47 protein-coding genes and 10 pseudogenes (1 of these 57 only partly in view) are annotated in these 57,671 nt (G+C 66.4%); 34 read left to right on the top strand and 23 right to left on the bottom strand.

From position 1 onward, the window contains the following. Positions 1-63: 63 nt before the first annotated feature. From IPK20_01105 to IPK20_01090, 4 genes and pseudogenes are all read right to left on the bottom strand, one after another. The gene (locus IPK20_01105; protein MBK8015416.1) at positions 64-1,221 is read right to left on the bottom strand and encodes an MFS transporter; all 1,158 of its coding nucleotides are present in this window, start codon (positions 1,219-1,221) and stop codon (positions 64-66) included. Positions 1,222-1,285: 64 nt separating this feature from the next. Beyond that, positions 1,286-1,813, bottom strand: coding sequence for a metal-dependent hydrolase (locus tag IPK20_01100; GenBank protein MBK8015415.1), 528 nt, complete (start codon positions 1,811-1,813; stop codon positions 1,286-1,288). Positions 1,814-2,081: 268 nt separating this feature from the next. Then, positions 2,082-4,249, bottom strand: a pseudogene (phaC, locus tag IPK20_01095) (class I poly(R)-hydroxyalkanoic acid synthase). A gap of 12 nt (positions 4,250-4,261) precedes the next feature. Next, positions 4,262-5,311, bottom strand: a complete 1,050-nt coding sequence (locus tag IPK20_01090; protein ID MBK8015414.1) for an MBL fold metallo-hydrolase — start codon at positions 5,309-5,311, stop codon at positions 4,262-4,264. 74 nt (positions 5,312-5,385) lie between these two features. On the opposite strand from IPK20_01090, the gene IPK20_01085 reads away from it, so the two are divergent. The 19 genes and pseudogenes from IPK20_01085 (at position 5,386) to IPK20_00995 (ending at position 23,745) form a co-directional block, all read left to right on the top strand. Beyond that, positions 5,386-5,865 (top strand): MerR family DNA-binding transcriptional regulator, encoded by a 480-nt coding sequence (locus IPK20_01085; protein ID MBK8015413.1) that lies wholly within the window; start codon positions 5,386-5,388, stop codon positions 5,863-5,865. 84 nt (positions 5,866-5,949) lie between these two features. Beyond that, positions 5,950-7,131 carry an isovaleryl-CoA dehydrogenase gene (locus IPK20_01080; GenBank protein ID MBK8015412.1) on the top strand — a complete coding sequence of 394 codons (1,182 nt, stop codon included), beginning with the start codon at positions 5,950-5,952 and terminating at the stop codon, positions 7,129-7,131. 46 nt (positions 7,132-7,177) lie between these two features. Then, positions 7,178-8,941, top strand: coding sequence for a bifunctional isocitrate dehydrogenase kinase/phosphatase (aceK, locus tag IPK20_01075; GenBank protein ID MBK8015411.1), 1,764 nt, complete (start codon positions 7,178-7,180; stop codon positions 8,939-8,941). Positions 8,942-9,053: 112 nt separating this feature from the next. After that, a complete protein-coding gene (locus IPK20_01070; protein MBK8015410.1) occupies positions 9,054-10,235 on the top strand; it encodes an acetyl-CoA C-acetyltransferase in 1,182 nt (393 codons plus the stop codon). A 61-nt stretch (positions 10,236-10,296) separates the two neighbouring features. Continuing rightward, positions 10,297-11,208 carry an NAD(P)-dependent oxidoreductase gene (locus IPK20_01065; protein ID MBK8015409.1) on the top strand — a complete coding sequence of 304 codons (912 nt, stop codon included), beginning with the start codon at positions 10,297-10,299 and terminating at the stop codon, positions 11,206-11,208. 10 nt (positions 11,209-11,218) lie between these two features. Continuing rightward, complete coding sequence (locus IPK20_01060) at positions 11,219-11,821, top strand: 2-hydroxychromene-2-carboxylate isomerase (protein MBK8015408.1); 603 nt, start codon at positions 11,219-11,221, stop codon at positions 11,819-11,821. Positions 11,822-11,843: 22 nt separating this feature from the next. Continuing rightward, positions 11,844-12,425: a TIGR00730 family Rossman fold protein gene (locus IPK20_01055; GenBank protein ID MBK8015407.1), complete on the top strand. Its 582-nt coding sequence runs from the start codon at positions 11,844-11,846 to the stop codon at positions 12,423-12,425. A 113-nt stretch (positions 12,426-12,538) separates the two neighbouring features. After that, positions 12,539-12,943 carry a rhodanese-like domain-containing protein gene (locus IPK20_01050; GenBank protein MBK8015406.1) on the top strand — a complete coding sequence of 135 codons (405 nt, stop codon included), beginning with the start codon at positions 12,539-12,541 and terminating at the stop codon, positions 12,941-12,943. A gap of 27 nt (positions 12,944-12,970) precedes the next feature. Then, complete coding sequence (locus IPK20_01045) at positions 12,971-14,578, top strand: methylcrotonoyl-CoA carboxylase (protein MBK8015405.1); 1,608 nt, start codon at positions 12,971-12,973, stop codon at positions 14,576-14,578. Positions 14,579-14,680: 102 nt separating this feature from the next. Continuing rightward, complete coding sequence (locus IPK20_01040; GenBank protein ID MBK8015404.1) at positions 14,681-14,917, top strand: TfoX/Sxy family protein; 237 nt, start codon at positions 14,681-14,683, stop codon at positions 14,915-14,917. After that, positions 14,910-15,707: an enoyl-CoA hydratase/isomerase family protein gene (locus IPK20_01035; GenBank protein MBK8015403.1), complete on the top strand. Its 798-nt coding sequence runs from the start codon at positions 14,910-14,912 to the stop codon at positions 15,705-15,707. Before IPK20_01040 ends, IPK20_01035 begins: the two co-directional genes overlap by 8 nt. Positions 15,708-15,717: 10 nt before the next feature. Then, a pseudogene (locus IPK20_01030) lies at positions 15,718-17,728 on the top strand (acetyl/propionyl/methylcrotonyl-CoA carboxylase subunit alpha). Positions 17,729-17,869: 141 nt separating this feature from the next. Further along, entirely contained in the window at positions 17,870-18,787 is a 918-nt protein-coding gene (locus IPK20_01025) for a hydroxymethylglutaryl-CoA lyase (protein ID MBK8015402.1), read from the top strand. A 38-nt stretch (positions 18,788-18,825) separates the two neighbouring features. Then, entirely contained in the window at positions 18,826-18,987 is a 162-nt protein-coding gene (locus IPK20_01020) for a DUF1289 domain-containing protein (GenBank protein MBK8015401.1), read from the top strand. 40 nt (positions 18,988-19,027) lie between these two features. Next, entirely contained in the window at positions 19,028-19,582 is a 555-nt protein-coding gene (locus tag IPK20_01015; protein MBK8015400.1) for a DUF2889 domain-containing protein, read from the top strand. Between the two features lie 57 nt (positions 19,583-19,639). Next, complete coding sequence (locus tag IPK20_01010; GenBank protein ID MBK8015399.1) at positions 19,640-20,821, top strand: CoA transferase; 1,182 nt, start codon at positions 19,640-19,642, stop codon at positions 20,819-20,821. A gap of 112 nt (positions 20,822-20,933) precedes the next feature. After that, positions 20,934-21,176: a hypothetical protein gene (locus IPK20_01005; protein MBK8015398.1), complete on the top strand. Its 243-nt coding sequence runs from the start codon at positions 20,934-20,936 to the stop codon at positions 21,174-21,176. Positions 21,177-21,437: 261 nt separating this feature from the next. Beyond that, the gene (locus IPK20_01000; protein MBK8015397.1) at positions 21,438-22,862 is read left to right on the top strand and encodes an amidase; all 1,425 of its coding nucleotides are present in this window, start codon (positions 21,438-21,440) and stop codon (positions 22,860-22,862) included. A 649-nt stretch (positions 22,863-23,511) separates the two neighbouring features. Further along, entirely contained in the window at positions 23,512-23,745 is a 234-nt protein-coding gene (locus tag IPK20_00995) for a helix-turn-helix domain-containing protein (protein ID MBK8015396.1), read from the top strand. A gap of 43 nt (positions 23,746-23,788) precedes the next feature. On the opposite strand, the gene IPK20_00990 is transcribed toward IPK20_00995, so the two are convergent. Next, positions 23,789-25,237, bottom strand: a complete 1,449-nt coding sequence (locus tag IPK20_00990) for a c-type cytochrome (GenBank protein ID MBK8015395.1) — start codon at positions 25,235-25,237, stop codon at positions 23,789-23,791. Between the two features lie 61 nt (positions 25,238-25,298). Beyond that, on the bottom strand, positions 25,299-26,549 hold the full coding sequence (locus IPK20_00985) for a TIGR03862 family flavoprotein (protein ID MBK8015394.1): 1,251 nt from the start codon (positions 26,547-26,549) through the stop codon (positions 25,299-25,301). A 151-nt stretch (positions 26,550-26,700) separates the two neighbouring features. Here IPK20_00985 and IPK20_00980 point away from each other — a divergent pair, with 151 nt between their 5' ends. Further along, the gene (locus IPK20_00980; GenBank protein ID MBK8015393.1) at positions 26,701-27,015 is read left to right on the top strand and encodes a cupin domain-containing protein; all 315 of its coding nucleotides are present in this window, start codon (positions 26,701-26,703) and stop codon (positions 27,013-27,015) included. 100 nt (positions 27,016-27,115) lie between these two features. Then, entirely contained in the window at positions 27,116-27,382 is a 267-nt protein-coding gene (locus IPK20_00975) for a hypothetical protein (protein MBK8015392.1), read from the top strand. A 106-nt stretch (positions 27,383-27,488) separates the two neighbouring features. Here IPK20_00975 and ftsH read toward each other — a convergent pair. Then, positions 27,489-29,361 (bottom strand): annotated as a pseudogene (ftsH, locus tag IPK20_00970) (ATP-dependent zinc metalloprotease FtsH). Positions 29,362-29,658: 297 nt separating this feature from the next. On the opposite strand from ftsH, the gene IPK20_00965 reads away from it, so the two are divergent. Together IPK20_00965 and IPK20_00960 are read left to right on the top strand one after the other, a co-directional pair. Beyond that, a complete protein-coding gene (locus IPK20_00965) occupies positions 29,659-29,862 on the top strand; it encodes a hypothetical protein (GenBank protein ID MBK8015391.1) in 204 nt (67 codons plus the stop codon). Beyond that, the gene (locus IPK20_00960) at positions 29,859-30,449 is read left to right on the top strand and encodes a hypothetical protein (protein MBK8015390.1); all 591 of its coding nucleotides are present in this window, start codon (positions 29,859-29,861) and stop codon (positions 30,447-30,449) included. Before IPK20_00965 ends, IPK20_00960 begins: the two co-directional genes overlap by 4 nt. Before the next feature lie 30 nt (positions 30,450-30,479). On the opposite strand, the gene IPK20_00955 is transcribed toward IPK20_00960, so the two are convergent. Next, the gene (locus IPK20_00955) at positions 30,480-31,016 is read right to left on the bottom strand and encodes a hypothetical protein (protein ID MBK8015389.1); all 537 of its coding nucleotides are present in this window, start codon (positions 31,014-31,016) and stop codon (positions 30,480-30,482) included. A gap of 410 nt (positions 31,017-31,426) precedes the next feature. Here IPK20_00955 and IPK20_00950 point away from each other — a divergent pair, with 410 nt between their 5' ends. Next, positions 31,427-31,975 (top strand): gluconate 2-dehydrogenase subunit 3 family protein, encoded by a 549-nt coding sequence (locus IPK20_00950; GenBank protein ID MBK8015388.1) that lies wholly within the window; start codon positions 31,427-31,429, stop codon positions 31,973-31,975. 10 nt (positions 31,976-31,985) lie between these two features. Continuing rightward, positions 31,986-33,515 (top strand): annotated as a pseudogene (locus IPK20_00945) (GMC family oxidoreductase). A 72-nt stretch (positions 33,516-33,587) separates the two neighbouring features. Here the strand turns inward: IPK20_00945 and IPK20_00940 are convergent. From IPK20_00940 to IPK20_00930, 3 genes are all read right to left on the bottom strand, one after another. Further along, complete coding sequence (locus IPK20_00940) at positions 33,588-34,532, bottom strand: hypothetical protein (protein MBK8015387.1); 945 nt, start codon at positions 34,530-34,532, stop codon at positions 33,588-33,590. 108 nt (positions 34,533-34,640) lie between these two features. Beyond that, the gene (locus IPK20_00935; GenBank protein MBK8015386.1) at positions 34,641-34,820 is read right to left on the bottom strand and encodes a hypothetical protein; all 180 of its coding nucleotides are present in this window, start codon (positions 34,818-34,820) and stop codon (positions 34,641-34,643) included. Between the two features lie 4 nt (positions 34,821-34,824). Beyond that, positions 34,825-35,070, bottom strand: a complete 246-nt coding sequence (locus tag IPK20_00930) for a hypothetical protein (protein MBK8015385.1) — start codon at positions 35,068-35,070, stop codon at positions 34,825-34,827. Between the two features lie 377 nt (positions 35,071-35,447). Here IPK20_00930 and IPK20_00925 point away from each other — a divergent pair. The 6 genes and pseudogenes from IPK20_00925 to IPK20_00900 all read left to right on the top strand — a co-directional run bounded on the left by IPK20_00925 (position 35,448) and on the right by IPK20_00900 (position 40,958). Then, positions 35,448-37,189, top strand: a pseudogene (locus IPK20_00925) (PQQ-binding-like beta-propeller repeat protein). Between the two features lie 180 nt (positions 37,190-37,369). Beyond that, complete coding sequence (locus tag IPK20_00920) at positions 37,370-37,708, top strand: cytochrome c (GenBank protein MBK8015384.1); 339 nt, start codon at positions 37,370-37,372, stop codon at positions 37,706-37,708. A gap of 258 nt (positions 37,709-37,966) precedes the next feature. Further along, positions 37,967-38,509, top strand: a complete 543-nt coding sequence (locus IPK20_00915; GenBank protein MBK8015383.1) for a transporter substrate-binding domain-containing protein — start codon at positions 37,967-37,969, stop codon at positions 38,507-38,509. Positions 38,510-38,612: 103 nt separating this feature from the next. Beyond that, positions 38,613-39,653, top strand: a complete 1,041-nt coding sequence (locus IPK20_00910) for a PDZ domain-containing protein (protein ID MBK8015382.1) — start codon at positions 38,613-38,615, stop codon at positions 39,651-39,653. Positions 39,654-39,688: 35 nt separating this feature from the next. Then, on the top strand, positions 39,689-40,462 hold the full coding sequence (locus IPK20_00905) for an SHOCT domain-containing protein (protein ID MBK8015381.1): 774 nt from the start codon (positions 39,689-39,691) through the stop codon (positions 40,460-40,462). A gap of 115 nt (positions 40,463-40,577) precedes the next feature. Continuing rightward, positions 40,578-40,958, top strand: coding sequence for a hypothetical protein (locus IPK20_00900; protein ID MBK8015380.1), 381 nt, complete (start codon positions 40,578-40,580; stop codon positions 40,956-40,958). An 87-nt stretch (positions 40,959-41,045) separates the two neighbouring features. Here IPK20_00900 and vanZ read toward each other — a convergent pair whose 3' ends face one another. The 12 genes and pseudogenes from vanZ to metG (IPK20_00840) form a co-directional block, all read right to left on the bottom strand. Beyond that, the gene (gene vanZ / locus IPK20_00895; GenBank protein ID MBK8015379.1) at positions 41,046-41,429 is read right to left on the bottom strand and encodes a VanZ family protein; all 384 of its coding nucleotides are present in this window, start codon (positions 41,427-41,429) and stop codon (positions 41,046-41,048) included. After that, a complete protein-coding gene (gene recQ / locus IPK20_00890) occupies positions 41,426-43,960 on the bottom strand; it encodes a DNA helicase RecQ (protein ID MBK8015378.1) in 2,535 nt (844 codons plus the stop codon). Before recQ ends, vanZ begins: the two co-directional genes overlap by 4 nt. A 234-nt stretch (positions 43,961-44,194) precedes the next feature. Beyond that, positions 44,195-45,978: pseudogene (lpdA, locus tag IPK20_00885) on the bottom strand (dihydrolipoyl dehydrogenase). Between the two features lie 26 nt (positions 45,979-46,004). Continuing rightward, positions 46,005-46,376: a hypothetical protein gene (locus tag IPK20_00880; protein ID MBK8015377.1), complete on the bottom strand. Its 372-nt coding sequence runs from the start codon at positions 46,374-46,376 to the stop codon at positions 46,005-46,007. A gap of 15 nt (positions 46,377-46,391) precedes the next feature. Next, a pseudogene (locus IPK20_00875) lies at positions 46,392-47,649 on the bottom strand (glutamate-5-semialdehyde dehydrogenase). 185 nt (positions 47,650-47,834) lie between these two features. Continuing rightward, a complete protein-coding gene (locus IPK20_00870) occupies positions 47,835-48,869 on the bottom strand; it encodes a DNA polymerase III subunit delta (protein MBK8015376.1) in 1,035 nt (344 codons plus the stop codon). 200 nt (positions 48,870-49,069) lie between these two features. After that, positions 49,070-50,797, bottom strand: coding sequence for a phosphoenolpyruvate--protein phosphotransferase (gene ptsP, locus IPK20_00865; protein ID MBK8015375.1), 1,728 nt, complete (start codon positions 50,795-50,797; stop codon positions 49,070-49,072). A gap of 206 nt (positions 50,798-51,003) precedes the next feature. After that, the gene (locus IPK20_00860) at positions 51,004-51,273 is read right to left on the bottom strand and encodes an HPr family phosphocarrier protein (GenBank protein MBK8015374.1); all 270 of its coding nucleotides are present in this window, start codon (positions 51,271-51,273) and stop codon (positions 51,004-51,006) included. Then, on the bottom strand, positions 51,254-51,667 hold the full coding sequence (locus IPK20_00855; GenBank protein ID MBK8015373.1) for a PTS fructose transporter subunit IIA: 414 nt from the start codon (positions 51,665-51,667) through the stop codon (positions 51,254-51,256). The genes IPK20_00860 and IPK20_00855 overlap by 20 nt, the downstream gene beginning before the upstream one ends. A gap of 63 nt (positions 51,668-51,730) precedes the next feature. Then, positions 51,731-52,000, bottom strand: a complete 270-nt coding sequence (locus tag IPK20_00850) for an acylphosphatase (GenBank protein ID MBK8015372.1) — start codon at positions 51,998-52,000, stop codon at positions 51,731-51,733. An 11-nt stretch (positions 52,001-52,011) separates the two neighbouring features. Further along, positions 52,012-52,315, bottom strand: a pseudogene (gene metG, locus IPK20_00845) (methionine--tRNA ligase subunit beta). Positions 52,316-52,612: 297 nt separating this feature from the next. Next, positions 52,613-54,328: pseudogene (metG, locus tag IPK20_00840) on the bottom strand (methionine--tRNA ligase). Between the two features lie 92 nt (positions 54,329-54,420). Between metG (IPK20_00840) and apbC the strand changes: the two are divergent. The 3 genes and pseudogenes from apbC to IPK20_00825 all read left to right on the top strand — a co-directional run. Further along, entirely contained in the window at positions 54,421-55,518 is a 1,098-nt protein-coding gene (gene apbC, locus IPK20_00835; GenBank protein MBK8015371.1) for an iron-sulfur cluster carrier protein ApbC, read from the top strand. A gap of 185 nt (positions 55,519-55,703) precedes the next feature. Beyond that, positions 55,704-56,276, top strand: coding sequence for a dCTP deaminase (locus IPK20_00830; protein MBK8015370.1), 573 nt, complete (start codon positions 55,704-55,706; stop codon positions 56,274-56,276). Between the two features lie 35 nt (positions 56,277-56,311). Next, positions 56,312-57,671, top strand: a pseudogene (locus IPK20_00825) (arginine/lysine/ornithine decarboxylase) (it continues 886 nt past the right edge of the window).

Raw genomic sequence — 57,671 nt, 5'->3', positions numbered from 1 at the left:
TCACTGCCCGGAAAGCGCCGGCGGCCTGGCGTTGCAACTGGCCCGCCTCACCTTGATGCCGCTCTACCGGATTTGCCGAGACGCTCCGACCCGCGCGACGCCCACGCGCTCACGCCCACGGCCAATGCGAAGATGGGCAGCGTCACCCGCGGCAGCCATTCGAAGCCCTCGAGTTCGACCAGATGCCCGCCGGTTTCGGCCCCGAGCGCCTGTCCCAGGTACATCGCGGAGGAGTTGAGCGCGATGGATACCGAAGCCAGCATGGGGGCCGTGTGCAGCAGCCGCGCCTGCTGCGCGCTGTTCACCGAGAAGCAACCCAGCCCCCACAGCGCGAGTGCGGCCATCATGGCCAGTGGCCCGAAGCCCGCCACGGCCATCACCGCGTGTCCCGCGAGCATCGCAAGGAGCGCGAACGACGCGCCGCGATCGGTGCCCATCCTGGTCCATGTAGCGGACAGCGAGGATGTTCCCCACGATGCCCGTCACGCCGAACAGCGCGAGTGTCAGCGTGACGCCTTCCGCCGAAGCGCCCGTGCGCAGTTTGAGGATCGGCGCGATGTAGGCGAAGACCACGAACTGTCCCGTGGAGTGGATGGCCGTGAGGGCGATGATGGCGACCACGGCCCGGTCTCGCGCGAGTGACCACCATGCTCTGCGGTCGATGGGCGGGGTGTGGAGCTTTGCCGGCAACACGCCGGCCACCCACACCGCCACGATGGCAGCGCTGATGGCCACCAGCCATAGCGGTGACTGCCATCCGTAGTGTTCCGCCAGCCATGCGCTGAGCGGCATGCCCACCACGCCCGCGATGCCCCAGCCGAGAAACACCATGGCGACGGCGCCTCCCTGCTTTTCCGGCGGTACGAGCAGACGCGGGGCACCGGCCGCCTGGGAGGTGAACAGCCCCGCACTCAGCGCGGACACGACGCGTGTGATGAGCATCCATCCGTAACTGGTGGCCAGCGCCGACGCGAGATGGCCGACAGCAAACAGTGCCAGGGCACCCGAAAGAAGCCAGCGGCGGTCCAGGCGGCTCAACCATGCGGCGAGCAGAGGCGTGAAGACGCACACGGTGAAGGCGAAAGCGGCGATGAGCCGGCCCGCGGAATGCAGACCGATGTCGAGCCCGGACGCGAGTACCGGCAGCATGCCCTGCACCACCATCGTGCCGGTTCCGATGACGACGTTGCCCAGGCAGAGGGCGAGCAGGCGGTTGTTCATCGGTACTCCGGATTGTGAGAGAGGGGCGCGTACCCGGCGAATCCGCAGCCGACATCCGTCACGATCATTGCGGACGACTCCGGCGCCTTGCGACGGCGGCCGCGGCAACGAGCGCGGCTGCCGGAAGCCACACCCACAGCAGTTCAGATCCCAGCACCCTCAGTCCGCGCATCGAGAAGAACCCGGCGCCGATGGGCGAGACCTCGATGGGCCGCCATGGCAGAAACCAGCGGTCCGGCAGGACCGGCCACGCCAGGGCCACGCCGAGACCTCCGTTCGTGAGCATGTCGAGGAGACCGTGCGACAGCGCCACCGGAAACAGGCACAGGACGGCGACGCGCAGAGGCACGCCACCGCGAACGAGGAAGGCGGCTGCGACGGAGACCACGGCCGCGAAGGCCACGGAATGGGTGAGGCCACGATGACCTGCGGCAGCGTCGTAGGGAATGCCCAGCGCGAACGCCGCCACGTCGGCATCGGGCACTATCGAGAGCGCGAGTCCCGCGCCCAGCATCCGCCCGTGGAAGATCCGCGGTCCGGCGAGTGCCCGGAGCACCAGCGGCACCGCGGCGTGCGTGAAGATCGAAGGCATCGCCGGCTCCCGCGTGGCGGCTCAGCGGCGGGCGCGGGCCCGGCGACGCGGCGTCATCGGTCCTTGCGCTTGGCCTTACCGTTCTTCTTCCCGCCGGACTTCGCTTTCTTGGGGGCAGGGACAGGTTCGTGGGACCGCGCCGCCTTCACCTGCTCACGGAACAGGGCGCTGATCGCGTTCGCGGTCGATACCGGCGTCGATGCGGACCGAGCTTTCGGTGCCGGCTTCGCCCCGGGATCCGGCTTGGCGTGGCGAACAGGCGCTTCCTTCACCGCGGCCGGTGCCGCAGCGGCGGGCAAGGTCTTCTTGCGGTCCGGTTTTCGTTCGGCCGGCTTCGTCTTGACGGTCTTCCCGGGCGCCTTCTTCGGAGCGGGCTCGGCCGTGGACACGGCCGCCTTCTTCGGTCCCGGCTTCGACTCTGGCTTGGGGGTGGAACGAGGCGTCCCGACCGCCTTCTTTGCCGCCGCCGGCTTGGAATCGGTCCTGGATACAGATCGTGCCGTGCGTCCCTTGGCCGGAGCGGGCGCTGGTCCGTGGTGCCGGCCGGCGCGGCAGGCACGGGGTCCACGACAGGCGCGGCAGGCGGTTGGGCGGTGGCCGGCTCGGGGGCAGCCTTCGCGGCGGGCGCCGCATCGCCGCCCGCGCCATCGAGCCGGGCTTTCGCGTACGAGCCGGGTGCCGCTTCGATCACTCGCAGTGCACGATCGCCCGGTTTGCGCGCGTGGACCTTGCCGCCTCCGAACGAGGAGATCCAGCCGGCCCAGTCGTTCCACCACGAACCTTCGTGACGGTCCGCGTTCTCCAGCCAGGCCTGAGCGTCCTCCGGCATGTCCGGGCGCGTCCAGAAGCAGTACTTGTTCGCGGCCGGCGGATTGACGATGCCCGCGATGTGGCCCGATCCGCCGAGCACGAAGCGCACGGGGCCGGAAAACCGGCGCGCCCCGCTGTACGTGGACTTCCAGGGCGCGATGTGATCTTCCATCGTGGAGATGAAGTAGGTGGGCGTCGTGACCTGCGAGAGGTCCATCTGCTCGCCGCCCACCGTCAGTTCGCCCGGCTGGATCAGCAGGTTGCGGATGTACATGTTCCGCAGGTAGAAGGTGTGCATCTTCGCCGGCATGCGCGTCGCGTCCGAGTTCCAGTACAGCAGATCGAACGGGAATGGCTCTTTGCCAAGCAGGTAGTTGTTGACGACGAAGGACCAGATGAGGTCGTTGTCGCGCAGCAGATTGAAGGTGCCGGCCATTTCCTCGCCTTCGAGGAAGCCGCGCGCCTCCATGCGCTTTTCCAGACGCGTCACGGTGTCCTCGTCGACGAACACGCCCAGTTCACCCGGTTCGCGGAAGTCGATCATGGTCGTAAAGTACGTCACGCTCTTCACGCGGTCGGACTGGCCCCGCGCCTTGAGCCAGGACATGAGGCATGCCGTGAGAGTTCCGCCCAGGCAGTAGCCGATCACGTTGGCGGACGGCTCGCCGGTGGCTTCACGCATCGCATCCAGCGCGGCCAACGGGCCTTCGAACAGATAGTCGTGGAATGTCTTGTGCGCCAGGCGCTCGTCCGGATTGACCCAGGAAATCACGAACACCGTGTGACCCTGGTCGACGGCCCACTTGATGAACGAGTTGGAGGGCCGCAGGTCGAGGATGTAGTACTTGTTGATCCACGGCGGAACGATCAGCAGCGGCGTGCGGTTCGCTTCGCCCGTCGTCGGTTCGAACTGCAGCAGCTGCATGAGGTCGTTCTGGAAGACGACCTTGCCCGGCGTGGCCGCCACGTTCTCGCCCAGCTTGAACGCGGCGTAGTCGGTCATGCTGATGGCGAGCTTGCCGTGGCCGCGATCGAGGTCGCCCAGCAGGTTCTCGAGACCGTGCAGCAGATTGCGCCCTCCGGTCTCGGCGGTCACCTTCAGTACTTCGGGATTGGTGAAGGCGAAGTTGGTCGGGGCCAGCGCGTCGATGTACTGCCGTGTGAAGAATTTCACCTTGCGCGCGCTCGTCTCGTCCAGACCGCCGGTCTCCGCCACCGTGCGCTGGATGTGCTCTGCCGCGATGAGGTAGGACTGCTTGATGTAGTCGAAGACGAAATTGTTCTGCCACAGTTCGCTGCGGAAGCGGTTGTCGCCTTTCTGCGGCTGCTTCACCGGCTCGGCCTGTCCCCCTGCGCCCGGGAGAGCATGGCCGTCCAGAGCTTGAGGTAGTCCTCCCACGCGTGCATCTGCATCTGCGCGAGCTTGGAGGGGTCGGCCAGGAGCTTCGAGCCCAGCTCGGCGAATGCCTTGTCGATACCCAGATCGCCGATGTTGCGCATGAAGTCCACGTGAGGCTGGCTCTCGGCGAACTTGGCCACCACGGCCGCGGAACGCTCGGCGATGTGGGCGAGCGCGGCCTGGAGTTCCTTGGGATCGATGGGCTGCATGGGCTGGGGGTTGGCCATGGAGTTCTCCGTTCAGTGACGTACTGCCTGGAATCGATAGGCGCCATCGGCGCCCGTGGACCGTTCGACGCGGCCCCGGTGGTGCAGATGGTTGAGGTGGGCAATGGCCTCCCCCATCGCGAAGAAGAGCTGATGCGTGTCGAGCTCCCGCCGGAACAGGACTGGCAGGATCTCGGCGGCCGTGCGCGGCTCGTCGCAGGCACCGAGCAGTTCCTGCAGCCGCTCCGCGTGGTGGGCGCCCAGCGCCTCCACACGGGCGCGGATTCCGCGGAACGGCATGCCGTGAGAAGGCAGAACCAGCGTGTCGTCGGGCAGTTCGGTGAACGCGCGGATCGACGTGAGAAACTGGGCGACCGGATCGCCGTCCGGTTCGGTGGTCCAGACGCTGGTGTTGGTGCTGATCTTGGGCAGCAGCATGTCGCCGGAGATGAGCAGGCCCAGCGATTCGCAGTACAGCGAGGCATGTTCGGGCGCGTGGCGGTAACCGACGATCACCCGCCATGCGTGGCAGCCGAGCTGAAGGATGTCGCCGTGCACGATGCGCCGGAACGTCCGCGGGGGAGGCGTGATGGCGTTGCGGTAGCCGGAGGGGCGGGAGGAGATGGCCGCGAGCCGGCCGGCATCCAGACCATGCATGCGGTACAGGTTCGCGAGTGCCTCGGCGCCGTAGCCGGAGGTGGATTCGTAGAGCGCGTGACCGGTCAGATATTCCGCCTCGGTCATGTACAGCGGCAACCCGAACGTCGACGTGAACCAGCCGGCGTGCCCGAAGTGATCGGGGTGGCAGTGCGTGACGACGATTCTTTCGAGGGGGGCGTGGTGGGGCAGGAGTTCGTCCCAGGCGTTCCGGGTGGCGGCGTTGTGGTAGCCGGTGTCGATCACCGTCCAGCCGAGCGGCCCGCGCAGCATCCACAGATTGATGTGGTCGAGCGCGAAGGGAAGCGGCATGCGCAGCCAGCGGACATCGGGGTGGATCTCGATCCAGCGGCCAGGGACAGGCGCCGTTTCGAAGGGAAACGACAGCGTTGCGGCGGCGGCCGGAGCGGACGAAGCTTGCGGCATGGGCAGGAAGCGGTGCGTAACGGGTCCGTGAATGATCCGATGCGGCCTCGCAAGCCGTCTTTTCTTATACTCGCATGATATCGGATTGTTGCATTGCACAAAACATGACCCGCGCCACGGCCAACGACGTCAAGTCCAGCTTCACCATCACCGACCTCGCCAGCGAGTTCGGCATCACCACCCGGACCATCCGCTTCTACGAGGATCACGGGCTGCTGTCTCCTGCCCGCAAGGGCCGCAACCGCGTCTATGGCAAGCGTGACGTGGTCCGGCTCAAGCTCACGCTCCGGGGCAAGCGCCTCGGACTGCCGCTGACCGAGATCCGCGAGCTGCTGGACATCTACGACGCCGCCCACGACGAGGGCGAGCAGCTCACCCAGTTCCTGGCGACCCTGCGCAAGCGCCGGGAGGCGCTCGAGCAGCAACTCGAGGACATCGAGGCGACACTGTCGGAAATACGGGCGTTCGAGGCCCAGTGCAAACGGCTGCTCGACCAGGGTCTCGCTCCGGCAAAGGCGTCGGCCCGCCGCCGCCAGACTGCGAAGTCCGATTGACGTTAACGTCAACGGCAGATAGATTCCCCGACCGGTTTTCCCTGTTACGGAGTTCCCATGGACCGCGCCTCCCCCGTTGCCTTCCTGCGTTATCCCTGCCTGGACTTCGCCCTGGGCGAGACCGTCGAGATGCTCCGGTCCACCGTGCAGCAGTTCGCCGCGGCGGAGATCGCCCCGCGGGCGGCGGAGATCGACCGGACCAACGAATTTCCCATGGATCTCTGGCGCAAGCTGGGTGACCTCGGGCTGCTGGGGGTGACCGTGGAGGAAGCCTACGGCGGCACGGCGATGGGCTATCTCGCCCACATCGTTGCCATGGAAGAGATCAGCCGGGCGAGCGCCTCGGTGGGTCTGTCCTACGGGGCGCACTCCAACCTGTGCGTGAACCAGATCCGGCGCAACGGCACCGAGGCCCAGAAATCCCGCTTTCTGCCCAAGCTGGTGTCGGGCGAATTCGTGGGAGCCCTGGCCATGAGTGAGCCGGGCGCCGGGTCCGACGTCGTGTCCATGCGGCTGCGCGCCGACCGCGTCGGCGACCGCTACGTCCTGAACGGCAACAAGATGTGGATCACCAACGGGCCGGATGCCGACGTGCTCGTCGTGTACGCCAAGACCGACCCTTCGGCGGGGCCGCGCGGCATCACGGCCTTCCTGATCGAGAAGGGCTTCAAGGGGTTCTCCACGGCACAGAAGCTGGACAAGCTGGGCATGCGAGGGTCCAACACGTGCGAGCTGGTGTTCCAGGACTGCGAGGTTCCCGAGGAGAACATCCTGGGCGAACTGGGGCGCGGCGTGAACGTGCTCATGAGCGGCCTGGACTTCGAGCGCACCGTGCTGTCCGGCGGCCCTCTGGGCATCATGTCCGCCTGCATGGATGCCGTCGTTCCCTATCTGCACGACCGCAAGCAGTTCGGTCAGCCCATCGGCGAGTTCCAGCTCATGCAGGGCAAGCTCGCGGACATGTACTCCACGATGATGGCCTGCCGGGCGTACGTCTACGCAGTGGGACAGGCCTGCGATCGCGCCCACACGCCGGACGCCGTCCGCGCGCTGCGCAAGGACGCCGCGGGCGCGATTCTCTACGCCGCGGAAAAGGCCACCTGGATGGCCGGCGAGGCGGTGCAGTGCCTGGGCGGCAACGGCTACATCAACGAATTCCCCACCGGCCGCCTGTGGCGCGACGCCAAGCTCTACGAGATCGGCGCGGGAACCTCCGAGATCCGGCGCTGGCTGATCGGTCGCGAGCTGTTCGCCGACACGGTCTGACCGCCGCGCCGCCGCTGCCGTCCGGTCGTACCTGTCCGAGCCCACAATGAACGCTCCTGCCGAAGTGGCGGACCAGTCCCGACTCGCCTTCGGGATCGCCAAGGCGCTGCTGGAAGGTTTCGACCGCCACTACCGGATCTTCCGCGAGATCTCCCGCGAGGCCCGCGCGCGTTTCGAAGCCGCGAACTGGCCGGAAGTGCATCGGGCACACGCCGATCGCATCGCGTTCTACGACCAGCGGGTCATGGAGTCGGCCGAGCGCCTGATCCGCGAGTTCGACGTCGAACGTCTGCCGGAGGACATCTGGCTGCAGGTGAAGCTCCACTACGTGGGCCTGCTCACGGACCACAAGCAGCCGGAACTCGCGGAGACGTTCTTCAACTCCGTGAGCTGCAAGATCCTGCACCGGGCCTACTACCACAACGACTACATGTTCGTGCGGCCTGCGGTGTCCACGGAACACCTGGACTCCGACACGCCGGCCTACCGGTGCTACTACCCGCGCAAGAACGGTCTTCGCGCCGTGCTGGAGCGGATTCTGGCGGACACGGGACTCACGCTGCCGTTCACGCATCTGGCGCGCGACCTGCGCTGCCTGCTCAAGGTGATGCGTGGCGCGCTCAAGCGGCCGTTCCGCGCCGAGGCCAATCACCAGATCCGCGTCCTCACGTCGCTTTTCTATCGCAACAAGCGCTGCTACCTCATCGGAATGCTGGTGAACGGCGAACAGGAGACGCCGCTCGCCATCCCCATCGTTCACGACGGCGAGGGCGGGCTCGCGCTCGACGCGCTCCTGCTGGACGCCCGCCAGATCGCGCCCCACTTCGCCTTCAGCCGCGCGTACTTCATGGCCGACATGGAGGTGCCTTCGGCGTACGTGGCGTTCCTCTCGTCGATGCTGCCGCGCAAGCCCAAGGCCGAGCTGTACACCTCGCTGGGCCTGCAGAAGCACGGCAAGACGCTCTTCTACCGGGACTTCCTGCATCACCTCAAGCACTCGACCGACGATTTCGTCCTCGCTCCAGGCATCCGGGGGCTGGTGATGATCGTGTTCACGCTGCCGTCGTATCCGTACGTCTTCAAGGTGATCCGTGACCGGATCTCGCCGACAAAGGAAGTGACGCGCGACATCGTGAAGGAAAAGTACATGCTGGTGAAGCGGCACGACCGCATCGGCCGCATGGCGGACACGCTGGAATACGCGGACGTCGCATTCCCCCGGGCACGCTTCACCCAGGCGCTCGTGGACGAGCTGCGGCGCGAGGCGCCCTCGCTGGTGGAGGAGGACGGCGACGCGCTCGTCGTGAAGCATCTGTACATCGAACGGCGCATGCAGCCGCTCAACCTGTTCCTGGACGATGCCGACGACGATCAGGTGCTCGCTGCCGTGGTGGACTACGGCAATGCGATCAAGGAACTCGCCTCGGTCAACATCTTCCCCGGCGACATGCTTTTCAAGAATTTCGGCGTGACGCGGGGCGGCCGCGTGGTCTTCTACGACTACGACGAGATCGTCTACATGACCGAGTGCAACTTCCGCCGCATTCCCGAGGCTCGCACGCCCGAGGACGAGATGTCGGCCGAGCCGTGGTATCCCGTGGGCCAGAACGACATCTTTCCTGAAGAGTTCGCCCCCTTCCTGCTGTCCGGAGAAGCGGTGCGGCGGCACTTCCTGGCGCACCACCGCGATCTGCTGGAGGCGGACTTCTGGAACGGGACCAAGCACCGCATCGAACAAGGCTTCATCGAGGATGTCTTTCCCTACGCTCCGGCCGTGCGTTTCGCGGCCCGTTTTCCCGGGATTGCATGAGACCTCGGCCCCCTTCGCCGCAGTACGCGGTACCGGAATGCGCATCGTGGCGTGAGACAATTCGAGACTGCCTGCGCGACGACCTGTCCTACTTCTTCCTGGAGCGTCTGCCATGACCGATCCCGTCGTTATCGTTTCCGCCGCCCGCACGCCCATGGGCGGACTGCAGGGCGAGTTCAAGGACTTCGCCGCCGCCGAACTCGGCAGCACCGCGATTCGCGCGGCCGTGGAGCGTGCCGGAGTGGCCGCCGCCGAGGTGGAAGAAGTCGTGATGGGCTGCGTGCTGCCCGCCGGTCAGGGGCAGGCGCCCGCGCGGCAGGCGAGCCTGGGCGGCGGACTGCCTCTTTCTGCAGGGTGCACCACCGTCAACAAGATGTGCGGGTCCGGCATGAAGGCCATCATGTTCGCGAACGACCTCCTCCTCGCGGGGACGAACCGGGTGATGGTCGCGGGCGGCATGGAGAGCATGTCCAACGCGCCGTATCTCCTGCCCAAGGCGCGCACCGGATATCGCATGGGCCACCAGCAGGTACTCGATCACATGTTCCTGGACGGCCTGGAAGACGCCTACGACAAGGGCCGGCTCATGGGAACGTTCGCGGAGGACTGCGCGCAGAAGTTCGGCTTCACGCGACAGGCGCAGGACAGCTTTGCCATCGCTTCGCTCGAACGCGCGCAGAAGGCCAACCGCGAAGGCTGGTTCGCCTGGGAGATCGCCCCCGTCGCGCTGAAGTCCGGCAAGGGCGACCGCTTCCTCTACCAGGACGAACAGCCCTTCAAGGCCAATTTCGAGAAGATCCCGCAGTTGAAGCCCGCCTTCCGCAAGGACGGCACGGTGACGGCCGCCAATTCCAGCTCCATCTCGGACGGTGCCGCGGCCGTGGTGATGATGCGCGAGTCGGAAGCCCTGCGCCGCGGGCTCACCCCCCTTGCAAGGATCGCGGGCCACAGCACTCATGCGCAGGAACCCGGCTGGTTCACGACGGCACCGGTGGGTGCCATGCGCAAGCTGTTCGAGCGCACCGGCTGGACGGCGGACAAGGTGGATCTGTACGAGATCAACGAGGCTTTTGCCGTGGTCACCATGGCGGCCATGCAGGAACATGCGTTGCCGCACGAGAAGGTGAACGTTCACGGCGGAGCGTGTGCGCTGGGGCACCCCATCGGCGCTTCCGGCGCGCGCATCGTGGTGACCCTGCTCGGGGCACTGCGCAAGTACGGTCTCAAGCGTGGCGTGGCGAGCCTTTGCATCGGCGGCGGAGAGGCCACGGCACTGGCCATCGAGTGCCTGTAGCAGGAGACGGAGGCTCGTGCCGGGCGTGCCGCGCCCAGGGCCGGGATTCACGGAGGAAGGGATGACGCAGAAGAGCATCGGATTCATCGGCGTGGGCCTGATGGGCCACGGGATGGCGAAGAACCTGGTCGAGAAGGGCTGGCAGGTGTGCGTGCTCGGCCATCGCAACCGTGCGCCGGTGGAGGACCTTGTGCGCCGCGGCGCGGTCGAGGCGAAGGACGTCGCCGATGCCGTGGCGCAGTCGGACATCGTGTTCCTGTGCGTCACCGGAACCCCGGAGGTGGAAGATCTCCTGTACCGGCCGGGCGGCGTCCTCGCGAGCTGCCGTGCGGGCCAGATCGTGATCGACACCTCCACCAGCCAGCCCGGGTCCACCCTGAAGTCGCTGGAAGCCTTTCGCGCAAAGGATGTGCGATTCGTCGATGCGCCTCTCACCCGGACACCGGTGGAAGCCGAGCAGGGCAGACTCAACACGCTGGTCGGGGCCGACGCCCGGACCTTTGCCGAGATCGAACCGGTGTTGCGCGCCTACTGCGAGAACGTCTTCCATGTGGGCGACGTCGGCTCGGGGCACACGTTGAAGCTCGTCAACAACTTCGTGGCGGTGGGCAGCGTGGCGTTGTTCTCGGAGGCGCTGGTCGCGTGCGCGAAGCTGGGCGTCGATCCGGGCCAGCTCGTCAAGCTGGTGAGCGTGGGCCCCCTCAACTCGAACATGTTCCAGATGGTGGCCGGCGGCGCGGCCGAGGGCGATTTCGGCCGGATGAAGTTCGCCCTGCGCAACGCAGCCAAGGACGTCCGCTATTTCGTCACCGAGATGACCAACGCCCAGGTCGCCGGCGTCGTGACGGCGGCGGTCAATCAGAGTCTCAACCAGGCGCTCGGGCTCGGATTCGGCGCGCCCGACAGGATGCTCGCCTCGCTCGTGCAGGCCCAGGCGCAACTGAACGGCGTCGACATCCCTCCGAAATCCTGATTCCGACACCATGGCCCAACCCATCGTTTTCCATTTCGACTTCTCCTCCACGTACGGCTACATCGCCAGCACGAAGATCGACGCGCTGGCCGCGCGCTTCGGGCGCGAAGTCCAGTGGAAGCCCTTTCTGCTCGGGGCCACGTTCAAGGTCACGGGACTGCCTTCGCTGCCCTCCGTCCCGCTCAAGGGGGACTACTCGGCCAGAGACGTCCTGCGCAGCGCGCGCTTTCACGCCGTGCCGTTCCGGATGCCCACGGTGTTTCCCATCTCGACCCAGGCCCCGGCACGGGCGTTCTACTGGCTGACGGACAGGGATCCGGCCGCGGCCAGGCAGCTCGCCGCCGCCCTGTACCGCGCGTACTTCGTGGACGACGTGAACATCTCCAATCCGTCCGACACGGCCAGGGTGGCGGCGTCGCTGGGGCACGATGAAGCGGCCGTGCTGGCTGCGCTGGAAGACCCTGCGATCAAGCTGCGGCTCAAGACCGAGACCGAAATGGCCATCGCGCGAGGCGTGTTCGGGTCACCCTTCATCTTCGTCGACGACGAACCCTTCTGGGGCGTCGACAGGCTCGACCAGGTGGCACGGTGGCTGGAAACCGGAGGGTTCTGATCTGAGCGGTAACCCTTCGGTGATTCGTCGCGTGTGCGTGTTCTGCGGTTCGAGCCCCGGCCGCAATCCCCTCTTCGTCCAGGCAGCGCGGGAGGTGGGCGGGGTGATCGCGCGTGCGGGCCTCGGCCTGGTCTACGGCGGGGGAGGCAACGGGATGATGGGCGCCGTGGCCGACGGTGCGCTCGACGCCGGCGGACAGGTGACGGGAATCATTCCCGACGCGCTGCGCCGCCGGGAGCTTGCGCATCCACGGGTGGCCGACATGCAGGTCGTGCAATCGATGCACGAGCGCAAGCAGGCCATGGCCGATGCGTCCGACGCCTTCATGATGCTGCCCGGCGGCTTCGGCACGTTCGAGGAGTTCTGCGAAGTCGTCACCTGGTCGCAGCTGGGAATGCACCGCAAGCCCTGCGTGCTGCTGAATGTCGCCGGGTATTTCGACCGCATGATCGCGATGTTCGATCATGCGCGTGAAGAGGAATTCGTGAGCCGCGCGCACCGCGCGATCGTGGCTGCCGTGGATGCGCCGACGCAACTCGTGCAAGCTTTGCGCGACTATCGCGCGCCGCCCACCCACCGCTGGCTCGCGGAAGAGGACACCTGAACGGGGTGTAGGAGAGCGCGCGAGGGCAAGTGCCGCGCGCCGGTTCATGCAGTCAACAATGCCGTGGATTCCGCCCGGCAGGGCGGACGCGGTTTCGCCGGGAGAATGAGACGATGCCCATCACCAAGGGATGCAAGGTGCTCGTGGAAGAAGCGAAGGCCAGGATCCGCACCATCACCGTGGACGAGGCCAAGGCCAAGCTGCGCGATCCGGGCGTGCAATTCGTGGACATCCGCGACGTGCGGGAGCTGGAGCGGGACGGAATGATTCCCGGCGCCTTCCACGCGCCGCGCGGCATGCTGGAGGTCTGGGTGGACCCGGACAGCCCGTACTACAAGGAAGTCTTCGGCTCGGGCAAGGAGTTCGTGTTCTACTGCGCCTCGGCTTGGCGTTCCGCGCTGGCCACGGCCGTGGTGCAGGAAATGGGTCTCGCGCCTGTGTGCCATATCGAAGGCGGCTTCAACGGCTGGAAGAAAGGCGGCGGCGCCGTCGGCGAGCGCCCTCACAAGCACGAGTAAGACACGGTCAGCGCAAGGCACGGTCACATGACGGCGATCCGCTCCAGAATCAACGTGCGTTCCGACGATTTCCGCAGGAATGCGGAGTCGATGCGCGCGCTTGTGGACGACTTGCGCGCCAAGGTCTCGACGATCGCCGGCGGCGGCGGCCAGGCGGCGCGCGACAAGCACACGGCGCGGGGCAAGCTGCTGCCCCGCGAGCGCGTGCGCCAGCTGCTGGACGTCGGGTCGCCGTTTCTCGAGCTGTCCCAGCTCGCCGCGTGGGAGATGTACAACGGCGAATGTCCAGGCGGCGGAATCATCACCGGCATCGGCCGGGTGAATGGGCGCGAGTGCGTCATCGTCGCCAACGACGCCACGGTGAAGGGCGGCACCTACTACCCCGTGACGGTGAAGAAGCACCTGCGGGCGCAGGAGATCGCGCAGCAGAACCGCCTGCCGTGCCTGTACCTGGTGGACTCCGGCGGGGCGAACCTGCCCAGCCAGGACGACGTCTTTCCCGACCGCGACCATTTCGGCCGGATCTTCTTCAACCAGGCCAACATGTCGGCAGCCGGCATCCCGCAGATCGCCGTGGTGATGGGATCCTGCACGGCAGGCGGTGCCTACGTGCCGGCAATGTCCGACGAGAGCATCATCGTCCGCAACCAGGGCACCATCTTCCTGGGCGGCCCGCCGCTGGTGAAGGCGGCCACCGGAGAAGTGGTGTCCGCGGAGGATCTGGGCGGCGCCGACGTCCACACCAAGGTGTCCGGTGTCGCAGATCACTATGCGCTGAATGACCGGCATGCCCTGCAGATCGCGCGCCGCATCGTGGGCAATCTCAATTCGGCGAAGCGGGTCCGCATGGAGGTGCGCGAACCCCGTGCACCCCTGTATGGCACGGACGAGCTGCACGGCGTCATCCCCACGGACGTGCGCAAGCCGTACGACGTGCGCGAGATCGTCGCGCGCATCGTGGACGGCAGCGAACTGGACGAGTTCAAGCAGAACTACGGAACCACGCTGGTGTGCGGATTCGCGCGCGTGTTCGGCTACCCCGTGGGGATCGTCGCGAACAACGGCATCCTCTTCTCGGAGTCGGCGTTGAAGGGCGCGCACTTCATCGAGCTGTGCGCGCAGCGCGGCATTCCCCTCGTGTTCCTGCAGAACATCACGGGTTTCATGGTGGGCCGCAAGTACGAGTCCGGCGGCATTGCCAAGGATGGCGCCAAGATGGTGACGGCGGTGGCGACGGCACGCGTGCCGAAGTTCACCTTCATCCTGGGCGGCAGCTTCGGAGCAGGCAACTACGGCATGTGCGGCCGTGCCTACAGCCCCCGCTTTCTCTGGATGTGGCCGAACGCCCGCATCTCGGTGATGGGCGGGGAGCAGGCGTCGAGCGTGCTGGCGCAGGTGCGCCGCGATGGCATCGAATCCAGGGGCGGACACTGGTCGAAGGAAGACGAGGAGGCGTTCAAGGCGCCCATCCGTTCGCAGTACGAAGTGCAAGGCCATCCCTACTACGCCAGCGCGCGGCTGTGGGATGACGGCGTGATCGATCCTGCCGACACGCGCATGGTGCTGGGGCTGGGGCTGTCCGCGGCGCTCAACGCGCCCGAAGAGGCCACACGCTTCGGCGTTTTCAGAATGTAAGGTCTGCCCACAGGCCCCACACACCCCCGGGACGGCGAATCGATGGCGAGCAAGAAACCCCCGCAGAGCTACACCTCCACGCACGAGATCGCCGTGACGACGATGAAGAACATCGGTCCGCAATCGGCGAAGTGGCTGGCGGCCGTCGGTGTCGTGACCAAGAAGGACCTGGAGGACCTGGGCGCCGTGAATGCATTCCGCCTCATGCGCAAGCACGGTTACAACGTGACGCCGGTGATGCTGTACGCGCTGCAGGGCGCGATCATGGACCTGCACTGGAACCGGTTGCCGGGAAAGCTCAAGGATGACCTTCGGGCGAGGGCACGAGCAGATGAGTGAAGACATCGTTGAACTGCAGGTGACGGACGCCGGCGTGGCGACCGTCACCATGAACCGTCCGGATGTGCACAACGCGTTCGACGACACGCTGATCGCGCGGCTCACGGCCGTGCTGCGTTCGGTGGACGACGACGCCGCGGTGCGTGTTGTGGTCCTGGCTGCGCACGGCAGGAGCTTCTCCGCCGGCGCGGACCTGAACTGGATGAAGCGCATGGCGCACTATTCGGAGGCCGAGAACCTGCGCGATGCCATGCACCTGGCGGAGCTCATGCGCACGCTGGACCGCATGCGCAAGCCCACCATCGCAAGAGTGCAGGGGGCCGCGTTCGGGGGCGGCGTGGGGCTGGTCGCCTGCTGCGACATGGCCATCGCGGCCCGCGAGGCGCTGTTCTCGCTGTCGGAGGTTCGCCTGGGCCTCATCCCCGCCGTCATCAGCCCCTACGTCATCCAGGCCATCGGCGTGCGCGCCGCGCGCCGCTACTTCCTCACGGCGGAACGCTTCGGCGCCGACGAGGCGAAGCGTCTCGGGCTGCTCACCGACGTGGTGGACGCGCACTGGCTCGATCAGGGCGTCGACGGTCTCGTGGGCCATCTTCTGAAGGGCAGTCCGCACGCCATCGCCGCCTCCAAGGAACTCATCCGCGCCGTGTCCGACCGTCCGATCGACACGCAGGTGTGCGAAGACACCGCGAGGCGCATCGCCCAGCAGCGCGCGTCGGCCGAAGGACGCGAAGGCGTGACTGCCTTCCTGGAGAAGCGCGCCCCCGCGTGGGCGAAGGACGCAGGCTGAGCGCCGGACCATGTTCGAGAAGATCCTGATCGCCAACCGTGGCGAAATCGCCTGCCGCGTCGCCCGCACCGCGCGGCGGATGGGCATCCGCACCGTCGCCGTGTACTCCGAGGCGGACCGCGACGCGCTGCATGCAGCGGCCTGCGACGAGGCCTATCTCATCGGCCCCGCGCCGGCACGCGACAGCTATCTGAGGGCCGACCGCATCCTCGACGTCGCAAGGCGCTCGGGTGCCCAGGCCGTCCATCCCGGTTACGGCTTTCTTTCGGAGAACGAGTCGTTCGCTCAGGCGTGCGACGCTGCCGGCGTCGTGTTCATCGGCCCGCCGGCCTCCGCGATCCGCGCCATGGGATCGAAGAGCAATTCCAAGGTGCTCATGGAGCGCGCGGGCGTGCCCCTAGTTCCTGGATACCACGGCGAGGCGCAGGACGCCGAACTGCTCGCCCGTGAAGCCGCGCGCATCGGATTTCCGGTGCTGATCAAGGCGTCCGCGGGCGGTGGCGGCAAGGGCATGCGCGTCGTGCGCAGTGCCGGGGAAGTGGAGGCCGCCGTCGCCTCCGCAAAGCGGGAGGCCGCTTCGTCGTTCGGAGACGACCGCCTGCTGATCGAGAAGTATCTCGAGCGGCCGCGCCACGTGGAACTGCAGGTCTTCGCGGACACGCACGGCAACTGCGTGCACCTGTTCGAGCGCGACTGTTCCGTCCAGCGCCGGCACCAGAAGGTGCTGGAGGAAGCGCCCGCGCCCGGCATGCAGGCGCAGCGGCGCAGACAGATGGGTTCGGCAGCCGTTGCCGCGGCGCGCGCCGTGGACTACGTGGGTGCTGGCACCGTCGAGTTCATCCTCGATGCGTCGGGCCAGTTCTATTTCATGGAGATGAACACCCGCCTGCAGGTGGAGCATCCCGTCACCGAGATGATCACGGGGCTGGATCTCGTGGAATGGCAGTTGCGCGTTGCCTCGGGCGAACCGTTGCCGCTCACTCAGGAGCAGCTGGCGATTCGCGGACACGCCATCGAGGCGCGGGTCTACGCGGAGGATCCCGCGAAGGGGTTTCCTGCCGGCGGTCGGCGTGGTGGAGCATCTGCGGGAACCGCAACCTTCCGCCCACGTCCGCGTCGATACGGGCGTGCGCGAGGGCGACGAGATCGGCGTGAACTACGACCCGATGATCGCCAAGCTGATCTGCTGGGACGTGGACCGCGATGCCGCGCTGAGGCGCATGCGTCAGGCGCTCGCGGAGTACCAGGTGGCGGGCCTCGCGAACAATCTCCAGTTCCTCTCGGCCGTCGTGGCGCACCGCGCCTTCGCCGAGGCGCATCGCGATCCTGGCCTGCTCGATACCGGACTCATCGAGCGATATCGCGCGGAGCTGCTGCCCGACGGACAGCCTGCGGGCGACGTGACCCTGGCGGTTGCCGTGCTCTCGGAACTGCTGCGCGCCGACGAGGAAGCACGTGCGCGAGCCCGTTCCTCGGGCGACCCGCATTCCCCCTGGCACGGCAGCTCCGGCTGGCGACTCAACGAAGACAACTTTCACGTCTTCACCTTTACCGATGGCGAGCGCAAGGTGCCGGTCACGGCGCACTACCGGGCCGCCGGGTACGAACTGGAACTGCCCGGCGGCCATGTGATGGCCAAGGGCGAACTGGACGGCGATGGCCGGCTTGCCGTCGACCTGGACGGTGCGCGCATGCTGGGACAGGTGGTGCGGCGGGGCAACGAGCTGACCGTCTTCGTCCAGGGGACGAGCCATCGCCTGCAGCTTGAGGCGCTGGAAGCCGTGGACGATGCCGCCGCGGCAGGCTCGCTTACCTCGCCCATGCCGGGGTCGGTCATCGATGTTCTGGTGAAGGCGGGCGAGCGTGTGGAAAAGGGTGCACCGCTCATGCTGATCGAGGCGATGAAGATGGAGCACACCATCGCCGCGCCGGCCGCGGGACGGGTCATGGAGATCTTCTTCGCCAAGGGCGACCTGGTGAAGGAAGGCGTCGAACTGCTGGGGTTCGAATCCGATGAGTGACCCGCGCACGTTCCCCGCAGACATGGACGGCTCTCGTATCCGGACGTTCGCGTCCGTACGCGCGACTGTCGGTCCGCCCCGGCTTCCGCGCAGGCGGCCGTGCCTTGTGTTGTTCGCACGAGAGGAGCTCGGGTGGCGGCCATGACATTTCCGAAGAAGGTCCGTCTTGTCGACGTGGGGCCCCGCGACGGTCTGCAGAACGAGCCGGCGATGGTGCCTGCGCGCGTGAAGGTCGAACTGATCGAGCGTCTCGCCGATGCGGGATTGCCCGTGGTGGAAGCGACCAGCTTCGTGTCGCCGAAATGGGTGCCGCAGATGGCCGATGCCGCCGAGGTCATGGCCGCCATCCGGCGCAAGCCGGGTGTTTCGTATCCGGTCCTCGTGCCGAACCTCAAGGGCCTCGACGGCGCGCTCGCCGCACGGGCCGACGAAGTGGCCATCTTCGGCGCGGCGACCGAATCCTTCTCACGCCGCAACATCAACTGCAGCATCGACGAATCGCTCGACCGGTTCGCGCCCGTGTGCGAAAGGGCGCTGGCCGAGGGCATTCGCGTGCGCGGTTACGTGTCGGTCGTGCTGGGCTGTCCCTATGAAGGGGACGTCGCGCCCGAGGCCGTCGCGCACGTCTCGACGCGGCTGCTGGAGATGGGCTGCTACGAAATCTCCCTCGGTGACACCATCGGCGCTGGCACTCCGCTCAAGACCCAGCGGATGATCGAGGCTGTCGCGCGCCACGTTCCCGTCGAGCGCATCGCCGGCCACTATCACGACACGTACGGGCAGGCGCTCGCCAACATCCTCGCCTCGCTCGAGCTGGGCGTGGCCACCTTCGACTGTTCCGTGGCAGGCCTGGGCGGCTGCCCCTATGCACCCGGCGCGACCGGCAACGTCGCGACCGAGGACGTCCTCTACATGCTGGACGGCATGGGAATCGAGACGGGTGTCGACATGAATGCGCTGGTCGCCGCCGCCCAGTTCATCTGCGAAGCGGTAGGCCGCGAGAACTCCTCGCGGGCAGGCCGCGCGATCGTCGCGAAGAAGCGCAAGGCCGCCGCGTGAACTCCATCCGCAACGCCGGCCGCGCCGTCCCCGTGGACGTGCCATCGCCTTGCATCAAGGTGTGCGTCATGGACGATGCCACGGGCTTGTGCCGTGGCTGCCAGCGTACGCTGGATGAGATCGCCGGCTGGTCCTCCTATACCGCCGACGAAAGGCAAGCCGTGCTGGCAAGGCTGCCCGCGCGGCGAGCGACACCCTGAAGCCTTCCTCACACGCGGGCCCTGTGCCCGGAGACACGCCATGCCGCTTTCGACCCCCGCTCCGCGCCACATCAAGCACACCCGCACGATCCAGTGCTGCGGCTATCACCGCGAGGACGGGCTCTGGGACATCGAGGGTCATCTGACCGACACCAAGCCCTTCGACATCCCCAACATGGACCGGCCCGGAGGCACGCTGGTCGCGGGCCAGCCCATGCACAACATGTGGATCCGCCTCACCGTGGATCTGGACCTGCTGATCCACGACGTCGAGGTCGTCACGGACGCCGGCCCCTACTACGGCTGTCCCGGAATCACGCCGAACTTCCAGGTGCTGAAGGGGCTGCACATCAAGCCCGGTTTCACGCAGAAGACCCGCGAACTGCTCGGCGGCACCAAGGGCTGCACGCATCTGGTCGAGTTGCTGGGCCCCGTGGCCACGACGGTGTACCAGACGCTCTACGGCGCGCGCGAACGCGCAAAGCCCGCGGGCACCGATGGCAGGCGGCCGGCGCTCATCGACACCTGTCACATGTACGCTGCCGACGGCGAACTCGTGCGCAGGAAGTGGCCCGAGTGGGCCGGCGGCAAGTAGGCGCGGCGTACCTTTCGACACTTCACTGTCGCGGCTCCATCCCCAACGAGGAATCCCATGTCGTCGAAGCCCCTTTCCGGCATCCGTGTGCTCGATCTCACCCGTCTTCTGCCGGGGCCCATGTGCACGCTGCACCTGGCCGATCTCGGCGCCGAAGTCATCAAGATCGAGGACACGGGAGCCGGGGACTACGCCCGTACGCTGGGCATGCCGCCCGGCCGCACGGCCCCGGTGTTTCTCGCCATCAACCGGAACAAGCGGGGCATGCGGCTCGATCTGAAGCAGACGGAAGGCGTGGAGGCGTTCCTGGATCTCGCCCGTACCGCGCACGTGGTCGTGGAAGGCTTCCGGCCCGGGGTGGTCGACCGTCTCGGCGTGGGTTACGAAGCGGTCAAGGCCGTGAATCCAGCCATCGTGTACTGCGCGATCTCGGGCTACGGCCAGACCGGCCCCTACCGCCACCTTGCCGGACACGATCTCAACTACTGCTCCTACGCGGGTGTCGCCGAGCAGAACGGGGAGCGGGGCGGAGATCCGGTCATCTCCAATTTCCAGCTTGCCGACATCCTCGGCGGCGCGGTCGTGCCGGCCATGGGAATCCTCGCGGCTCTGTTCGACGCGCAGCGCACGGGCCGCGGCCGCCATGTGGATGCCTCGATGACCGAAGGCGTGCTCGCTCACAACGTCCAGGCCCTGTCGGCGCATGTGACCAAGGGCCGTGTGGCCGAACGCGGCAACGATCTGCTCTCGGGCCGTGAAGGCTGCTACAACGTCTACCGCACGAAGGACGGCCGGCACATGGCGGTGGGGTCGCTGGAATCCAAGTTCTGGAAGGACGTCTGCGACGTGGTGAACCGGCCGGATCTGCTGCACTGTCACTGGGAAACCGGCGGCGACCCGCAGATCGCCATCGACGCCTTGCGCGGCATCTTCGCCACGAAGACACAAGCCGAATGGGTCAAGGCATTCGAGGGCCGCGACTGCTGCGTCTGCCCCATCCAGACCTTCGATGAACTGCTCGACGATCCTCAGCATGCCGCCCGGGGAATGTTCGTGCGGTCGCCCCATCCCACCGAGGGGGACGTGCTGCAGATGGCGCCGCCGGTGAAGCTGTCCGATTTCACCTTCGAGGTCGAGCGCCCCGCCCCGGCACCCGGAGAGCACACGGAAGAACTCCTGCGCGCCCTGGGCTACGACGACACGCGGATTGCGACACTTTCGCGACAGCGCGTGATCTGAACGGACCGGCGCGAGGGCCCGGTGCCCTCGGATCCGTTGACCGTTGTCAATACCGGATCGGGCGCCAGCTCCTATCCTGCAGGCACGTCATCGGAGAGGGGAGGGCGCTGCCATGGAAATTCGTGTCGACGACCACGAGGTGGTCCGTGTCCACAAGCCCTTCCACCTGATCGACTGCGAATCCTACGAGCGCTGGTACCGGCGCAGAGAAGGCGTGCCGCTTGCCAACGGGTTCTACGTCGTCACCTGGCCTGCCGATGACACGAAGCGCCGTTTCGACGAGAACGCGAACTTCATCGGACCTTTCCGCAGCCGTGCCGAGGCGGAGGCCTGCCGGCCGGTGCTCGAGCATTGAGGGTCGATGCGTGCGGCGGCCGCGCGCGTTCACGGTTCCTGGCGCCCATCAGGGCGGGTGCAATGGCAGGGGTGGAGATGGATCGCCGCGCCTGCCTTGCGGCCGCCCGTGGTCCCTGAACCGGCCTTCTTCCGCGTGGCAGGGTCAGCCCTCCCGTCGCTTGCCAGGGATCGGCGCCCGCCGTCCGTTCGGACGTAACATCCCTCCCGCGCGTCACCGGTGACTCCCACCGTCCGACCGCATCGGACGAGGAGACACCCCATGCCGTCACCCGCATCACCGCTCTGGCAGTGGAGCGCCTGCGACCTGGCCGCCGCGATCGAGCGCCGCGACGTGTCCTGCACCGAGGCCATGGAGGCCGTGCTGGCGCGGGTCGAGCAGTGCAATCCCGAACTGAACGCCATCGTCTATCCCCGTTTCGACGACGCGCGAGAACGCTCTCGCGCTGCGGACGAGGCGCTGGCGCGTGGCGAGTCGTGGGGGCCGCTGCACGGCGTCCCTGTGACCATCAAGGAAAACGTCGACGTCGCAGGCATGCCCACGCCGAACGGAGTCCCGGCTCTGGAGTCGGTGATCGCGCCGGACGATTCGCCCGTGGTGCGCAATCTGCGTTCCGCAGGCGCCATCGTGTTCGGCCGGACCACGACTCCGGAGTTCTCCATGCGGGCGACCACCGACAGCCCGTTGCACGGGCGCACGCGCAATCCGTGGCATCCGGACGCCTCTCCGGGCGGGTCTTCCGGTGGTGCCGGCGCGGCGGCGGCGGCCGGCATGGGGCCGCTGCACCACGGCAACGACATCGGCGGCTCGCTGCGCTTTCCTTCTTTCGCGTGCGGTGTGTGCACCGTGAAGCCGACGGTGGGCCGCGTACCGGTGTTCAATCCGTCTGCGTCCGCCGAGCGCGGACTGCTCGCGCAGCTCATGTCGGTGCAGGGCGCGATCTGCCGCCAGGTGCGCGACGTGCGCCTGGCCACCCAGATCATGTCCCGCGGCGATCCGCGCGATCCCTGGTGGGTGCCGGTGCCGTTCGAAGGGGCTCCGTTGCCGGGGCCGATGCGCGTCGCCTTCACGCGCAATGCTCACGGCTATCCGATGCACCCGGGGATCGGCGAGCAGCTCGACAAGGCGGCTCGCGCACTGGAGAGCGCCGGGTATGCCGTGGAGGAAGTCGAGCCGCCGCCCATCACCGAACCTGCTGCGGGCTGGATGTCGGTCGCGCTCGCGGAAATCCGTGCGACGCTCGATCCCCTTGCCCGGCAGCACGGCAGTGCGACGGTGCAGAACGTGTTCGACTGGTACTACGCGATCGGCCACGTCGCCGAAGGTCCTGCCTACCTGGCGGGACTCGCCGCACGCACGCGGATGACGCGCGCGTGGAATGTGTTTCTCGATCGCTATCCGCTGGTGCTCACGCCGTTTCTCATGCGTCCCACGTACCCCTGGAACTACGACGCCCAGGGGCTCGAGCAGACGCGCGATCTGTTCGGCGCGGCCATCTACAGCTATGGCGTGAACTATCTCAGCCTGCCCGCCGGAGTGCTTCCGGTCGGGCTGGTGGAGGGGCTTCCGGCGGGCGTGCAGATCGTCGGGCGCCGTTTTCGCGAGGATCTGATTCTCGACGCGATGGAGGCGGTGGAACGGCAGGCGGGCACCCTGGTTCCGCAACTGTGGGAACGGATGAGCTGAAGAGTTTCCGGTGTGCCGGACAGTGTCCGGCACGGGCGGGGCCGCCGTGAATAATGCACGCCGCACTTGCCACGGACCGCGCGACGCGGAAGAATCCCAGTGTCTCTCCTGCACGTGATCGCGGCGGGGTGAAGTAAATGACAGGGCTGCGATCCCCTCAGGCAGTGGAGATAATTCTTGTCGCGCGTCGTTCAGCGGATTCGATTTGACCGTGCGGCCGGAGTTCCTTCCCAGTTTCCAGCGCGTCCTGCCTGAACGCATGACGCGCGCACTCGGCAAGAGGCACCCCGGCTTAACGCGAGAACCGATTCCCCGATTCTCGCCCCTCGGGCGGGCCATGGCGTGCTGCTCGGTATTTGCCACAAGAATACGCCGTTCGATCCCAATAGCCGATCGATGCGAAGAATGAACGTTTGCCAGGGCTGTACGAGCAACGCTCACAGCCGTGACTTGTCACGGCCCCTTCACGACGCAGCGACGGAGCACCACTTTGGGAAACAATTGCACAGAAAATTTCAAGTTCGAGGGGATTGCGGGTGAGTCGTCGGTTCTCCCCGCAAGCAAGGGTCCGGATCGGCGCAGTTCGCGCGGCGGGCGCGCAGACGCGTTGCCGCGCTTGTCCCGCTAGAGCAGCGGGCATCGCGCCATCATGGACAGCACCGCTACCGCTCCCGTTCTTTCACCGCGCCAGAAGGAATGCCTTTCCTGGGCATCCATGGGCAAGACATCCCAGCAGATCTCCCAGTTGCTGGGCGTCACGCCGCGCACCGTTCATCTCCATCTCGAGAACTGCCGCAGGAAGCTCGGCGCCGAGAACACCACTCATGCCGTGGCCAAGGCCATACGGCTCGGGCTGATCGCGCTGGAAGGCCCGACTGAGTGATCGTGGTCAGATCGCGGCCCGCCTGAACGGCGGGCCGTCTCTTTCAGAGCGACTTCAGGAAGGCGATCAGCGCTTCGCGATCGCCTCTCTGCATGCCGGCAAAGGCATCGCGGGACGTCTTCGCTTCGCCGCCGTGCCACAGAATCGCTTCTTCGAGATTGCGGGCCCGGCCATCGTGCAGGAATGCGCCCGCGCCGTTGACGACCTCCGACAGGCCGATGCCCCACAGGGGCGGCGTGCGCCATTCGCGGCCGCTCGCGAGAAAGTCCGGCCGTCCATCAGCGAGGTCCTCGCCCATGTCGTGCAGCAGCAGATCGGTGAAGGGCCGGATCGTCTGGTGGGCGACGGGCGGGAAGGCGGGGAACGGCCCCGTCCGCAATTCCGGCACGTGGCACACTGCGCACTGCGCATCCGCGAAGAGTCTTTCGCCCTCCCGCACCTGCGGATCGTCCACCTGCCGGCGCACCGGCACGCGAAGCGACCGCACGTAGAGTTCCGTCGCCGCCAGGCGCAACGCCGTGATCTCCGGCTTGCCCGCCACCATCTGTTCCTTGCAGGTCGGGCTCATCGGCGGGCAGTTCTGGTCCGGATACACCTCGGTGGAAAGACCGATGTCGTTGAGGAAGGCGATCGCGACCTGCTCCCGCAGACTGCCGTGATTGGCCTTCAGGCCGAAGCGTCCGATGACCACCTTGCGCTGGCTCTCGTCCCACACCCGGTTCACCTTGCCGCGAATGCTGCCCGTGGCCGGGCGTGCGGCGAGCGCGAGCAGCGTTTCGTCCGGCACTGCCTCGAGAAGGCCAAGACCCACGAGCGGCGGCGCCATGCGCATGCCGACATGTGCATCCTCGCCGAGCGGTCCATAACCGAAGTCCGAAAGCCGCAGCACGGGCTTGCGCAGCACGCGGGTCTCCCCCTCCGCGAGCGCGACCTCGTGCTCGGTCCACTCCACACCGAAGGATGCCTCCGGCGGCACGACACCCTTCACGCCGAAGATCTGCAGCTGGTCGCCATACTGGGGGTGCAGGCGCGGACCCCCGTGCGCGTCCACCCCGGGAAGACTCACGCGGACGACCAGGTTGGGGGCCGGCTCGAAGGGCACGGTGATATGGTGGTCCCGCACCTCGCCCGGCATCGCCACGGTCGGCAGCGATGGCGTCCCGGTCACGAGGCCCCTGCCGTTGTTGGTGTGGCACGTGGTGCAGGCCTGGGCGTTCGAGGTGGGGCCCCGGCCGAATTCCGCGTTCTCGAACCAGAAGAACGCCCAGCGGTTCTGGAACATGCGACGCCCGAGCGCGAAGAGTTCGTTCTGGCGGGAGTCGAGGCCGGCGGCCGGATGCAGGTACGCGGTCTGCGAGGCATCGGCGACACTGAGGTCGCCGCCTGTCAGTGCCTCCGGCGGGATGTCCTCCGCGGGAGCAAGCCACGCAGCCGCGGGAAGAAGGGCGAGAGCCGTGAGCAGCGCGGCGCGCGTGATCAAACGTTTGGGCATGTCAGGGAAGCGCGGAATTTGACCGGAGTGTAATTCGAATCGCCGGAAGGTCCGTCCTGCATCAGGCAGGGCCGGACGCCTTGCACCAGGCCGCGGCGGACGTGCCTGCGGCAAGCCCGGTCGCGAGACAGGCCGTGAGCAGATATCCCCCGGTGGGGGCCTCCCAGTCGAGCATCTCGCCCGCGCAGAAAACGCCGGGCAGGCGCTTCACCATCAGGCCCTCGTCGACTTCGTCGAAGCGCACTCCGCCCGCGGTGCTGATGGCTTCGGCGAGAGGACGCGGACGCAGCAAGGGGATGCGCAGCGCCTTCATGGCCTCCACCGTGCGGGTGGGATCCCTCAGCGCTTCCGCGCCCGTGAATTCGCGAAGCAGTGCCGCCTTCACTCCGTCGATTCCCGCATGGCGCTTGAGATGCTCGGAAAGCGAGCGCTTTCCCCGGGGGCGCGCCAAGGAGGCCTCCAATTGCGCCGCCGTGCGGCCGGGCACCAGGTCGAGAACAAGCTCGGCCTCTCCCGTTAGCTCCAGACAGCGGCGAAGAACGGACGACAGCGCGTACACGAGACTTCCCTCCACACCCATTCCAGTGATGACGAATTCACCGGCCCGTTCGTGCACGGTTCCATCGGACTCCACCGCACGGGCGACCACCGACTTGACCGGAACGCCCGCGAAGCGGGTGCCCATGTGTTCGCTCCAGGACACGTCGAAGCCGCAGTTCGCCGGACGCAAGGGCTCGACCGCGATGCCGGCATTCTTCATCGAGGGCACCCACGCACCGTCGGAACCGAGCTGCGGCCAGCTTCCGCCGCCAAGCGCGAACACCCATGCCGGGTGGACGACGTTCGTGGGGCCGTCCGGCTTATCGAAGCTCATGCCCTCCTCGGAGAAGCCGCGCCAGCGGTGGCGCACGTGAAAGTTCACCCCGGCCCCGTGCAGCCGGTGAACCCAGTGGCGGAGCAGCGGACCGGCCTTGAAATCCACCGGAAAGACGCGCTCCGAACTCCCCACGAACGTCTCGACACCCAGGCCTCGGGCCCACTGCCGGATCTCTGCGGCCCCGAAGCGCTCGATCATCGGGCGCAGCACGGCGGCCTGCGCCCCGTAGCGGGAGACGAATGCCTCGAACGGCTCGGCGTGCGTGAGATTGAGCCCACCCCGGCCGGCGATGAGGAACTTGCGGCCCACCGACGGTCTGGCTTCGTAGAGATCGACCGCGGCACCCAGGCCGGCGGCCGCTTCCGCCGCCATCAGTCCGGCAGGGCCTCCGCCGACGATGGCGACGGAAGGACGGACGCAGACATCGACGGGCATGGCGTGGGTGAGCGAGAGCGCGGAGCCGCGAGCCTAACCGATCCGCGCACGCCGATCACATCCGGAAAACGGATCGTCCGAGAGACGGGGTTTCGCCCATCGCCGGATTGCGTGCCATCATTCCCGCCATCACCCGATTCAGGAGAGGTTCATGTACGCAATCAGCACCGCCGACCGCAAGTGGGCGCCCGGGAAGCAGGCAGGCGTGGAACGCGCGATCCTCAGGGAAGAGGAAGGCGGGGGCCGCACCCTGCTCGTGCGCATGACCAAGGGCGCCGTCATCGAGATGCATGGCCATCTGGGGCGCGAGGAACTCTACATGGTGAGCGGCCGCATGCGGCTGGGCGAGTTCGTGCTGTCGGCGGGCGACTATCACCATACGGCGCTGGGCGAGCGCCACGACGTGGAGGCGCTCGAGGACTGCATGTTCTACGCGATGACGGGAGAAGGTCATCCCGGGCGATGACGGGGTCGCGTACGCCTGCTTCCCTGGCGTCGGCCCGGATGAGGATGCACCCGGCGATGAGCCAGGTGCCGCCGTCCTGCCGGGCCACGTGAAAGATGGCGTGCCACATCTGCCCGTCCGCATCCGTCATCTCGACGAACTGAAGGATGCGCCCATCCGCCTGGCGGACATCCGCGAACATGGTCGATGCCGGCCGGTAGACGACCGCGTACTCGGCCTGCACCATGGTCATGAAGTTCCGCGCCGTGGAGAACATCTGCCGGATTTCCGGCGACGCCAGGGAGAACGCCGTCTCCGCATCGTCCTCGGCGAAGGCGGCGAGCTGGCGCTCGATGACCGCGCGGATCGCCGTGGCATCCGCGTCTGATACTCCCTGCGGTTCGTCCGCAGCTGCCAGCAGACCGGGCACGCATGCCGGTGCCAGAGCCAGCACGCGCAGCACCCGCCGGCGGCTGTCCGCTCGGTGATCCGTTTCAGGCGGGTTGCATGTCTGTCCGTACAGTGTCATCCGCATGGGTCGCTCCTGAACGCAGATCGGAGGTGAGTGCGCGAAGCGCCGGTTCATCCAGCGTCTCCTTCGCCAGCAATTCTCTCGCGCAGGTGTCCAGCACCGCACGGTGCCTTTCGAGCACGGCCGTGGCCCGGGCGAATGATTCCATCACGATGGTCCTGATCGCCACGTCGATCTGCTGCTGCGTCGCCGGGCTCACCTGGCATCCGCCCTGGGAATAGCCGGGGACATCCAGGAAACGCGGCGGCCGCGCCTCGTAGGCCACGTAACCGAGATCTTCCACCATGCCGTAGCGCGTGACCATGTCGCGTGCGATGTCGGTCACCTTGGCGAGGTCGTCCGCCGCGCCCGTGGAAAGATGACCGAACACCAGCTTCTCCGCCGCGCGTCCACCGAGCAGCACCATGATCTTGTGTTCGAGTTCGTCCCGCGTCATGAGGAAGCGGTCCTCGGTCGGGCGCTGGATCGTAGCCCAGGGCGCCGATGCCACGAGGGATGATCGACACCTTGTGCACGGGATCGGTACCCGGCAGCGACAGCGCGACGAGCGCATGTCCCATCTCGTGATAGGCCACGATCTCGCGCTCGCGTGGATTGAGGATGCGGTTCTTCTTCTCCAGACCCGCGACGATCCGTTCGATCGCCACGGTGAAATCCTCCAGGATCACTTCCGTACCACCGCGGCGCGTGGCCGCGAGCGCCGCTTCGTTGACCAGGTTGGCGAGGTCCGCGCCGGTGAAGCCCGTCGTGAGCGCCGCCACCTGTTCCAGATCCAGGTCTGCCGCAAGGTGGATCTTCTTCACGTGCACGCGGAGGATCTGCAGCCGGCCGGCCTTGTCCGGCCGGTCCACCAGCACCTGACGATCGAAGCGGCCGGCGCGCAGCAGGGCGGGGTCCAGAATCTCCGGGCGGTTCGTCGCAGAGAGAAGCACCAGCCCTGACGAGCTGTCGAAACCATCCAGTTCCACCAGCAACTGGTTGAGGGTCTGCTCGCGCTCGTCGTGTCCGCCCATCGGACCCAGGGCTCCGCGCGCACGTCCCAGCGCATCGAGCTCGTCGATGAAGATGATCGCCGGCGCCCGCCCGCGAGCCTGCTCGAACAGATCGCGCACCCGCGCCGCCCCCACGCCCACGAACATCTCCACGAACTCGCTGCCGGAGATGCTGAAGAACGGCACGCCCGCTTCGCCGGCGACCGCCTTGGCAAGGAGCGTCTTGCCCGTCCCGGGGGGACCCACCAGCAGTACCCCCTTGGGCATGCGGGCGCCCAGGCGGCCATAGCCTTGCGGATCCTTGAGAAACGACACGATCTCCTGCAACTCGGCCTTGGCCTCGTCGACGCCCGCCACATCGGCGAACGTCACGCCCGTGTCCTTCTCCACGTACACCTTCGCCCGGCTCTTGCCGACGTTCATGAATCCGCCCACGCCCTGCCGCTCGGCGAAGCGCCGGATGACGAAGAACCAGAGCCCGAAGAAGACCACCGCAGGCAGTACCCATGACATGAGGTCCCGCAACAGCGTGCTTTCGATGACGCGGGTGTAGGGAACGTCGAATTGCGACAGGCGCTCGGCGAGCGCCGGCTCGACCCGCGTGGCGACGATCATGGTCTTGCCCGGAACCGTCCGGCGACTTGAGCTTGCCGGTGACGGTGTTCTCGCCGATCGTGATCTCGGCGACGCGGCCCTGCGCGAGCGCCTTCTCGAATTCGCTGTAGGGCACCGGCTCCACGGTCCGCTGCGCCTGCCACAGGCTCTGAGCGTCAGGATCGCGGCGAGCGCGAGCAGCCAGTAGCCGGCATTCCAGTGGAGCTTGCGGTCGGTCTTCAGGGCCATGACGGAATCCCGTTCACTCGATCTTCCCTGATTGAACCCCTTCAATGTGCGCGGATCGCCGTTCCGGCGCAACCGCCCCGGATTCCGCAGCGCGCCGGGTCGTCATCGTGCGCCGGGGATGCGCTTCGCCCATCAGTGGTCCGTTCCGGGCACGTGGCGGGCCCGTTGCCCTGCTCGGCCTCGACGCGCCGGTGCGCGTTTCGCTCCGCCGATGGAACGCTCCCTGCGCGCCGTTCGCGTGCGATCGATCGTGGTTTCGCGGGTCATCGAACGCCGTCCATCGGTTAGCATCTCGCCATGGCAAGCACCGAACTCCTGTCGTGGTCGGGGCTGGGCCTCATGGGCCTCCTGGGTCTGAGGCACGGCTTCGATCCCGACCACATCGCGGTGATCGACGGTCTGGGTCTTCGCTTCGAAGGGCAGCGGCCGCGGCTCTCCCTGGGTGGGCACGCTCTTCCCTCGGTCACGGCGGACTGGTCACGCTCATTGCGGTGGCCGTGAGCCTGCTGAGCCGGGAATCGATCGTGCCGGCTTCGCTGGAAGTCGTGGGTGCGTGGTTGCCGGTGGCGCTGCTGCTGCTCGTGGGCACGCTCAATCTCCTGACCCTCGTTCGGCGCGACGACTTCCAGCCCATGGCCCTGCGCCTGCCGTTCGTGTCCAGGCGGCTGCGGGAGTCGTCGCATCCGCTGGCCGTGGTTTTGATCGGTGTCCTGTTCGGGCTCGTGTTCGACACGGCCACGCAGGCAGCTGCCTGGGGCTACGTGGCCTCGACCAGCAAGCAACCGGCCTTCGCGCTGGCCATGGGGCTGGCCTTCACGCTGGGCATGATGCTCACGGACACCGTCGACAGCCGGCTGCTCGCCACGGTGCTGCGACGTTCCCAGCGGGAGAATGCCGCGCGGTTCCGCCGCACGCTCGGCTGGACCATCGTGGCGATGTCCTATGCGGTCGCGTTCTACGGCATCGCCCGCAACCTGGATCCTTCCCTGGAGCTGGACGACACCGGATACCTGATTCTGGGTGGAAGCTTCGTCCTGGGGTTGGCGTTCCTGTACGTCTGGTCGCTCACGCGGCTGCGGGCTTCCTGAGCACCGGACCCGCGGAGCCGGGTGGGCGATTCAGGTCGCCGGCTCGCCCTGCGCACTCTTGCCCCGCCCGGGCGCCGGGCCTGCCAGCTGGACGAGCAGGTGCGACTCCCGCTTGTAGAAGCCCTCGGTGTGGAAGGTTTCCTCGAGGCGGAACATCTCGTAGTCCAGGTGATGGCAGAGCTCGTGCAGGAGCGTGCGCAGAAAGGTGCGCGGGGCCACGACGCGTTGCTGCTGCGCGGTTCTCATCCACAGTTCCACGATGGCGCGGCGTCCTTCCTCTTCCGGGCGATACATCCCGTGCAGCTCGCCCCAGTCGCCGCGCGGACGGACGGCGAACACCTTGGCGCGCAGCGACGGCACGCCGAAGCGCAGCGTCAAGGCATCCAGCAGCCGCTGGCAGTCACGCTGCACGGCCGTTTCGCGGTCCTGGGCCAGGCTCTGAAGAGGGCTTTCGGCCAACGGCCGCAAGTCATCTCCGGCAGGTATGGGCAGTTCCGTCAGGGCATCACTGCGGTCGTAGATCCGCCGGCGCGCAGGCGTGAGTCTGTCGTAGTAAGCGAAGGGCATCGGCACTCCCCCAGGCGGGTGCGCCGAAGTGTCGCATGACGTAACCCTTTCCGAACTCACCGGCGCCGCGCAGTCCCTCTGGAGAAGTCTGCATCGGACATCTCCAAGGGAGTCGCAGTGACGGCTGCTGCATCGCCGCATGGATCAGGGATGCTCAGGGGTGGCCAACAAACCGCCGCGACGTAACTCGTTCAGTCGGCATTGACATGCCGGCGTGTTGCGTCGCGCCATGTGAACGCGATTCGAGGATCTTCCTTATGCCACGGGACAAACATCCCTTGACGTACTGTGGCGATCTCCCTCTAATCGCGTCGTGATCGGTGGTTGCCGGCACATCTTCGGCGATGGTGGGCGCGACATCGGCCGCCTTCGCAGCGAGCTGCATAACGAGATAAACGGGAGGACAACACATGCTGAACGAAGAGCTGGAGCTTCGACGGCGAGAGTTCCTGAAGATCGCGGGCGGAAGTGCTTTCATGTCCCTTGCGGCCGGAGCGGGTCTCGGCGCTGTTTCGACCAACGCGTGGTCTGCGCATCATCTGCAGGCGCTGAGCGATGCCGAGGGGCAGACGCTGCTCGCCTTTGCGAGAACCCTGTTCCCGCATGACTTTCTCGCGGATTCTTACTACGGCAACGTGGTGCACTCGGTGGACGAGAAGGCCGCGGCCAGCCCGGAAACCAAGGCCATGGTGTCCGAGGGCGTGGCACAGGTGGAACGTCTCGCGCGGAAGAACTTCGACAACCAGCCGTTCTCGCAGCTCGGCGAGAAGGGGCGCGTGCGCATTCTCAAGACGGTCGAGAAGACGCCCTTCTTCGGCCTGATGTACGGCGAAACGCTGGGTGGCCTGTACGGCAATCCCGAGATCTGGAAGATCTTCGGCTACGAGGGCTCGTCCGTGGAGCACGGCGGCTACATCAAGCGCGGTTTCGACGACATCAGCTGGCTGCCGAAAGAGTGAGGACCACGAGATGGCTCAATTCGATCTGAACGACGACTCCGTCGTCGTCATCATCGGTTCGGGCGCGGGCGGCGGAACGCTCGGCAACGAACTGGCACAGAAGGGCGTGAAGGTGGTCTGCCTGGAAGCAGGCAGGCGGCTCGCGCTCAAGGACATCAACAACACCGGCGAGATGTTCGCCAAGCTCTCCTGGCTCGACCCGCGGGAAGGCTCCGGCGATCTCGACCCCAATCTGCCCGCCTGGATCTGCAAGACCGTCGGCGGTACGACCGTGCACTGGGCCGGCGCCTCGCTGCGCTTGCAGCCGCACGAATTCAAGGCGCTCAGCACCTATGGCCGCCTGGCCGGCGCCAACCTCGACGACTGGCCCATCTCCTACGAGGATCTCGCCGAGTACTACGAACGTGCCGAGGACAAGATGGGCGTCACCGGCACACACGGCATTCCCCGTCTGCCCGGCAGCAACAACTACCACGTGCTTGCCGCCGGTGCGAAGCGGGTCGGATACCGCGACTTTCACACCGGCAACATGGCGATCAATTCGCGCGAGCGCGACGGCCGTCCCGCCTGTAGGCAGATCGGCTTCTGCATGAGCGGCTGTGCCATCGGAGCCAAGTGGTCCACGCTGTACACCGAGCTGCCCAAGGCCGAAGCAACGGGCAACTACGAACTGCGTCCCGACTCGATGGTCATCAAGATCAACCACGACGCCCGGGGCAAGGTCACCGGTGTGGTGTACGCGGACGAGGACGGCGTGATGCGGGAGCAGAAGGCGCGCATCGTCTGCGTGGCGGGCAATTCCATCGAAACGCCGCGGCTGCTGCTCAACTCGGCCTCGAACATGTTCCCCGACGGTCTTGGCAATTCCTCCGGCCAGGTGGGGCGCAACTACATGCCGCACCTGACCGGCGCCGTGTACGCGATCATGCCGGGCGAAGTGAACCTGCACCGTGGCACGCAGATGGCCGGCATCATCAAGGACGAATCGGTCTTCAACCCCAAGCGCGGCTTCGTGGCGGGTTATGAACTCGAGACGCTGCCTGCGTTCGGCATGCCCGGCTTCCCATCCTTCGTGAAGCCCGGAGGCTGGGGGCGCGAGTACGCCCGCGACATCGAGGCCTATCGCAATGCCGCAGGCTTGTGGATCGTCGGCGAGGACATGCCGCAGGAGTCGAACCGTGTGACGCTCAGCACCAGCAAGAAGGACCGTCACGGCATGCCGGTCGCTCATGTGCACAAGCAGGACCATCCGAACGACAAGGCGATGCGGGAGCATGCGTGGAAGATGTCGACTGCCCTGTACGAAGCGGTGGGTGCACGCAAGGTCTACACGCGGATGCCGTTCTCGTCCACGCACAACCTGGGCACGTGCCGCCAGAGCAGCGATGCGGGCGCGGGTGTGTGCAACGGCTTCGGCCAGTCGCACGACGTCTCCAACCTGTTCATCTCCGACGGCAGCCAGTTCACGACCAGCGCGGCGGAGAATCCGACGCTCACGATCGTGGCCCTGGCCATCCGGCAGGCGGAGTACATCGCGGGACCAGATGGCGGCCCAGAACATCTGACCGCCGGTCCGGCAGCAGGACACAGGGCGCCTGCGGGCGCCCTGTTTTCATGGGTGTCTTTGTTGCAGCTTCACGGCGTCCCGCCGTGCGCCATCACCTTCCGGATCCTCGATCCAGTAAGTGACCGTGTTGGGATTCATCCCGATCCAGCGTCTTGCGGCGTCGCGCGGACTCATCTTGTCGACATTCACCCAGTAGTCCAGCTCGGTCACGGCCTTCACGGAGACCTCGATCCGGGAAAGCGGCAGGCGCTGCTTCTTGTTCAGTCGCTCGTAGAACTCTGCGTTGGCCACGAGCATGGCCTTGTTCGGCCCCCCCAGGAACTGCTGCGGTTCGTCCAGCACGCGCAGGCGATGCGCCTTGTTGAGGAACTGCGGGCGCCACAGAGGCATCACGAACCAGTCCTTGGCAGCTACGCGCGCGTTGAAGTTCGCGAGCCACTCGGGCGCAGGACCGGGGACCAGTTCGTACCCGGCCTCGGACAGGCGGTAGTGTTCGAAGATCTTGCGCGATCCGATCATGAGGCCGGAATCGGGCAAGGTGCCGCGGATGGTCTTCGTCATGCGGGCAGCCACCTCCGGTCTGGCGAGATCGGCCACGCTACGCACGGCCTCGGCCGGCACGTAGTCCGGCACGGCCCAGTAGAGCTGTGCGTCCTCGTACAACGTGCTCACCTTGACGAGGCGGTCGCCGTATTCCTTCCAGTAATCCGCATGCGCGTAAGGCAGCCATGCGGCCACGAACAGATCGACGTCGCCGACCGCCACCTTGGGAAAGATCTGGGCATGGCTGCCCGACTGGAGGGCCACGTTCCAGCCCTTGCGCTCGAGGATGAACTGCACGAGGCTGGCCGTGGCTTCGTAGAAGGAAAGGCTCACGTGACCCAGCGTGATCACGGCGGCATTGGCGGGCGCGGAAGCGCGCCCAGAACCGTGGTCATGGCGCTGGCCGCAAGCAGAGTCCTTCTCTTGGACGACATCATGTGAGATCACCTGTTCGTGGCATTGATCGGTCCGGCGGGACGTCCGGGGCGCGAGACCTTAACAAAATTCCGCGGGGCAGGACACGGTGCACCGCACCCGCCTGCCGTGGCGGCCCTGTCAGGGCTCTCCGTCGGCGCACATGTGCGGGAGCGAGTCGAGCGCGAATCTCCGCCTTTCGCCCTGCTCACGCAGATAGGCGTTCTGGACCTCGTAGGCCTCGCGTTCCTTGGAGTACCAGCGTTCGCAAGCGTTCGATACGCGGTCGAACTTGCCCGTCACGTGCTGGACGTGGTGCACCAGTTCATGCAGCAGGATCGAGCGGCCCAGTACGTCGCTGGCGGGGTCTGCGGTATTGCTGACGAAGATGCCCTTTGTCGGGATGGTAGAACGCCTTGATGCCGCAGTTGCTCTTGCACAGGAGCCGCTGGATTTCCGCCGGCGGAACGACATGGATTTCGGGCAAGCGGTCCGGGATCGGATAACCGGTAAGGAGTCTGATGGCCGCCAGAAGTTCGGCGACCAGGTCGAGCAGGGGCGTTCTGTCCATGGATCACCCGGGATGCGGGCTGAACTGGCGATCCCGCATCCCCGCCGGGCACGCGCGCCACCGTCGGCGATCATCGTCGTACTGCATCTCGAAAGCGTCAATCGATTGGAGATGACAATAGGAACAAGAATGGAATACGAGTGGGAAAACGGGATACATACGCTTGGACCGTTTCCCTTGACGGACCAGGAAAACATCCTGAGAATCATCCGGTACCCCTTTGAGAGCGGGTTGAAGCCGGTTCCGCAGTTGTGCCGGCGTCAAGGCGGAGTTCTCTCGTGGGGACTACAAGCCCAAGAGCATCCAGCGGTCCGCGCCCCTTTCGAGGCGCGATCGTCCGCGGATTTCGTAGGAAGAATTCGTTTGGGAGGTTCACCATGCGTAAATCGTCTCGCTTCACGCCCCGCGTGCTTGCGTCCGCGATCTCGGCAGGCCTGTTCGTGTCCGGAGCGGCCATGGCTGCCGATGTGGACGGCGCCCGCCTGCTCAATGCGGACAAGGAGCCCGGCAACTGGATGTCGTATCACGGGTCCTACAAGTCCTGGCACTTCAGCGCGCTCGACGACATCAACACCAGGAACGTCGGCAAGCTGCAGGAAGCCTGGTCGCACGTTGCGTCGCGCGCCAACCGCGGCTTGCAAGGTATTCCGCTCGCCGTCGATGGCGTGCTGTATTACACCAGCCCGTACAACCAGGTCTACGCACTGGACGGTGCGACGGGCAAGATGATCTGGACGTACAAGCACAAGCTGAACGAGGACCTGGTCGCACGGCAGACGCACTCGCCCTACAACCGCGGCATCGCCATCGGCTACGGCAATATCTACATGGGCACGCTCGATGGCAAGCTGGCCGCCATCGACATGAAGACCGGCAAGCTCAATTGGGAAACCAAGCTGGTCAATTCCGAGAAGCTGACGGTCGGCTTCACCGGTGCACCCCTGCTCGTGAAGGACAAGGTCATCATCGGCGCCCAGGGCGGCGAGTGGCCCGATCGCGGCCCGATCTTCGGCATCAATGCCAAGACCGGCGAGAAGGTGTGGTCCTTCATGACCGCCGGCGGCAACGACGGCACGAAGTCGGATGCGCGCAACACCTGGGGCGGCGATTCCTACAAGACGGGTGGTGGCGGCGGCTGGATGGCCGGCAGCTACGATCCGGAGAACGACACGGTGTGGTGGGGTACGGCCAACCCGGCTCCCCTGTACGACTGGGCCGGCGACAAGTTCATGACCGAAGGACCCCGTCCCGGCCTGAACCTGTACACCTCCTCCGTGCTGCAGCTGAATCCCGACACGGGCGAACTGAAGAGCTATCACCAGGTTCTGCCGCATGACGCCTGGGACTTCGACCCCGCCCAGGGCGAGCTGATGATGATCGACCGGGACGGCAAGAAGTACGTCGTGCATCCCAGCAAGAGCGGCTTCGTGTTCGTGTTCGACCGCAAGTCCGGCAAGCCCGTGAAGGTCTGCAAGGGTGTGGACGCGATCAACTTCGTGAAGGACATCAAGGACGACGGCACGCTGGTCGGCCGCTGGATCCGCCCGAAGGCAAGCACAAGAACCTCTGCCCGGCCATCGCTGGCGGCTACAGCTGGAACGCGGGTACTTACAGCCCGAAGACCAACCTGATGTACAAGGTCGGTTTCGAGTGGTGTATGGACCTGGACATCGTGAAGACCGAGCCGATCACCGAGCCCGTCGTCCAGCTCAACATCGGCGCCAACTTCACGATGCACGGCCCCGGCGACCAGCCTCCGCACGGACACATCCGCGCTCGCGATCCGATCACCGGTGCGGTGAAGTTCGAGATCAGGTATCCGGGTGCGGTGCCTCACGGCGGTCTGCTGTCCACGGCCGGCAACCTGCTGTTCGTGCCTGAAGCAGATGGCATGTTCACGGCCTACGATGCCACCAACGGCAAGAAGCTCTGGGCGCACAACATGGGTCAGGGCAGCAACGGCGGCACGATCTCCTACAAGGCCAAGGGCAAGCAGTACGTGGCTGTGATGACCGGCTGGGGAAGCCTGGTCGGCGACGGCTACGGCGATCTCTGGGGCGAGCCCTGGAAGAGCATGCCCAAGGATTCCGGCGTGCTGAAGGTGTTCGCACTGCCGTAATCCAGACCTGGCGCGGCAACTGCCGCGGGGCCTGGAGGAAGGGCGGGGACATCGTCTCCGCCCTTTTTTCCATCCCTGTCACCCGAAAGGACCGTCGGGCGTTGCGGGGTGGAGGCGACCCGCGAACGGGCGCCCAATCCTGATATTTTGCGGAGGTATGCAGTGAACAATCACCGCCGTTTGGTCCCGATTTCGGCGCTGTCCCTGGCGGCAGCCCTCGCTCTCGGGGTCGAGCCGGCAAGCGCCGACGATGCGGCGCCGGCCGAGAAGCACTTCGACGTCAAGAACACCTTCCGCAACATCTGCGGTTTCTGTCATGCGGACTACGGCCGGAAGGCCGGCAAGGGGCCGCAGCTCATGAATTCCGAACGTAGCGACGAGTACATGGTCAACCGCATCAAGAACGGTCTGCCCAGCCGCATGGCGGCGTTCGGCAGCATCTATTCCGACGACCAGATCCGGTTGATCGTGAAGTTCATTCGCAATCTGAAGGAAGGCGAGGAGCCACAGAACCCATGACCGGAAGTCACACAAGCGCCCGCCGGGCGAAACATGTCCCCCTCGGGTGGTTTGTGGCCGCTGCGCTGATGGCAGCGTTCAACGGTTCCGCGTCGGCCCGTACGCTGGCGGAAGTCCGCGCTCTGGGCACCATCTCCCTGTGCGCGAGTCCGGAGACGCTGCCCTACGCCAGCGACAAACCGGGGACCCCGGGTTTCAGGTCGAAGTGGGGCGTGCCATTGCCGAGGGGCTCAAGCTCTCCTCTCCATCGAATGGATCGTGCCGCGCCGTCGCGCCAACGTGGTCAACTGCGACATGCAGCTCGACAGTGTCAACAATCCGGAGATGCACAAGGGGCGGGCCTTGCTGTCGCGCCCGTATCAGCGCTCCGGCGTGGCACTTGGCTTCGCACCCGGCGTCGATCCCGTCCAGGACTACAAGGACCTCCCCAAGGATCGCAAGGTGGGGGCCATGGTCGGGTCGGTCGCCAGCGTCGTGCTGGGCAAGAGCGGCGCGCCTCTGACGCCCTATGCGTTCCAGGACGACATGGTCGACGAACTGGCCAAGGGAGTCGTTCCCGCCGCCGCCGTGTCGGTCGCCACGCTCAGTTACTACATCCACAAGCATCAGGATGCCGGGGTGCGGATGACGTATGCCTTCGACAGCGCACCGGATCTGTCCTGGGACGTCGCGGTGGGCCTGCGCAAATCCGACCAGGCGTTGGTGGACGAGGTCAACAAGGTGCTGGATTCGCTCATCGCCGACGGCACGCTGGGCCGCATCTACGCCAGGTATGGAGTGGAGCACCGGCCGCCGAAGTGAACGTCCGGGCGCAGCGGGGCCCCGGGGCCTGGCGCGCCTTTCCTCCCGCCGAGATCGCGGCGCGGGGCTTATGATGCGGCCAGACCCAGCCCCGGAGGCCGCCATGCAATCCCGGTTGAACAGTTCCCCCGTCCTGCTTCTCCAGGGCATACGTCTGAGCGCGGCAGCGGTGGTGGTCTTCCTCTCCGCCTTGTTTGCAGCAGGATCGGCGGCAGGACAATCCACCCTCCGCGACCCGGGCGGGCGCTTCACCCTTGCCGTGCCGAAGGACTGGTCGGTTGCCGCGAGTTCGGAACAGATGTCCGTTCTCGTATCGGGCAATTCATCGCTTTCCGTGACGGTCGGCAATCTTCCTCCCGGGCAAATGGTGGAAAGCGTGGCAGCGCAGGTGGCCACCCAATGGGGGAAGTATCAGGAGCTTAAACGCGGGCCGGCCACGGTCGGCGGCAAGCCTGCCGAACTTCTGATCGCTTCGGGCACCAGTCCCAAGGGCCAGCCTTCGTTCTTCCGCGTGGTCGCTGTACCGTTTTCCGGTGGAACGCTGGTCATGATGACCAGCACACCGCAGGACGATTTCGCCCGGCACAAGGCGGCCATCGAGGCCATGGAGAAGGGCGTGCGTTTCGCCGACGGAGGCGCCGAGCCGTCTCCCGCGCGGTCCGCTCCTCCCGTTTCTCCGGAGAGGAAGCGAAAGCTGGAGGCACTGGAACAGGCGCATCTGGCGGGAGTGCTCAGCGACGACGAGTATGCGCAGAAGAAAGCTGCATTGCTCGCGTCAACCGAACCGCCGGCGCGGCCCGCGCCCCCTCGCCGCACGGCCGACGAATCCGGCACGCCTGCGCCCGCGGCGGGCAGACCCATGCTGGGCGTGGCTACCCGGGCGTTGGAAGCGGACGACGTCCAGATGACCGGCGTCGATAAGGGCGCGCTGGTTGCGCAGGTCGCTCCCGGCAGTCCCGCGGACGCCGCCGGAATCCAGCCGGGCGACGTCGTCGTATCTTTCGATGGGGCTCCGGTGACCGATGCCCAATCGCTCGTGCAGGCGGTGGGGCGCAGCAAGCCGGGTCAGCAGATCACGCTGGGTCTCGTGCGCGGCGGCCGTTCGGGGAATGTGCAGGTACGGCTGGGTACGGTGCCGCGCTAGCCCGCGACCCGCAACGATCAGCAAGGAGCGGGACCATGAAGCGTTTTGCGGATGCACGAGCGGCAATCGTCGCCATGCTGTTCCTCCGGGCCGCCGCAGCACTCGCGGCGCCGGATCCGGAGAAGTTGCGGGCGCTCGATGCCGCCTATCAGGCGGGCATCCTGGGCAAGGAAGAGTACGAGGCGAAGAAGCGCGAACTCGGCAGGAGCGCCGCTGCGCCGGGCAGCAAGGGGACTCCGGCGGCGGCGCCATCGCCGGCGCCCGTGGTTGGCGCAAAGAGTGCGGGCGTGTACCGGATGCGGCTTGTGCGCGTGATGGACAAGCAGGGGTTTGGCGAACCCGTCGAAGTGTTTCGCATGCTCGTGCCCTCCGACTGGAAGGTCGAGGACAGCGTGCAATGGGATGCGACCCAGATGGGCTGCCCGGCCAACATCGTGAAGATCACTTTTCGTGCGACGGCTCCCGATGGTCTGATGGCGTTCGAATCGTTCCCCGCGTACACGTGGCAGTGGACCGACGATCCGATGATGCAGCCGATTCTCCAGCAACAGGCAGCGAATCGAACCGGCTGCCCGCCGCATCCGGTCCTGGACGCGACCAACTTCGTGCGCAATCTGGTGATCCCCGCCGTGCGACGCGGGGCGCAGATGGGCGCTGTGGAACCGGTGCCGGGTGTCGCCCAGGCAGAGCAGCGTGTGCTGACGCAGCAGGTCCAACCACTGATCCAGGCCGGTTACATGCGCGGCATCCGCGTCGATGCGGTGAAGGCACGTCTGGGCTACACGGTGGCCGGCCGGGGAGGTGGATGAATGGATGAGCGCGACCGTTGCCGTCACGGTGATGCCGACGGCCAACACGGCCGATCTCATGCAGGGGAACATGAACTACCCTCGAGCACCTACACGGTGACCGGATACAACGTGTTTGGCGTTCGCGCTCCCAAGGGCGAACTCGGAGGCCAAGTCCGGATTGTTCGCGACCATGGTGACTTCCGTGCGGCCCAATCCCGCCTATACCGCTGCGATCGCAAGGTTCCAGTCCAGCATCAACAAGATCAACTCGGACGCAGCCCGCGATCGCCACCGTATCTGGCAGGAAGCCAATGCGTCCATTCAGAACACCTGGCGCGAGACGGTGCGGCAAAGGCAGGAGGTGCAGGACCGTCAGGCGGAGCAGTTCAGCCAGGTGATCCGGGGCGTCGAGGTGTACTCGGATCCGCGCACCCAGGAACGCATAGAACTGTCCTCGGCTATCGCAACGCGTGGACCAACGGCAAGGGCGAATACATCCTGTCCGATTCGGTGAACTTCAATCCGTCGGTGGAACTGCAGGAAGACTGGCGGCAGCTGAAGCGGGAGGATCGCTGAGCAGGGTCTTCCCGGCCCCGTCCCGTCACCGGCGGCTCAGCAGGTTGGCGGACCAGGTGTAGACGTCGGGCAATCGCGGCGGAGCGGCGAACCACCCCAGCGCGACGCCGGCCGTGTTGGCGGCCATGTCGGCCAGCGACATGAACCGGTAGCCGGTCAGCCCCTGGGCGAATTCCAGCAGGATTCCCATCGCGACGAGCAGCAGGCCTGTGGTCCGCCGGTGGGCTCCCGGCGCGCGAGCCTGCGCGAACCACGCCATCAGACACGCGTACGCGACGAGGTGCTGCACCTTGTCGCCGTCTTCCATGTCGAGCTGGGGTGGATCGGGAATCAAGGTGAAATACACCACGACCGCGACACCGAACCATCCCACCGCGAGCCACAGGGAACGATGCGAACCGCGGGTCATGCGGCGGCGTCCACGGAGGAGACGGTCTCGAGCACGGTCAGGATGTCCATGCCGTAGCGCTCCAGCTTCGTGGCGCCGACGCCTTGAACCGTGCCGAGCGCGAGGAGGGTTGCCGGATTTCGCCGGGCGATCTCTGCGAGCGTCGCATCGTGAAAGACGACGTAAGCCGGGAGTGCGTGTTCCCGTGCCACGCGCGCGCGCCACTCGCGCAGCGCGCGAAAGCGCGGCAGGTCCTCCTGCGCCAGTTCGGCATCGGTGTCGCGGCGCCTGCCGGTGGCATCTCGCCGCTTTGCAGGCCCCGCGCTTTCGTTCGGCGCACGCACGACGATGGCGATGTCGCCTTTCAGGACGGACCGCGAAGTCCCGGTGAGACCCAGCGTGTTGTACTCGCCCTCCGCCTGGATGTAGCCGCCTGCCACCAGCTGACGGAGCACCGCACGCCAACGCGCCTCTGACAGATCCGCGCCTATCCCGAACGTGGAAAGCTGCGCATGGCCGTACTGCGCGACCTTCTCGGTGGATTTTCCTCGCAGCACATCGATGAGGTGGCCCGCACCGAACCGCGTCGCGCCGCCATTTTTTCCGTGCTGGTCGAAGCGGAAGATGCACGACAATGCCTTGCGCGCCGCCTCCGTGGCATCCCATGTTCCCGGCGGCTCCAGGCAGTTGTCGCAGTTGCCGCAGGGCTGCGAGCGCTCGCCGAAGTACGCGAGCAGCCTGACACGGCGGCAATCGTGCGCTTCCGCGAGACCCAGCAGCGCATCAAGACGCGAGCGCTGGATGCGCTTGAACTCGTCGGCCGCCGGGCTCTCGTCGATCATGCGGCGCTGGTTGACCACGTCCGACAGCCCGTACGTCATCCATGCATCGGCAGGCGCGCCATCGCGTCCCGCCCGTCCGGTTTCCTGGTAGTAGGCCTCAAGGCTCTTGGGCAGGTCGAGGTGCGCAACGAAGCGCACGTCGGGCTTGTCGATCCCCATGCCGAAGGCGATGGTTGCCACCATGACGATGCCGTCTTCCCGCAGAAAGCGGTCCTGCCGTTCGCGACGGGTCTGCGCGTCGAGTCCCGCGTGGTAGGCCAGGGCCTCGATGCCTTCGCCGTTGAGCCACGCGGCCGTGTCGTCCACGCGGTTGCGGCTGCCGCAATACACGATCCCGGCTTCCCCCGGGTGCTCTTCCCGCAGGAGGCGCAGCAGCTGCGCGCGCGGATTGTCCTTCTCCACGAGGGTGTACCGGATGTTCGGGCGGTCGAAGCTGCTCACGAACATGCGCGCACCGTCGAGATTGAGGCGCGACACCATGTCCTGACGCGTGAATTCGTCGGCCGTCGCCGTGAGCGCGATGCGCGGGACGTCCGGGTAGCGCTCGTGCAGCACCGTGAGTCCGAGGTAGTCCTCGCGGAAATCGTGGCCCCACTGACTCACGCAATGTGCTTCGTCGATCGCGAAGGAACCGAGAAGCCCGCGTTCGTGCAGGGTGTCCAGCATCGCCAGGAAGCGCGGCGTGAGCATGCGCTCCGGGGCGACATAGAGGAGCACGAGACGGGCGGCGCGAAGCTCCGTCTCGACATCGCGCGCCTCGTCGGGAGACTGGGACGAATTGAGGCAGGCGGCGTGCACCCCGGCTTCTTCGAGCGCCCCCACCTGATCGTGCATCAGCGCGATGAGCGGGCTCACCACGATGGTGACGCCGCGTCCCGCACGATGGCGAGCGATGGCCGGGATCTGGTAGCAGAGGCTCTTGCCTCCGCCCGTGGGCATAAGCACCACCGCGTCGCCGCCGGCGCAGACGTGTTCGACGATCGCGTCCTGCTGGCCCCGAAACGCGCTGAAACCGAAGACTTCGGTGAGGATCCTGCCCGGATCGCACTCCGGAGGTGGAACGTCCGAAATCGCGGCCAAGTCTTCCGCGGCCCTCAAGACGCGCGCAGCTCGGCCAGCGCCGCGTCGATCAGGCGCCGGGCGATGCTCAGGCGATGCGGCAGCACGGGCAGAGCGTCGAGCGTGAACCAGTCCGCCGCCTCGATCTCGCCTTCCTGCGGCACGATGTCGCCGCCGGCGTAGTCGCAGCGGAAGGCGATCATCAGCGAGTGCGGGAAGGGCCACGGCTGGCTCGAGAAATAGCGCAGGTTGACGACGTCGATCCCGACTTCCTCCTTCACCTCCCGCACGAGGCAGTCCTCGATGCTCTCTCCCGGTTCGACGAACCCCGCCAGTGCGCTGAACATGCCTGGCGGAAAATGCGGCGAGCGGGCAAGCAGCAGTTCGCGTCCCCGTTGCACGAGCGCCATCGCCACCGGTGCGACGCGCGGATAGTGCGTCTGGCCGCAGCTCGGGCAGACACGGGACCTTTCGTGATTTCTGCGCTCCGTGGCCGTGCCGCAGCGGCCGCAGAACCGGTGCGAGCGGTCCCAATCCATGATCTGCACAGCGCGGCCGGCCAGCAGGAAAGTGCCGTCGTCGATGATGCCGAAGAGGCTTCGCAGTCCCGCCCAGCGCAGATCGTCCGGCGCGTTCGAGGCGTCCTCGCATTCCGCCGAGAAGCAGTGCCGTCCGTGCAGGGTGCCGAGATACTGCGTCCGCACCGGGTCGAGCCCCAGCATGCGCGGATGTTCCACGCACGGCACCTCGACCTTGGTGTCGTCGCGCCGCACCAGGATGTTGTTGCCGTGGAACACGAACCACACGCACTCGCCGGACAGATCGTCCGGCTCGGCGATCAGCGGCACGAAACCGGGGGCGGACAGAAGCATCGTCGGGTTCCGCTCAGCGCTTGGGCATGTACAGGTCGGTGATGCTGCCCTCGGCGATTTCCGCGGCGAAGAACACCGTTTCCGACAGCGTCGGGTGCGGGTGGATCGTGAGGCCGATGTCCTCGGCGTCCGCGCCCATCTCCAGCGCGAGCACCGTTTCGGCGATGAGCTCACCCGCATTCGGTCCCACCATCGCGGCGCCCAGGAGGCGCCTGGTGGTCTTGTCGAACAGCAGCTTAGTCAGCCCCTCGTCGCGGCCAGTGGCCAGCGCGCGGCCCGAGGCTGCCCACGGGAACGAGGCCTTCTCGTACTCGATGCCTTGCGCCTTTGCAGCCGTCTCCGTGAGGCCCATCCACGCGATCTCGGGGTCGGTGTAGGCCACCGAGGGGATGGTGCGCGCATCGAACGCGCCCTTGTGTCCGGCGATGATCTCGGCCGCCAGCTTGCCCTCGTGCGTGGCCTTGTGCGCGAGCATGGGCTCGCCGCAGACATCGCCGATGGCGTGGATGTGCGCGACGTTCGTGCGTTGCTGCTTGTCCACGGGGATGAAGCCGCGCTCGTTCACCACGACCCCGGCCTTGTCGGCCGCGATGTCGCGGCCATTGGGCCGGCGGCCCACGGCGAGAAGCACGCGGTCGTATGTCTGCGGTGCAGGCGCACCGTCACCTTCGAACGTCGCACGCAGCCCTCGGGCGTGGCTTCCAGCCTGGACACCTTGGTCTTGAGCAGGATGGCCTCGTAGCGCTTTTCCAGGCGTTTCTGCAGCGGCTTGACGATGTCCCGATCCGCGCCCGGAATCAGGCCGTCGGCCAGTTCCACCACGCTGATGCGGCTGCCCAGAGCGTCGTAGACGCACGCCATCTCCAGGCCGATGATGCCGCCGCCGATCACCAGCATGCGCTTGGGAACCTCCTGCAGTTCCAGTGCGCCGGTGGAGTCCATGAGGCGGGGATCGTCGTAGGGAAATCCCGGAATGCGGGCGACCTGCGAGCCCGCGGCGATGATGCAGTGATCGAACGACACGGTCTTGCGCGAACCGTCCGCGGCCGTGACCTCGATCATGTGATCGGAAGCGAACCTGCCCACGCCGGTCACCACCTCGACCTTGCGCTGCTTGGCAAGCCCGGCCAATCCCTTGGTGAGCCTGCCCACGACGCTCGACTTCCATCCCCGCAAGGCTTCGATGTCGACTTCGGGCTTGCCGAATTTCACGCCGAAGTGCGCCATTTCCTCGGCTTCGGAAATCACCCGCGCGGCGTGCAGCAGCGCCTTGGACGGGATGCAGCCCACGTTGAGGCAGACACCGCCGAGCGATGGGTAACGCTCGATCATCACCACCTTCTTGCCGAGGTCCGCGGCACGGTAGGCGGCCGTGTAACCGCCGGGACCCGAGCCCAGTACCACGACTTCTGCGTGCAGGTCACCCTTGACCGTTGCCACCGAAGTCGCTGTCGCGGGGGTGGGGGAGGGAGCCGCGATCGGAGCGGGGGCGGGAGAGGCCGCGGGAGCGGCAGAGGCCGGAGCGACCGCTGCAGGCGCGGCCGCCGCTGCGGCGCCCGACGCCTCCAGCACGAGGACCAGCGTGCCCTGCGAGACCTTGTCGCCAATCTTGATCCTGATTTCCTTCACCGTGCCGGCGGCCGGGGAAGGCACTTCCATGGTGGCCTTGTCCGACTCCAGCGTGACGAGCGAATCCTCGGGTTTGACGGTGTCGCCCGGTTTCACCAGCACCTCGATGACCGGAATATCCTTGAAGTCGCCGATGTCGGGAACGCGCACTTCGACCAGATTGCTCAACGTGGACTCCTGTGTTTTGGGGGGGGTCAGCGCAGCAGCGCCGTCACGAGCGCCGCCAGAGCGACGATCAGGGCGAGACCTGCGACCCATGCGGCCGTCCGCAGACGCGCCGAGAGGGCATTGGAAATCTGGGTGAGCGCGCGGGCCTGCTCTTCCACGGCGCGGCCCTGGGTTTCGGAGTGGGCGCGAAGCTTCTCGATGTTTGCCTTCAGCAGTTCCAGTTCGAACCGGAGCTGGGCAAGGTCGGACGGCGCGTCGGAACTCGCCGAACGGGAAGGCGCCGGCGGCTGGTCGTCATCGTCGTCCTTGCGCAGGTCACGGACGAACTCCGGCACCCGCCTCGCTGCCTTGGCGATCTCTCCCCAGGGCGCGTACTTGAGCCAGCTCCAGGAGGGCATGCGCGCCGCCCGCCGTCAGCCGCGGACCTCACCGTCGCCCAGCACCACGTACTTGAGCGAGGTGAGTCCTTCGAGCCCGACCGGCCCGCGCGCGTGCAGCTTGTCCGTGGAGATGCCGATCTCCGCACCCAGGCCGTACTCGAATCCGTCGGCGAAGCGGGTGGAGGCATTGACCATCACCGAGCTGGAATCGACCTCCCGCAGGAAACGGCGGGCCCGTGCGTAGTCCCGGGTCACGATGGCGTCGGTGTGCTGCGAGCCGTAGGTGTTGATGTGCTCGATGGCAGCGTCCAGGCCGTCCACGATCCGCACGCTGAGAATCGGGGCCAGGTATTCCGTCACCCAGTCTTCGTCCGTCGCCTCGTTCATGTCCGGAACGATGGCGCGGGAACGCTCGCAGCCGCGCAGCTCCACGCCCTTGTCGCGGTAGATGCGCGCCAGCGGCGGCAGGACGTGGGCCGCGACGCGCGCATGCACGAGCAGCGTTTCCATGGTGTTGCAGGTGCCGTAGCGCTGGGTCTTGGCGTTGTCCGCGATGCGGATCGCCTTGTCGAGGTCCGCATCCTCGTCGATGAAGACGTGACAGATCCCGTCCAGGTGCTTGATGACGGGAATGCGCGACTCGTTGCTGATTCGCTCGATGAGTCCCTTGCCGCCACGGGGAACGATCACGTCGACGTAGTCCTTCATGGTGATGAGCTCGCCCACCGCGGCGCGGTCCGTCGTCTCGATCACCTGCACCGCGCCCTCGGGAAGACCGGCGGCACGCAGGCCTTCGTGCACGCACGCCGCAATGGCCTGATTGCAGCGGATGGCCTCGGAGCCGCCGCGGAGAATGGCGGCGTTGCCGCTCTTGAGGCACAGACCCGCCGCATCCGCCGTCACGTTGGGCCGGGCCTCGTAGATGATGCCGATCACGCCCAACGGCACACGCATGCGGCCGACCTGGATTCCCGTGGGACGGTACCGCAGGTCCGTGATCTCGCCGATGGGATCGGTGAGCTGGGCGATCTCCCGCAGGCCCTGCGCCATGGTACGCACGCCCTTTTCCGTGAGGATCAGCCGGTCCACCATTGCCGGGTCGAGCCCCTTTGGAGCGCCCTTGCGCGACGTCGGCAGCGTTGGCGGCGAGGAGAGTGGCGGACTCGCGTTCGACGGCCGATGCGATGGCGAGCAAAGCTTCGTCCTTGGCGCGTGTATCGGCTCGGGCCATGGCCCGCGATGCGGCGCGTGCCGCGCGGCCGATGCCCGTCATGTAGCTCTGTACGTCCATGGAAGAGTCCGGAAATGGATGCCGGAATTCTAACCCGGATACGTCGGACAACCCGCCGGAAATGCGGTGCAAGTCTCTCTTGGCGCTCGCGAATCGGAGGGGGAAGGCGGCGATTCGGCCCTGCGGCACAGGCCGGTCCGGCGAGGGGCGGAACACGGGCGAGGGAGCCCTCGCGCCCGGGCGGATCAGGCGGCGTGCGCGGTGGGAAGCTTCAGATCCGGGGCAGTCAGGCGCATCGCAAGCTGCTCCAGTTCCGTCCAGGCGTCGCCATCACCGACACCCTTGATGATCCTGTCGATGCGCGCGGCGTGTGCCAGGGCGTTCCGGAGTTGCGCACTGTCGAGGCGGCGCACGGCCGCGGGCATCCCCTTCTGCCGTTCTCCCCACACCTTGGCATCGCGCATCGCCTGGGCGAGCGGCATGCCGGACGCAACGGATTCCCGGATGCGCAACATGGCGCGAATTTCCTCGGCGAAGGCCCACAGCACCAGCGGCAGCCCGGTGCCCTCCCCGCGGAGACCGTCCAGCATCCTCAGCAGGTGAACGGGATCACCGGCGAGGATGGCGGGGCCCAGGTCGAAGGCGTCGAACCGCGCGACGTCCGCCACGGTGGTGCGCACGGCATCGAGATCCAGCGGTCCCTGCGGAAACAGCAGGCTCAGCTTCTGGATCTCCTGATGCGCGGCAAGCAGATTCCCCTCGACCCGGGCGGCGAGAACCTCCATCACGTCCGGGCCGGCAGACTGACCCTGCGCCTTCAGACGGGCCGCGAGCCAGGCGGGCAGCTGCTCGAACCCGATGCGCTGTGCATGCACGCATACGCCCGCCGATTCCAGGGCGGAGAACCACTTCGACTGCCGTGTCCTGAACTCGACCTTGGGCAGCGTGATCAGCGTGACGGTGTCTTCGGGAAGCGATGCCGCGTAGCGGATCAACGCTTCGCTGCCTTCCGCCCCCGGAGCGGCCGATGCCATGCGCAACTCCACGAGGCGCTGGCTGGCGAAAAGCGACAGACTCGCCCCGGTCGCCCACAGCCGCCGCCACTCGAATCCCGCTTCGACCGTGAGGATCTCGCGCTCGCTGCAGCCGCGTTCCCTCGCCTTCGTCCGGATGCGATCAGCGGCTTCGATGGCCAGCAGCGCCTCTTCGCCGTGGACGACGTACAACGGCGCGAGTTCTCGCTGGAGATGGCGGAGAAGCTGGTCGGGGTCGAGTTGCATGGAGGCCAGTCGAGGGGCGACGGAAGAGCTGCGAGTCCCGAGTCCCGGGACCCTAGACCCCAGGATACTGCAGCCGCGGCGCGTGACCGCGGAACTCGGAAGCGATGGCCGCCCAAGGCGGTGCGGTTGCAACGATGGACCCGGGTCTCGGGTCCACGGACTCCACCCTCTCGCGCATCACCCGTTGTCCAGCGCACGCGTCACAACGCATTCATCTTCTCCAGCAGCGTGACCAGCTTGTGCGGATCCTCGGTCTTGAGCATGCGGCGGGCGAGGGAAGTGACTTCGTCCAGATCGCTCTTGAGGATCACCTGCTTCACCGCCAGCAGATTTGCCGGATGCATGGAGAACTGGCGCAGACCGAATCCCAGCAGCAGCCGGGTGAGGGAGACATCACCCGCCATCTCGCCGCATACCGCCACCGGCGTTCCGGACTTCGCGGCACGGTGGATGATCTGGGCCACGAGATTCAGCACCGCAGGGTGCAGCGGATCGTACAGATGCGCGACGGACTCGTCCGTGCGGTCGATGGCCAGCGTGTACTGGATCAGGTCGTTCGTGCCGATGGACAGGAAATCGAGCTTGCGCGTGAAGATGTTGAGGCACAGCGCGGCGGCGGGGACCTCGATCATGCCGCCGATGGGCGTCTCGGCGTCGTAGGCGATGCCGTCGTCGTCCAGGCTGCGACGGGCATCGGCGACGGCCTTCAGCGCCTGAGTCAATTCGAGCACCGACGACAGCATGGGAACGAGGATCTTCACCTTGCCGAACGCGGAGGCCCGCAGGATGGCGCGCAGCTGCGTGCGGAACATCACCGGCTCGGCCAGGCACAACCGGATCGCCCGCAATCCGAGGGCAGGGTTGGCGGCCACCCGCTCCGCGCCGTCGAGTTCCTTGTCGGCTCCCAGGTCGAAGGTGCGGATCGTGACCGGCAGCCTTCCCATCTCCATCACCACCTTGCGATAGGCCTCGAACTGCTCGTCCTCGCCGGGAAGATCGCGCCGGTTGAGATAGAGGAACTCGGTGCGGAAGAGCCCGACGCCGGCCGCGCCGTTCTCGCGCGCCTGATAGACATCCTCCAGCAGTTCGATGTTGGCGTGCAGCTCGATGCGGGTGCCGTCGAGCACTGCAGCGCGTGTGGTGGTGAGCCGGCGCAGCTTCTGCTGTTCGAGCTGCCACTCTTCCTGGCGCAGCCGGTACTCCTCCAGCACCTTCTTGTCGGGATCGACGATCAGCACCCCGTGGGTGCCGTCCACGATCAGGACTTCGTTCTCGCGCACGAGACGCCTTGCGTGGTGCAGGGCGACGATGGAGGGGATGCCCAGGGACCGGGCGACGATCGCCGTATGCGACGTGGTGCCGCCCAGATCCGTGATGAAGCTGGCGAACCGGTGCTGCTTGTAGAGAATGACGTCCGCCGGGGACAGGTCGTGGGCGACCAGGATGCTGCCTTCCTCGGGTGGGGCGACGGATGCCGCCGCGCGCGCGTCGGTCATGAGCGCCTGCAGGACACGCTCGACGACCTGCTTCACGTCGGTCTTGCGTTCCCGCAGGTAGGCATCGTCGATCTCGTCGAACTGGGCGAGCAGCGCTTCCATCTGCTGTTTCAGCGCCCACTCGGCGTTGCACCGCTGTGCCGCGATGGTCGCCTTGGGCGCTTCCGACAGCGTTTCATCGCCCAGGATCATCAGATGGACGTTCAGGAAGGCGCCGAACTCGGCAGGCGCGTTCTCGGGAATGTGTCCGGCGAGGCTGGTCAGTTCGCCGCGGACCTTGTCCAGGGCCGCATCGAGGCGCGCCTGTTCGGCCGGAACCTTCGCCGGCGCGATCTCGAGGTGCGGCACCTCGAGCTGGGCGTGCGTGACGAGGTGCGCGCGGCCGATGGCAATGCCACCGGAGACGCCTATGCCGTGGATCGTGAAAGACATGCGGGGTCCGGGATCAGTGGCGCAGGTCCGGGTGGCGTGACGCCGATCGGGCCATGGCCGGGACGATGGAGGAGAGGGCCGGTTCGTGCAGGGAATCGCCGCCCGCGCACGCACGGCCAGCGGACGCACCGGTCGCCGGTGTGGCGACGTGCCAGTTCTTCAACGTTGCACCCCCCTGTGCTGGTGTTCCGCGGCCCGCCGCGGAGCTATTCCGCTTCTCCGAACCTGTCCGCGATCAAGCCGAGCAACGCTTTCATCGCCTCGGCTTCATCGGGGCCCTCGGTTTCGACCGCCACCTTGGAGCCCTTCGCGGCCGCCAGCATCATCACCCCCATGATGCTCTTGGCGTTCACCCGGCGGCCGTTGCGCGATAGCCAGACTTCCGACTGGTACTGCGCCGCGAGTTGCGTGAGTTTGGCCGACGCCCTGGCGTGCAGGCCGAGCTTGTTGATGATCTCAACTTCCTGTTGCTGCATTTCCCATCGCCGGTGGCATTCTGAACACCCCCTCGACGCCGCCCGACATGGCCTTGGCCACGACGGTCTTGAGTGGCTCGTTTCGATACGTGAGCGCCCGGACAAGCATCGGCAGACTGACGCCCGCGATGCCTTCCACCCGCCCCGGAACCAGGACGCGTGCCGCGATGTTGCTGGGCGTCGCCCCGTATACGTCCGTCAGCACCAGCACGCCGTTGCCCTCGTCGAGCTGCCGCACCAGCTTCAGCAGCTGCGGCACCATCAACGCCGGGTCGTCGTGCATGCTGACGCCCACCTGCATCAACTGCGGTGGTCTGCCACCCATCACATGGCTCGCGCACTGGACCAGGCTTTCGCCGAGCGTGCCGTGAGCAACGATGAGAATGCCGACCATGGTTCTTCGATCTGCGTGCCAGGGAATGCCGCGGATTCTACGCTGTCATGGCTGCGGCGGGCCTCACACCGTCGGGAGGCGGTCGAAACGCGTGAACGTGCCTTCGTCGTCCCTCTCCTCCACGCGCAGCACCATGGCTGACGGCGGTCCCGCATGCACCCAGCGCGTGATGGCGGTCACCTGCTCGGCGGTGCCATGAACGACGGCTTCCACGCTGCCGTCGAAACGGTTGCGGACCCATCCGGTGACGCCGAGGCGGGCCGCTTCCTGCCGCATGGATTCGCGATAGCCCACACCCTGGACGCGGCCGCGGATGGACAGATGGCGGGTCATGCTCGTTTCCGTCACTTGGCCCGCATGCCGGGTTCCGCGCCACTGTCCACGTCGAGCAGAAACACCCCCGGTATCTTCCCCGCTTGCCGCCAGGATCATGCCTTGCGATTCGCCGAATCGCATCTTGCGCGGCTGCAGGTTGGCCACCATCAGCACGAGCCGTCCCCGGATCTTGTCCGGATCGTAATGGGCCTTGATGCCCGCGAAGACCTGGCGTGTTTCGGAGCCGATATCCAGCGTGAGCTTGATGAGTTTCTCTGCCCCTTCCACATGTTGAGCGTCGACGACGCGCGCCACGCGCAGATCGACCTTCATGAAGTCATCGATGGTAATGGTCGGCGCCACCGGCGCCGGCTGGAACCTCCCTTCCCCTTCAGGGGGAAGGGCCGGGGATGGGGGTGGGCCTCCGGCGCCCGCCGCGGTGCTTGTTCCGGCACCCGGCTGTAACCTCCCTTCCCCTTCAGGGGGAAGGGCCGGGGATGGGGGTGGGCCTCCGGCGCCCGCCCCGGTGCTGGTTCCGGCACCCGGCGCGACTTTTCCTCCCCCGTCAGCGGGACGAGTCAGGGATGGGGGTGGGCCTCCAGCGCTTGCCGCGGGCTTCGAATTCTCGTTCACGACGTTCTCCTGATGCTGTGCATGCCGCTGCGGCGAATGTGCATCCGCCGCGACAGGTTTGAGACTCTCCCGATTCGCGCCGACCAGGGCTTCCATCGACTTGGCATCCAGGCGAGTCATGAGGTGCTGGTAGGCATCGATGCGGTGTCCGGGAGGCAGACTCGCTCCCCCGTCGGACCATCGCAGCGCGCCGATGTTCAGGAAGGCTTCCACCCGCTGGGCCACGCGGGGCAGCACCGGCTTCAGCGCCAGAGTGAGCAGCCGGAATCCCTCCAGCGCCTGGGAACAGACGCGATGCAACCGCTCGCCGGCGTCCGGACGCTTGGCGAGTTCCCAGGGCTTTTCCTGATCCACGAACTGATTCAGTTCGTCGGCCGAGGCCATGACCTCGCGCAGCGCCTTGGCGTATTCGCGCTGGTCGTAATGGTCCGCGATCACCGGCAGCCTTGCCCGCAATCCTTCCACGGCAGCGCACTCCTCCGCCGAGCCGAGCCTTCCGTCGAAGCGCTTGACGAGGAAGCCCGCGCACCGGCTCGCGATGTTCACGTACTTGCCCACCAGGTCGCTGTTCACCCGGGCGACGAAGTCGTCCAGGTTGAGGTCGATGTCCTCCATCGCCGGCCCGAGCTTGGCCGCGTAGTAGTACCGCAGCCATTCCGGGTCGAGACCCAGATCGAGATAGCTGCCGGCCGTGATGAACGTCCCCCGGCTCTTCGACATCTTTTCGCCGTTGACCGTGAGAAAGCCGTGGGCGAACACGCGCGTGGGCGTGCGGTAGCCGGCGAAACGCAGCATCGCAGGCCAGAACAGGGCATGGAAATACAGGATGTCCTTGCCGATGAAGTGCACCATCTCCGTGTCGTGCCCCGGACGGGCGAATTCGTCGAACGCGATCGCCGCACGGTTTGCGAGGTTGCGGAAGCTCCCGAGATAGCCGATGGGTGCATCGAGCCACACGTAGAAGAATTTCCCCGGCGCGTCCGGGATCTCGAAGCCGAAATAAGGCGCGTCGCGCGAGATGTCCCAGTCGTTGAGCCCCTGGTCGAACCACTCGCGGATCTTGTTGCGGGCCTCCTCCTGCAGGTGCCCGCCCGTCTGCGTCCAGTCCTGCAGGAACTGCCTGCAGTCGTCGTGGGACAGGCGGAAGAAGTAGTGGTCGGAGGCCTTGCGCACCGGCGGCGCGCCCGACACGACGGAGTACGGGTTCCTGAGATCCGTCGGTGCGTAGGTGGCGCCGCAGACTTCGCAGGAGTCGCCGTACTGGTCCTTGGCGTTGCACTTCGGGCATTCGCCCTTGATGAAACGGTCGGCCAGGAACATCGACTTCACCGGATCGTAGAACTGTTCGACCGAGCGGACGTCTATGTAGCCACCGTCCCTGAGACGCCGATAGATGTCCTCCGACAGGGCACGGGTCTCGGGTGAATGCGTGCTGTAGTAGTTGTCGAAGTCGACGAGGAAGCCATCGAAGTCGCGCTTGTGCTCCGTCCAGACGCGCTCGATCAGCTGCTCTGCCGTGATGCCTTCCTTCTCGGCGCGGAGCATGATGGCCGTGCCGTGAGTGTCGTCGGCGCAGACGTAGTGCACCTCATGGCCCTGCATCTTCTGGAAGCGCACCCAGATGTCGGTCTGGATGTACTCCACCAGATGTCCGAAGTGGATGCTGCCATTGGCGTAGGGCAGGGCGGAGGTGACGAGCAGACGGCGCGGCATGGAACGGAAGACCCTCGGGAAAGGCTTGGATTGTATCAAAGTGTGTACAATTCAGGCCCCCGAAATTCAAGATAAATCATAGAGGTAGCTGGATGAGCCTGAATGCGGATGCAGTGAAGGAAAAGTTGCGCGGCATCGTCGATCCGTGGACCGGAAAGGACTACGTCACGGGCAAGGAGGCGCGCAACATCCGCGTGGAAGGCTCGGACGTCTTCGTCGAGATCGTCCTGGGATATCCCTCCCGCACGCTTCAGGACGGTATTCGTGACCAGGTGGCCGAGGCGCTGCGCGCGCTCCCCGGTGTGGGCAAGGTCCAGGTGGACGTCTCCATGAAGATCGTCGCCCATCAGGCGCTCCGTGGTGCTCAGCGGGTCGAAGGCGTTCGCAACGTGATCGCCGTGGCCTCGGGCAAGGGGGGCGTGGGCAAGTCCACCGTCGCCGCGAATCTGGCGCTGGCCCTGGCACAGGAAGGCGCTCGCGTGGGGGTGCTCGACGCCGACATCTACGGCCCTTCGCAACCCACCATGCTGGGCATGCCCGGAAAGCCGCGCGTGGCCGAGGAAGGCGACAAGCGCCAGTTCATCCCGCTCGAAAACTACGGCGTCCAGTGCATGTCCATCGGCATGCTCATCGATCCGGATCAGGCGGTGGCCTGGCGGGGACCGATGGCCACGGGCGCCCTCGAGCAGCTGCTCCGGGATACCCGCTGGAACGACCTCGACTACCTCGTCGTGGACATGCCGCCGGGGACGGGAGACATCCAGCTGACCCTTGCGCAGAAGGTGCCGGTCACCGGTGCCGTGATCGTCACCACCCCCCAGAACATCGCCTTGCTGGATGCCCGCAAGGGTCTCAAGATGTTCGAGAAGGTCAACGTCCCCATTCTGGGCATCGTCGAGAACATGAGCCTGCACGTCTGCAGCAAGTGCGGCCACGAGGAGCACATCTTCGGGACCGGCGGAGGCGAGGCCATGTCGACGGACTATGGCGTGCCCCTGCTGGGCGCGCTGCCGCTGGACATCCGCATCCGGGAACAGGCGGATTCCGGGCAGCCGACCGTCGTGGCGGACCCGGGCAGCCGGGTTGCCGGCATCTACCGGGAAATCGCGAGACGGGTGGGCGTGAAGGTCGCCGAGCTGTCCAAGGACAGCAGCACGATCTTCCCCAAGATCGTCATCCAGAACACCTGAGGACGGCCGGTTCATCGCGGGCCGGCAGTGCCGGCGGCTCGCTTCCGGAGCATGGCCCGCCGGTGGATCCGGTTGCGGCGGACCGGAGGGGTTGCGCGGGCATTTTTTTGTGTAACGGCAGGGACCGCCGTGTCTTCCGGGTCTAAACTTCGCGTCCTTTTTCATCCGCCCCCGCGGGAGCACCGATGAGCATCAAGTCCGATCGCTGGATCCGCCGCATGGCCTCCGAGCACGGCATGATCGAGCCGTTCGAGCCCCGGCAGATCAAGGAAGTGAACGGCCAGCGCGTCGTTTCCTTCGGCACGTCCAGCTACGGCTACGATATCCGCTGCTCCGACGAGTTCAAGCTCTTCACGAACCTCAACTCCACCATCGTGGATCCGAAGAACTTCGACCCGAAGTCGTTCGTGGACGTGAAGGGCAGCCACTGCATCATTCCGCCGAATTCCTTCGCGCTCGCCCGGACCGTGGAGTTCTTCCGCATTCCCCGCAACGTGCTCACCATCTGTCTCGGCAAGTCCACGTATGCGCGCTGCGGAATCATCGTCAACGTGACACCGTTCGAACCGGAGTGGGAGGGTTACGTGACGCTGGAGTTCTCCAACACCACGCCGCTGCCCGCCAAGATCTACGCGAACGAAGGCGTCGCCCAGGTGCTGTTCTTCGAGTCGGACGACGACGACGTCTGCGAGACGTCCTACCGTGACCGCGGTGGCAAGTATCAGGGCCAGAGCGGCGTCACCCTCCCCAAAATCTAGCGGTCGCGCACTGGTCGCGACAGGAGCCAAAAGGCATGAGATTCCGCTTTCCCGTCGTCGTGATCGACGAAGATTTCCGCTCCGAGAACGCATCGGGCCTGGGCATCCGGGCGCTGGCCAAGGCAATCGAGGACGAGGGGATGGAGGTGCTGGGCGTGACGAGCTACGGCGACCTCACATCCTTCGCGCAGCAACAGTCGCGTGCGTCCGCCTTCATCCTGTCCATCGACGACGAGGAGTTCTCGTCACCCGCGGCGGCCGACAAGGCCATCGCGGATCTGCGCGCTTTCGTCGAGGAGATCCGGTTTCGCAACACCGACATCCCGATCTTCCTGCACGGCGAGACACGCACGTCGCGGCACGTGCCCAACGACGTCCTGCGGGAACTGCACGGCTTCATCCACATGTTCGAGGACACGCCGGAGTTCATCGCCCGCTATGTGGTCCGCGAGGCGAAGGCGTATCTGGACTCGCTGCCGCCGCCCTTCTTCCGGGCGCTCACGCACTACGCTGCCGACGGCTCCTACTCCTGGCACTGCCCGGGCCACTCGGGCGGCGTCGCGTTCCTGAAGAGTCCGGTCGGCCAGATGTTCCACCAGTTCTTCGGCGAGAACCTGCTGCGGGCCGACGTCTGCAATGCGGTGGACGAACTGGGCGCCTTGCTGGACCACACGGGACCGGTGGCGGCATCCGAGCGCAACGCCGCTCGCATCTTCCACTGCGATCATCTGTTCTTCGTGACCAACGGAACGTCGACGTCGAACAAGATCGTCTGGCATTCGACGGTAGCGCCCGGCGACGTGGTGGTGGTGGACCGCAACTGCCACAAGTCGATCCTGCATGCGATCACCATGACCGGCGCGGTGCCGGTCTTCCTCACGCCCACGCGCAACCACTACGGCATCATCGGGCCGATCCCGCTCGAGGAATTCCGCATCGAGACCATACGCCGGAAGATGGAAGCGAATCCGTTGCTGCGGGGCACGAACAAGAAGCCGCGGATCCTCACCATCACCCAGAGCACCTACGACGGCATCGTGTACAACGTCGAGACGATCAAGGAAATGCTCGACGGCGAGATCGACACGCTGCACTTCGACGAGGCCTGGCTGCCGCACGCGTCATTCCACGATTTCTACGGCGATTACCACGCCATCGGGGCGGACCGGCCCCGGTGCAGGGAGTCGATGGTCTTCTCCACCCAGTCCACGCACAAGCTGCTCGCGGGCCTTTCGCAAGCCTCGCAGATCCTCGTGCAGGATTCCGAGAACCGGCAGCTCGACCGCGACATCTTCAACGAAGCGTTCCTCATGCATACGTCCACCTCGCCGCAGTACGCGATCATCGCCTCGTGCGACGTGGCCGCGGCGATGATGGAACCCCCGGGCGGCACGG

The organism is Betaproteobacteria bacterium (assembly GCA_016713305.1).
In the GTDB taxonomy this organism is placed as follows: domain Bacteria; phylum Pseudomonadota; class Gammaproteobacteria; order Burkholderiales.
Note: the sequence above shows the minus strand (reverse complement) of the source record. Positions and strands in the feature narration are given on the sequence as shown.

Coding starts and splice junctions, on each gene's coding strand:
- IPK20_01105 (MBK8015416.1), bottom strand. CDS start 1,221: ATGAACAACCGCCTGCTCGCCCTCTGCCTGGGCAACGTCGTCATCGGA.
- IPK20_01100 (MBK8015415.1), bottom strand. CDS start 1,813: ATGCCTTCGATCTTCACGCACGCCGCGGTGCCGCTGGTGCTCCGGGCA.
- IPK20_01090 (MBK8015414.1), bottom strand. CDS start 5,311: ATGCCGCAAGCTTCGTCCGCTCCGGCCGCCGCCGCAACGCTGTCGTTT.
- IPK20_01085 (MBK8015413.1), top strand. CDS start 5,386: ATGATATCGGATTGTTGCATTGCACAAAACATGACCCGCGCCACGGCC.
- aceK (MBK8015411.1), top strand. CDS start 7,178: ATGAACGCTCCTGCCGAAGTGGCGGACCAGTCCCGACTCGCCTTCGGG.
- IPK20_01070 (MBK8015410.1), top strand. CDS start 9,054: ATGACCGATCCCGTCGTTATCGTTTCCGCCGCCCGCACGCCCATGGGC.
- IPK20_01065 (MBK8015409.1), top strand. CDS start 10,297: ATGACGCAGAAGAGCATCGGATTCATCGGCGTGGGCCTGATGGGCCAC.
- IPK20_01060 (MBK8015408.1), top strand. CDS start 11,219: ATGGCCCAACCCATCGTTTTCCATTTCGACTTCTCCTCCACGTACGGC.
- IPK20_01050 (MBK8015406.1), top strand. CDS start 12,539: ATGCCCATCACCAAGGGATGCAAGGTGCTCGTGGAAGAAGCGAAGGCC.
- IPK20_01045 (MBK8015405.1), top strand. CDS start 12,971: ATGACGGCGATCCGCTCCAGAATCAACGTGCGTTCCGACGATTTCCGC.
- IPK20_01040 (MBK8015404.1), top strand. CDS start 14,681: ATGAAGAACATCGGTCCGCAATCGGCGAAGTGGCTGGCGGCCGTCGGT.
- IPK20_01035 (MBK8015403.1), top strand. CDS start 14,910: ATGAGTGAAGACATCGTTGAACTGCAGGTGACGGACGCCGGCGTGGCG.
- IPK20_01025 (MBK8015402.1), top strand. CDS start 17,870: ATGACATTTCCGAAGAAGGTCCGTCTTGTCGACGTGGGGCCCCGCGAC.
- IPK20_01015 (MBK8015400.1), top strand. CDS start 19,028: ATGCCGCTTTCGACCCCCGCTCCGCGCCACATCAAGCACACCCGCACG.
- IPK20_01010 (MBK8015399.1), top strand. CDS start 19,640: ATGTCGTCGAAGCCCCTTTCCGGCATCCGTGTGCTCGATCTCACCCGT.
- IPK20_01005 (MBK8015398.1), top strand. CDS start 20,934: ATGGAAATTCGTGTCGACGACCACGAGGTGGTCCGTGTCCACAAGCCC.
- IPK20_01000 (MBK8015397.1), top strand. CDS start 21,438: ATGCCGTCACCCGCATCACCGCTCTGGCAGTGGAGCGCCTGCGACCTG.
- IPK20_00995 (MBK8015396.1), top strand. CDS start 23,512: ATGGACAGCACCGCTACCGCTCCCGTTCTTTCACCGCGCCAGAAGGAA.
- IPK20_00990 (MBK8015395.1), bottom strand. CDS start 25,237: ATGCCCAAACGTTTGATCACGCGCGCCGCGCTGCTCACGGCTCTCGCC.
- IPK20_00985 (MBK8015394.1), bottom strand. CDS start 26,549: ATGCCCGTCGATGTCTGCGTCCGTCCTTCCGTCGCCATCGTCGGCGGA.
- IPK20_00980 (MBK8015393.1), top strand. CDS start 26,701: ATGTACGCAATCAGCACCGCCGACCGCAAGTGGGCGCCCGGGAAGCAG.
- IPK20_00965 (MBK8015391.1), top strand. CDS start 29,659: ATGGCAAGCACCGAACTCCTGTCGTGGTCGGGGCTGGGCCTCATGGGC.
- IPK20_00955 (MBK8015389.1), bottom strand. CDS start 31,016: ATGCCCTTCGCTTACTACGACAGACTCACGCCTGCGCGCCGGCGGATC.
- IPK20_00950 (MBK8015388.1), top strand. CDS start 31,427: ATGCTGAACGAAGAGCTGGAGCTTCGACGGCGAGAGTTCCTGAAGATC.
- IPK20_00930 (MBK8015385.1), bottom strand. CDS start 35,070: ATGGACAGAACGCCCCTGCTCGACCTGGTCGCCGAACTTCTGGCGGCC.
- IPK20_00910 (MBK8015382.1), top strand. CDS start 38,613: ATGCAATCCCGGTTGAACAGTTCCCCCGTCCTGCTTCTCCAGGGCATA.
- IPK20_00905 (MBK8015381.1), top strand. CDS start 39,689: ATGAAGCGTTTTGCGGATGCACGAGCGGCAATCGTCGCCATGCTGTTC.
- vanZ (MBK8015379.1), bottom strand. CDS start 41,429: ATGACCCGCGGTTCGCATCGTTCCCTGTGGCTCGCGGTGGGATGGTTC.
- recQ (MBK8015378.1), bottom strand. CDS start 43,960: ATGCGAGGACGCCTCGAACGCGCCGGACGATCTGCGCTGGGCGGGACT.
- IPK20_00880 (MBK8015377.1), bottom strand. CDS start 46,376: ATGCCCTCCTGGAGCTGGCTCAAGTACGCGCCCTGGGGAGAGATCGCC.
- IPK20_00870 (MBK8015376.1), bottom strand. CDS start 48,869: ATGCAACTCGACCCCGACCAGCTTCTCCGCCATCTCCAGCGAGAACTC.
- ptsP (MBK8015375.1), bottom strand. CDS start 50,797: ATGTCTTTCACGATCCACGGCATAGGCGTCTCCGGTGGCATTGCCATC.
- IPK20_00860 (MBK8015374.1), bottom strand. CDS start 51,273: ATGCAGCAACAGGAAGTTGAGATCATCAACAAGCTCGGCCTGCACGCC.
- IPK20_00855 (MBK8015373.1), bottom strand. CDS start 51,667: ATGGTCGGCATTCTCATCGTTGCTCACGGCACGCTCGGCGAAAGCCTG.
- IPK20_00850 (MBK8015372.1), bottom strand. CDS start 52,000: ATGACCCGCCATCTGTCCATCCGCGGCCGCGTCCAGGGTGTGGGCTAT.
- apbC (MBK8015371.1), top strand. CDS start 54,421: ATGAGCCTGAATGCGGATGCAGTGAAGGAAAAGTTGCGCGGCATCGTC.
- IPK20_00830 (MBK8015370.1), top strand. CDS start 55,704: ATGAGCATCAAGTCCGATCGCTGGATCCGCCGCATGGCCTCCGAGCAC.